The sequence below is a fragment of the Streptomyces sp. NPDC093591 genome, assembly GCF_044764885.1.
Taxonomy (GTDB): Bacteria; Actinomycetota; Actinomycetes; order Streptomycetales; family Streptomycetaceae; genus Streptomyces.
Window position 1 is genome coordinate 1 of sequence record NZ_JBIWIY010000020.1, and the last position, 55811, is coordinate 55811.

The window sequence follows — 55811 nt, forward strand, 5'->3', positions numbered from 1 at the left end:
CGGTTACATTCCGAACCCGGAAGCTAAGCCTTACAGCGCCGATGGTACTGCAGGGGGGACCCTGTGGGAGAGTAGGACGCCGCCGAACAAATTTTAGAAAAGGCCCACACCTTACGGTGTGGGCCTTTTTGTGTTGCTACGGTGGCCGTCATGAGCACCACGAATCCCGGGGCCTACATCATCCGTTCCATACGCGCCGATGAGTGGCCGGCCGCGAAGGAGTTGCGGCTTGAGGCGCTGAGGGACCCGGTCGCGCCGATCGCCTATCTGACGACCTATGAGGAGGCCGTGGCCCAGCCCGACTCCTTCTGGCAGGAGCGGGCCGCGGGGGCCTGCGAGGGAGCTGAGAAGGCGCAGACCATCATCGCGGAAGGGCCGGACGGGCGGTGGGTCGGGACGTTGACCGTGTTGGTCGAGGAGCCGGGGACGCCCGACTGGGCGGGGCTACCGGTGGAGCGGAAGCAGGGCCATGTCGTCGCTGTGTTCGTACGGCCCGAGGAGCGTGGGATCGGGCTGACCGAGGTGCTGTTCGACGCCGCTCTGCAGTGGTCGTGGGCGCGTGGTGCGGAGCGGGTGCGGCTGATCGTGCATGAGGAGAACGGGCGGGCGCAGCGGTTCTACCGGAAGGTCGGGTTCGTGCCGAGTGGGCTCACGGTGCCGCTGGCCGGGCAGCCGGGGGAGTCCGAGTTGGAGTTCGTCCTCGAGCGGCCGTGAAGGGCTGACGTAGAGGCCTGAGCCGACAACTGGGTGGTTCAGGCGGGGAGTTCGTCGTGTGGCCAGCGGGAGCGGGCCTGTTCGCGGGACCGGAGCAGGGCCAGGGTCGGCATGCCCCGGTCCGCTCCGGTGGCCAGCAGCTCCGGGAGCTGGGGAAGCGGAGCCACGGCGGCGACGTCGTCCAGGACGAGCGTCAGTGGTGGGTCGAGGCGACCGGAGGATGACCGTTCGGCCATGCGCCGGCCGCGCTCGACCACGCTTGCGGCGAGGGCCGTCAGGAGTGGCATGGCGCCCGGGTTGGCTCGGGGGTCCTCGATGGATTCACCCACCACATAAAGCGTGCCCGCTTCATGGACAAAGGAATCCAAGGTGAGGGCATCAGTTCGGTTTGGAGTGCAGGCCTCTCGGATGTTGACCATGGACAGGGCGGAGAGGGCGCGGGTCGTCAGCTCCTGGGCCATGTCCCGGCGTTCGGGGTGGGCTGTGAGGGCGGCTTCGAGTTCGCCTGCCGCGCCTGGGGCCGCCTTCGGGTTGGTGCGGAGGATGCGTACGGCGTCCTGGATCTGGCCGCCCTGGGACCAGCGGTGGACGTGGCGGATGGTTCGGCCGTCGATCGCCGCGGCGTGCAGGTAGCTGCGCAGGAGGGTTTCGGCGGTGTCGCTGACCGCTTGGTCGAGGCGCGAGGTGGGGCGGACCGGCGTCAGGAGTGCGGTGGCTCTGGAGATCGCTGTTTGTTTGTCCTCGCAGCCCGTGGTGGGGGACCAGTGAAGGCGGGACGGGGTGTCGCAGAGGTGGGTGGGGTCGTAGAGGAGAGTCGGGCCCAGTTTTGCGCGGGCGTCCTTGGTGTCGTGCCAGAGCGCCGAGTTCGACGTGACTACGAGGGTGGGGCCTTCCGCGTCGTGTACCGCCTGGGTTGCGGTTGACCGGCGGTCTTCTCTTGGGGCTACCACCAGCCCGGCCCTCGTCGGTTCGCTGAGTCCGCGGGGTGCGGGGACCGTCGCCGGCCGGTCGGCATCGGGATGCCCTGCCGGCGTCGGCTGTGGCTGAGACTCCGGCTGCGGCTGGGGCAGCGGCTCCGTTCTGGGCGCGGGTACGACGTGCGGGGCTGGTACGTCGTGTGGTGCGCGTACGTCGTGTGGTGTGGGTACCTCGTGCGGTATCGGGGCCGTTGCCTCCGCACCCTCCGTCTTTCCCGCGCGCCGCCCCGCCCTCACTGCCCGCCACCGTGCCACTGTCCCCAGCACGAACACGGTCAGCACGATCAGGATCAGCAGCTGGCCGATGAACAGCCCCCAGACCAGGCCGTACCCGGAGAGCTGGTCGCTCGGTGTCTGCGGCCATGCGCCGGGGATGTCCTGGGGCTGGGCGATCAGGGAGCGCATGGCCAGGGGCGTGCGGGTGAACGTTACGCCGGAGGGCCAGGAGCCGTGGGCGAACAGGGCTGCGAGGCCGGTGGCCGTCCAGACCAGGACGGTCATGCCGAGGAGGAAGGCGAGTACGCCGATGAGCAGGCCGTCGGGGATGCCTCCCTGGCCGTCCCGGTGTTCCCTGTGGTCCCGGTGTGCTCGGCGGTCGTCCGGTCTCACGCTGCCCCTTTCGCCCTACGCCACCGTCGATTCGGAGTCGCCGAGGTGCTGCTCCACGAACGCCGCCGCGCGTTCCTCCGCCTCCAGCTCGGCGGCGCGCAGGGCGTCGTCGGTCAGGTCGCGGTCGGCGGACGACTCCGTCATCGCGCGGTCGGTGAAGACCAGCGGGCGTTCCGTCTCGGTGACCAGGTGTTTGACGACCTGGACGTTGCCGTTGACGTCCCACACCGCGATGCCGGGGGTGAGGGACGGGATGATCTCCACGGCCCAGCGCGGCAGGCCCAGTACCCGGCCCGTCGCCCTCGCCTCGTCGGCCTTCTGGGCGTAGATCGTCCTGGTCGACGCCATCTTCAGGATCGCGGCCGCTTCCTTCGCCGCCGCTCCGTCCACGACGTCCGACAGGTGGTGGACCACCGCCACGAAGGACAGACCCAGTCGGCGCCCGAACTTCAACAGGCGTTGGAAGAGCTGCGCCACGAAGGGGCTGTTGATGATGTGCCAGGCCTCCTCGACCAGGAAGATGCGCTTCTTCCGGTCGGGGCGGATCCAGGTGTGCTCCAGCCAAACGCCGACGATCGCCATCAGGATCGGCATGGCGATGGAGTTGCGGTCGATGTGGGACAAATCGAACACAATGAGCGGCGCGTCGAGGTCGATGCCGACCGTCGTGGGGCCGTCGAACATGCCGCGCAGGTCACCGTCGACCAGACGGTCCAGCACCAGCGCCACGTCCAGGCCCCAGGCCCGTACGTCGTCTATGGCGACGTTCATCGCCTCCGCCGACTCCGGCTCGGGGTGCCGTAGCTGCTCGACGATGTCGGTCAGCACCGGCTGGCGTTCGACGATCGTCTCGTTGACGTAGGCGTGCGCGACCTTCAGGGCGAAGCCCGAGCGTTCGTCGAGGCCGTGGCCCATCGCGACCTCGATGATCGTCCGGAGCAGGGCCAGCTGGCCCGTCGTCGTGATCGCGGGGTCGAGCGGGTTGAGGCGGATTCCCATGTCCAGCGCGGCCATCGGGTCCAGGCGGATGGGAGTTATCCCCAGCTCCTGCGCGATGAGGTTCCATTCGCCGACGCCGTCCTCGCCCTGGGCGTCGAGGACGACGACCTGGCGGTCGCGGAAGCGCAGCTGGCGCAGGACGTACGTCTTCTCCAGGGCCGACTTGCCGTTGCCGGACTCGCCGAGGACCAGCCAGTGCGGGGCGGGGAGCTGCTGGCCGTACAGCTGGAACGGGTCGTAGATGTAGCCCTTGCCGGAATACACCTCGCGGCCGATGATCACCCCCGAGTCACCGAGACCCGGCGCGGCGGTCGGGAGGTAGACCGCCTGGGCCTGGCCCGTCGACGTGCGCACCGGCAGCCGGGTCGTCTCGACCTTCCCGAACAGGAAGGACGTGAAGGCGTCGGTGAGGACGGACAGCGGGTCCCGCATCAGGTCCTACCTCCGAATGCCGGTGGCGAAGGGGAGCGTGTTGACGAATGCCCGGTGGTGCTCGCGGTCGCACCACTCCAGCTTCAGATACGACTTTCCGGCCGACGCCCGGATGGTCCGCTTGTCGCGGGCCAGGGCCTCGGGGGAGCGGGAGGAGACGGTGATGTAGCCGACCAGGTTGACGCCGGCGGCGCCGCTGGCGAGGTCCTCGCCGCGCTGGTCGAGGCGGGTGTGGGCGGCCACGTCACGGGGGTCGACGGTGCGGTTCATCTTGGCGGCGCGGCTGGCCTCCGCCTCGTCGTTGGTCTTCTCGGTGAGCATGCGTTCGATGGCCACCTCGGTGGGTTCGAGGTCCATCGTCACGGCGACCGTTCGGATGACGTCGGGGGTGTGGACCAGGAGCGGCGCAAGGAAGTTGACGCCGACCGGGGTCATCGGCCACTCCTTCACCCAGGCGGTGGCATGGCACCAGGGGGCTCGGGTGGACGACTCACGGGTCTTGGCCTGCAGGAACGTGGGCTCCATGGCGTCCAGTTCGGCCGGCCAGGCGTTGCGCTTGGTCATCGCCTGGATGTGGTCGATCGGGTGGTCCGGGTCGTACATGGAGTGGATGAGGGAGGCCAGACGGCCCTGGCCGAGCGGCTGGCGGACGCGGATGTCCGCCTCCTGCAGGCGCGAGCAGATGTCCGTCAGCTCGCGGGCCATGACGACCGCGAGGCCGGCGTCCCGGTCGACCTTGCCGCCGTGCGGGCGGGCCGCGCGGGCCATCGCCTGGGCCTCGGCGGCCAGGTCGCGGGTGAAGTGCATGCAGGCGACGAGGTAGGCGCGGTGCTGCTCGCTGCTCGTCGACACCATCGACTGGAGTTGGTCGTACGACTGCTGCAGCCAGCCGAGGGCCCGGTCGTCGCCGCGTACGGCGACGTCCTTGGCGTGGGCGTCCGGGTCGGCGGGCAGGGTGCGGGCGAGCATCTGCAGCCGGGTCACGAAGCCGTCGCCGTTCGCCACGTGCTTGAGGAGGGTGCCGAACCGGTCGACGAGGGCTTCCTGGTCCTCGGAGTCGCGCAGGCCGACGCCCGGCCCCTCGATCTCGATTGCTGCTGTGACGGTTCGGCGGTCGGCGTGGAGCAGTACGGCGATCTCGTCCGGCCCGAAGGGGGCGGCCAGCCAGGTGATGCGGCCGATGCCGGGCGGCGGGCCGACCTCGACCTCGCGCCCGTCGAGGTGGGTGCCGGCCTCGATGGCGCCGGAGCGGTACGTCGTGCCCTGGCGGAGGGTGCGCTTGTAGCTGCGGTTGATCTCGAACCACTTGTAGAACGTCCGCTGCTTGTACGGCACGTAGACCGCGGCCAGCGCGATCAGCGGGAAGCCCATCAGCAGCACGATGCGCAGGGACAGGACGGGGACGAGGAGTCCGCACATCATGCCGAGGAACGCGCCCGCGATGATCAGTGCGATCTCGCCGGTCTCGCGGTTGCGGCCGACGATCGCGTTCGGCCGGGCGCGGCCGATCAGATATGTACGGCGGGGCGTGACCGCGTGGGACACGTGGGACTCGGTCGTCAACGCCCGTCACCTCCTGAAGGGTTGCTGCTGCTGTTACGGGTGTTGCTGGCGTGCGGGGTGTTCACCGGGCTGCTCGAACGGGGTGCGGGTGCGGCGGAGGGGACAGATCCGCCGCCTCCGTTCGAGGAGCGCGAGCTGTGCGCGGCGACGCCGCCGGAGGCGGGGTTGGACGGGCGGGAGCCGCCTTGGTTTCCGCCGCCGTTGTTGTCCGCGCGGGAGCTGTGTGTCTTGATGCCCTGGGCGACCAGGGTCGCCGGGGAGCTGATGACGGCGGCGGCCTTGCCTTCGGCGCCGCGCATGATGCGGTTGTTGCGGGAGCCGGCGATCTCGTCGCCGAAGCCCGGGACGAAGCGGTAGATCATCGCGCTGGCGAAGATGGCGAGCAGGATGATGGCCAGGCCGGAGACGACGGCCGAGAAGGCGTCCGGGCCGTCGTCGGCGGACAGTGCGCCGGCCAGGCCGAGCACTATGACGATGACCGGCTTCACGAGGATGACGGCGATCATGATGCCCGCCCAGCGGCGGACGTGGCCCCACAGGTTCTTGTCGACCAGGCCCGCGTAGACGACGGTGCCGAGGAGGGCGCCGACATAGAGCAGGGCGGCGCGGATGACGAGCTCCAGCCAGAGGATGCCGGCGGCGAGGATGGAGACCAGGGACACCACGATCAGCATGATCGGGCCGCCGCCGATGTCCTCGCCCTTCTCCAGGGCGCCGGCGAAGGTGCCGAAGAAGGTGTCCGTCTGGTCGCCCGTCGCCTTCGCGAGGACGTCTGTGACGCCGTCCGTGGCCGATACGACCGTGTAGAGGATCAGCGGTGTGAACGCCGACGCCAGCACCGTCAGCCAGAGGAAGCCGATCGCTTCGCTGATGGCGGTGGTGAGGGGGACGCCCCGCACGGCTCGCTTGGCCACGGCCAGGAGCCAGAGGAGGAGCGTGAGGATCGTCGACGCCGCGAAGACGACCGCGTACTGCTGGAGGAACTTGGTGTTCGTGAAGTCGACGTTCGCGGTCTCCTTCACGGCCTCGCTGAGCTGCTTGACGGTCCAGCCGGCGGCGTCGGCGCAGCCCTTGGCGAGGGAGGAGAGGGGGTCGAGGGTGGAGGTGGGGTCGGTGAGGGAGGGGGTTCCGCTGCCGCTGCGGCTGCCGTTGTCTTTTTCGCAGTAGTCCTTGGCGGGGCCGTGGATGAGGTCGCAGGGGTCGTTGCTGGGCGAAGGTGTGGGTGCTGCGAAGGCACGCGTGGCCATGAGAACAGCTGTGGTCTGTACGGCTGTGAAGACAGCAGCCAGCTTGAAGGCACGGCGGTTAGCGGGCATACGTGAACCCTCCGTACTCGTCGACGGCCTTCGCCATCTCGTCGGCGCTGGAGGCCCTTTCATCGCCGGGCACAGGCGTAGGGCCGTCCTTCTGAGAGTGCGTCACGATCTTCCAGTCACCATTGGTCCATTCGAGCTTCATGGTGATGGTGAACCAACTGTTCGTGACGGGGTTCGTCGAGTTCTCCCCGGCCAGGCCGAGGAGGCCGCTGCACCAGACCTCAACGGTTGCGTTGTTGGTGGAGGCTTCGGTGACCTTTGTGCCGATCGGGCTCGTGCGGGATACGAAGGTGTAGCCAGTTGGTGTGGAGCCGTCGTCGTTCAGGCCGACGTTCTTGTTGAAGGCGGGGGTGTATGCCTGGTCCAGCGTCGTCTCGAACTCGGGGATACGAGATGGAGTGATGATGGCCTGCAGGATGGCGTCACGCTTGGCCTTGTCGAACATGTCGGCCGATCCCAACGCGACCGCATAGTTGGCCGCCGCACTCTGAGCCCCCACCTCATCCTGCGCGAACCCCGCCGGAATCCCCCCGGCCTTCCCCGCCACCGGACGCGAACCGCTCGCCGCCGTGCTCGAGGAATTCGGCTGGTTTTCGTCCCCGATCGCTGAACCGGAGTCGTCGCCTCCACGGTTCGCGAAGGCGATCGCGGCGATGAGGAGGACGACCACGCCGACCACGGTGACCAGGCTTCGGGACGACGTGCGGCCGCCTCGCCGTGCGCCCCCGTACACGTCGGCGCCGCTCTCGGGCAGCCGTGTGCGGGTCTGACCGGTGCCTGCGTAACCGCCGGAGGTCTCCCGTTCGTCTCCGAGAGTCATGCCGCGTACGCCCCCTCCACGTCGGACGAATACACGTAGGAGTACGACGGTAGCCGTGCTGGTTCCCGCGTGGGCGCGGTGTGGTGACTCGACATCAGGGAAACGCAACCTCAGCCGGTGGGCACGACGGGTGGGTGGGGGACTGGGGGGACCGGGCGTGCCCGGAGCGGACGGAGGGAGGGGAGTGGACGGAGGGGACGCAGCCGCCTAGACGGCCATGCCGTACACGATGGTGAACAGCGTGCCCAGTGACCCGATGATGAAGACACCCGTGAGTCCGGCGACGATCAGACCCTTGCCCTGCTCGGCGCTGAAGGTGTCGCGCAGTGCCGTGGCGCCGATGCGCTGTTTGGCCGCCCCCCAGATGGCGATGCCGAGGCAGAGCAGGATGGCCACCGCCATGACGACCTGGATCATCGTCTTCGCTTCGTTCCCCAGCGCCCCGAAGGGACCCCAGTCCGGAGCGATCCCGCCGATGATGGTGTTGATGTCGCCCTTATCGGCCGCAAAGAGCATGTAAGTCACCGCCCCTGTTGGGTAGTTCTGCCGTCCCCTGCGCCGCGCAGAGGTCAGTCCTCATTCTCGCCGACAATCGCGCCGTCGTATGTCGACTTGGCGTCATTGATGGGCGGGATTCGTACGAATACCTCGTACGGTCACTCTGTGTATCACGGCAGGTCACCCCGGGCAATGAGGCCTGAGCGGAACCCGTGGTGTGGTTCCGTCGTTAGCCATTTTTCACGCCGGGGACCGTTTCTGACGGCCGGTCGGGTGAGTGGTCGTGCCCGTGTTCTGCGGGTGAAGGCTATCCCGGCATGGCGCACGGGCCACGGCGGGGTGCCGTGGCCCGTGCTGGTCAGGGATGGTGACGGAGGGTCAGCCGGTGAAGGCGTCCAGGCCCTGCGGGGTGCCCCAGCCGGTGGGGCCGTCGTAGCCGGTTCCGGCGGTGCAGAAGTACGCCGTGGAGCAGGTTCCGTTGTTGCCGGAGGTGACGTCGTTGAGGGCGGACGTACCGGCCGCGTCGTACGGGTATCGCGCGGGGTAGTCGCCGGCGCCCGGCGTGCCCGCCAGGGCGTAGACGCCCGCGATGATCGGGGCGGAGGCGCTCGTGCCGCCGAAGGTGTACCAGCCGGCGGTGACGCCGTAGGAGTCGTAGACCGAGACGCCGGTCGCCGGGTCCGCGACGGCCGAGACGTCCGCGATCGTGCGCTTGCCGCAGCCGCTGTCGGTCTGCCAGCTCGGCTTCGCGTCGTAGGAGGAGCAGCCGGAGCCGGTTCCCGCGGTGCTGCTCGTCTTCCAGACCGACTCCGTCCAGCCTCGGGAGGTGGAGGAGGAGCTGGAGAGCTTCGTGCCGCCTACGGCTGTGACGTAGCGGGACGCGGCCGGGTACTCCGCGCCGTAGGCCGAGTCGCCCGCGCTGACGGTGATGGCGACGCCGGGGTGGTTGAAGTACGTCGAGTCGTACGAGGTGTCCGACGAGGACTCCGAGCCGCCGTAGCTGTTGGAGACGTACTTGGCGCCCAGCTTGACGGCCTCGTTCACTGTCGTGCCCAGGTCCTCCATGGACGCGGAGGACGCCTCGACCAGCAGGATGTCGCAGTGCGGGCAGGTGGCGCTCGCCATGTCGACGTCGAGGGAGATCTCCTGGGCCCAGCCGCTGTCGGCGGAGGGGAGGGAGGTCGTGGAGCCGGTCTGGCCGACCTTCTTGAAGCAGCCGCCCGCCGTGGTGCAGGCGGGGAGGCCATAGTGCGAGCGGTACTGGGCGAGGTCGGCCTCGGCGTTCGGGTCGTCGTACGCGTCGACGATCGCGATGGTCTCGCCGGCGCCGTTGGAGGCGGCGGCGGATGTGAGGCCGTAGGCGTCCTGGAGGTCGGACGGGCCGTAGCCGGAGGGGGTGGTGGCGTCACCGGCCTTGGGGGTGGTGCCGTTCTTGGCCGCCCGCTGCTTCTCGAAGGCGGTGGTGCCGCCGGTCACGCGGACCGAGTTGCAGGCCAGGTCGCCCTTGTGTTTGGGCGTGGCGCAGGGGGTGGCGGTCCAGGTGACCTTCGTGGTGGCGGGGGTCTGCCGCGGGGTGGCGCCGGCGGCGGTCGCGGTGCCGGCGCTTGCGATTCCGGTGAGGACGAGCGCGGCGGTTGCGGCCGCGGTGGCTGCCGTGGACGTGAGGCGGCGCCATCTGCCGGGGGTCTTGAGGGAGTTGGGGGTCGTCGTACGCAACGTACAGCCTCCTGTGAGTGGGGGAAGAGGCCTGCGGGTGGGGGGCCACCGGTGTGGTTTCCGGTGGGGGCGGCGGCCCGCCGACGACTGTCGCTTGTTGAGTACGTGACAACAAGGTGGGTTTCGGAATCCTGACTTCTGTATTGCTCAGGGGGGTTGGGGATTGCTGATCAATGGCGGGCGGATGGGCGCGGGATGGGTGGGGGATGGCTCGGGCTTGACTCGGGGTTCCTCTGGGAACCCTCGAGGGCATTGCCGTCAGCGGGGCTTCAAGCCGTGCAGCAGGTGGTGGACCAAGCGCTCCACGCCCGCCAGGGCCGCTTCCGGGGTGAGCCAGCCGGCGGCGATGAAACCGGCCACGCCGTGGAGGGCCGCGCCCGTGACGAGGTTGAGTTCCTCGGGGTCGCCCTCGATGATCTCGCCGCGTGTCTGGGCGTCGGCGAGGACCCGTTCGAGGCTGCCGACCGTCTGCTCGACGGCGGTGGCCATCTGCTCGGAGGCGTCCGGGTCGTGCTTGCGGGCGTACATGAGCTCCAGGAGCTCGGCGTTGTCGATGGCGAAGCCGAGGTATGCCCGGGCGAGGGCGGTGAGGCGCGGTTCCAGGGGGAGCGAGGGGTCGTCTGCCGTGTTCAGGGCCTGGGCGAGCCGGTCGTATCCGGTCAGGGCCAGGGCGTTGAGCAGGGCCTGCTTGTCCTTGAAGTGCCGGCCCGGGGCGGCGTGACTGACGCCGATCTCGCGGGCCAGTTCGCGCAGTGACAGGGAGCCGGCGCCCTTCTCGCGCAGGGTGCGTTCCGCTGCCGCGAGCAGGGCGGCGCGCAGGTCTCCGTGGTGGTAGGGGCGGCTCTCGGGCATGTGGGCCATCGTAGCTTGATGTTGGCGGTGCCATCTTTGTTGGCGCCGTCAGCATTGTTGTCATTGACAGCATTGTTGGCAGCGCCTACATTCGAGGGCATGGCTGAGAAGACGAAGACCAAGCAGACATGGGACGCGACGAGCCTCCCCGACCTCGCCGGCCGCACTGCCGTCGTCACCGGCGCCAACAGCGGGATCGGCCTCAGGGCGGCGGAGGCCCTGGCGCGGGCGGGTGCGCACGTCGTGTTCGCCGTACGGGACCTGGGGCGGGGCCGGGCAGCGGCGGCGACGGTGAACGGCAGCACGGAGGTGCGGCGCCTGGATCTGGCGGATCTGTCTTCCGTGCGGGAGTTCGCGGACGCGTGGCAGGGGCGGCCCCTGGATCTGCTGATCAACAACGCGGGCGTGATGATGGTGCCGCAGCAGCGGACGGCGGACGGCTTCGAGATGCAGTTCGGCACGAACCATCTGGGTCACTTCGCGCTGACGAACCTGCTGCTGCCGTACGTCACGGACAGGGTCGTGACGTTGTCGTCCGGTGCCCACCGCTGGGGCGATGCCCGGATCCGCTTCGATGACCTGAACTTCACGTCCGCTTACCACCCGAACCGCGCCTACGCCCAGTCGAAGCTGGCGAACCTGCTGTTCACGCTCGAACTCCAGCGCCGTCTGACCGGGTCCGGTTCTCCGGTGCGCGCCCTGGCGGCTCACCCCGGCTACGCGGCCACCAACCTGCAGAGTCACGCGGGGAGCGCGATGATGCGGCGCTTCATGAAGATCGGCAACAGGTTCCTCGCCCAGGACGACACGGCGGGCGCGCTGCCGACCTTGTACGCGGCGACTCAGGATCTGCCCGGCGCGAGCTATGTCGGCCCGGACGGGCTCGGTGAGCTGCGGGGCGCGCCGACGCTGGTGGGGCGGACCGCGGCGGCGAGTGATGCGGGGGTGGCGCGGCGGTTGTGGACTGTGTCGGAGGAGCTGACCGGGGTGAGTTGGCCGGGGGAGCTGGTGGGGCCGACGGGGCAGGTGGTGGCCGCCGAGCGGTAGTGCGCCGCTCGGACGCCACGGTTGCCACGCTTGCTGGGTGCTGGGTACTTCGCTCAGTTCACTTGCTCGGTACTTCCGCTTACCTCGGGCGGGTCACGACTCCGGCTGGGTCACGGTCAGCGCCCACCGGATGTTGTCCGCCGACGCGTCGACGGTCACGTGGAAGGAACCGGCGCGTACCACGCCGGGGTCCATGGTCACCGAGCCGACCCCGGCCTCGCCGGCCGGACAGTCGACGGAGAACGCGGCGACCTCGGTGTCCTGCCGCATGGTCACCCGCACATCGCCGTCCCCTTCGCACGCCACGGTGAGCACGGTCGGCAGGCGATCCCACGCACCCCCCGACACGACGCCGCCGTCCCCCGTCCGCTCCTCCACCCACACCAGGCCGTCCGGCCCGGGATGGGGCAGCAGGACATCGCCCGACGCGGCGGCGGGCGCCGCCCCGAGGCCGGTCAGCCCGCAGGCCGCCAGTGCGGTCACGGCCAGGGCTCGTCCGGTCCGTCTCATGGTTGTTCCCCCTGTGGTCAGTTGGATCTGCCGGTCCGCAGATCGTCCACAGTCTGCCGTGGGGGATGACCTTGTGCCCGGGTTTTCGTACGCCGAGCGCTACTCGCCGGCCAGTGCCTCCCGCATGGCCTTCGCCGTGGTGGCCGGGTCGTAGTCCTCGGCGACGCCTTCGACCATGATGATGTCGCCCTCGATGTGCCGGGAGCGCAGGGGCGCGATCTCCTGGTAGGCGGGCGAGTCCCACCACGCCCGCGCCTCGGCGATGCCGGGGAAGCCGATCATCACGACGGCTCCGGGCCAGCTGCCCTCCTTCGTCTCGTGCGGCGTGGCGTGCACGAGGAAGCGGCCGCCGTACGGCTCGAAGGTGGCGGTGATGCGCTCGATGTACTCGGCGACCTCCGGGTGCGCGGTCGCGTTACGGAGGTGGGCTATCGCGTAGGCGGGCATGGTGTCCTTCCGGTCGGTCGGGCTCCCTGTGCTCACGAGCGTGGCATGGGAGCCTGCCGGTGGCGATTACCTGCCGGGTAACGCGGCCGGGGTGGCCGTGCGCAATGTACGGCGGCTCACCGCGCCGGAAGAGAGGGGCCGAGGGCCGCGCGGACGGCGTCTGACGCTTCTCTCACCTTCGTCGGTCACAGTGGCGCCGATGTCCCCGATGAAGCGCACCGCCCGCGCCTCCCGCCCAGCCCTGTACGCCGCCACCCTCCTCCTCGCCGTCACGTCGGCCTCCACCGCTGCCGCCGACGCCGGAACCGGGCCCTTCGGGGTGACCGCCTTCGCCGTCGCGACGGCTCGGAGTGTCCGTGTCGGTGCCCTGTTCGCAACCGACCGTCGTGCCGACCTGCGCGGCGGCCACTTCTGCACCGCGTCCGTCGTGCACAGCCCGCACCGGAACCTCATCGTCACCGCCGCCCACTGCCTCGACGGCAGGGCGGACAAGCTCATGTTCGTGCCCGGGTACCGGGACGGCAGGGCGCCGTACGGGGTGTGGACGGTCGGGAGGTGGTTCCTGCCGGAGAGATGGCTGAAAGGGCGGGACGAGGACAGTGACGTGGCGTTCGGGGTCGTGGGGGAGCGGGCGGGTGGAGGAGAGGTCGAGGAGGTGGTCGGGGGCAATCGGCTCGCCTCGGACACGGCCACGGGGGCCACGGCGGTGACCGTCACCGGGTACCCCAACGCCCGGGAGGCGCCGATCAGTTGCACCAACAAGCCGGGCCTCCACACCCGTACGCAGCAGCGCATCTCCTGTCCCGGCTTCAGCGGCGGGACCAGCGGGAGTCCCTGGGTCAACGGGGACGGGGCGGTCGTCGGGGTGCTGGGCGGGCACGACGGGGGCGGGGCCACGGCGGACGTGTCGTTCAGCGTGGTGTTCGGGGCGGAGGCGGCGGAGCTGTATCAGCGGGCGGAAAGGGGTTCCCCGGCGAACTGATCTTTGTGGCAAGGTCAGTTCGGTGGACGCACTGAAGGATCGGGACCCGGCGCACATAGGCGCCTACACGCTGCTCGCGCGGCTCGGGGCGGGCGGTATGGGGCAGGTCTATCTGGCTCGTTCGCCGGGTGGGCGGCTGGTCGCGATCAAGGTGATCCGGGACGAGATCACCGACCATCCGGAGGCGCTGGCACGGTTCCGGCGGGAGGTCGAGACCGTGCGGGCCGTCCGCAGCGCGTATACGGCGAACCTGATCGACGCCTCGCTGGACGCGGCGCCGTACTGGCTGGCCACCGAGTATGTGTCGGGGCCGACCCTGGGCAAGGCGGTGGGGGAGCGCGGGGCGTTGCCGGCCGACAGCGCTCGGCGGCTGTTCGCGGCCCTCGCCGAGGCGCTGGCGAGCGTGCACGGGTACGGCGTGACGCACCGGGACCTCAAGCCGCAGAACGTGATCCTCTCGCCGCAGGGGCCGCTTCTCATCGACTTCGGGATCGCCCGCGGCGCGGCGGACACGGCCCTGACCCAGACCGGACTCACCCCGGGGACGCCCGGGTACACCGCGCCCGAGGTGCTGACCAGCAATCAGGTGGGCGCGGCGGCGGACCTGTTCGCGCTCGGAGCGACGCTCGCGTACGCGGCGACGGGCCGTCCGCCGTTCGGTTCCGGTCCCATGCACGCGGTGTCGTACCGGGCGGTGCACGAGGACATCGACATCGCCGGAGTGGAACCGGAACTGGCCGAGCTCATACGGGAGTGCGTGGCCAAGGACCCGGCCGGGCGGCCGGGGCTGGACGCGGTCATCGCGCGCTGTGCCGTGTCCTCGGTGCTCACCGAGGATCCGTTCTACGGGCGGCTCAGCGGCGATGCCGAGGCCGTGCCGCAGGACCTCCAGGCGGCGGTGGCGGCGGGGCTGGTGCCGCCGGGGCACGGGGCGCCGACGCCGCCGGTGTATCCGCCGACCGCGGGGCCCGGCTATGTGCCGACGGCCGTCCCGGCGTACGTACCGACGCTCGCGCCCTCGGCGCCGACGGCCGTACCGGAGAGGGGCCGCTCGCGTCGTACGCCCTGGATCGTGGCTCTCGCCGTCGCGGTGGTGGTGGGGACGGCGTCCGCCGTGACCTGGCGGATGCTGGACGGGCAGGGGGAGGAGGGCGGCGGGTCGCAGGCGGGGAGCGGCGGCTCGGCGTCGGGTTCGCCGTCGGCGTCGGCGTCCGCGAGCGGCACGTCCGCGGCGCAGAAGGCGCCGGAGTACATCGTGCGCAACCGCCGCAACGTCGATGTCTGGAACAGCTCCGAACGCAAATGCGCGCAGGTCGGGGCGGTCAGCGCGCCCGAGGAACTCCAAGTACAGCGCGGTCGACGCGGACGATCCCACCGCCGCGTCCGTCCAGGAGAGGGCGAAGATCTCCGTCCGGTTCAAGTACGCGGAGATGCTGACCGAGAAGCCCGATCCGTACTACGTCTCGGTCGGAGTGAAGCCGCCGCACGACATCTCCCCCTCGACGGGCCTGCCGTACAAGGCGCCGAACCAGACCATCGGCTACACCAGCGAACCGGTGGACATCTACACGCACTGGAAGGCCGGGGGGTACATCGAGCTGACCTACCCCGACGACTTCCAGTGGCACTCGGAGACGGGCAAGCCCATCGACGCGATCCCCGTCGCAAACGACCCCGGTGACTGGACGGTCGTCTTCTATCACGTCAACGGCAGCCCGACGGACTACGAGAGCATCGGTTGCGACGGCTTCCGCGCGGGAAGCTCCTAAACTGGCGCGGGCGGACTCCCGGCGGGCGAGGGGCGGTTGACGGTGCGTAAGGCATGGATCGTGGCGGGTGCCGCTGTCGCGGCCGGGCTCAGCTTCGTGATGCTGCTCGTCGTCGGGGTCTACGTCGTCGCCGGGAACCTTGCCAACGGGGTGGGCGGCGGGGCCAAGAACCTCGCCAAGGGCGCTGTGCCGGCCGCGTATCAGGCGCTCGTGCAGAAGTGGGGCAATCTGTGCCCTGCCATCAACCCCGCGCTGCTCGCCGCCCAGCTGTACCAGGAGAGCGGCTTCAACCCGAAGGCCCAGAGCCCGGCGGCCGCGCAGGGCATCGCTCAGTTCATCCCGGGCACCTGGGCCACGCACGGCGTCGACGGCGACGGTGACGGCGACCGCGACGTGTGGGATCCGAATGACGCGATTCCATCGGCCGCGTCGTACGACTGCAAGCTCGCCTCGTACGTGAAGGACGTTCCCGGCGACCAGACGAAGAACATGCTCGCCTCCTACAACGCGGGGGCGTACGCGGTCATCAAGTACGGGGGTGTGCCGCCGTACAAGGAGACCCAGAACTACGTGAAGACGATCACGACTCTGGAGCAGAGCTTCGCCGCGCCCGTGAGCCGTGTCGACCCCAGCAAGCAGGCCGCCGGCGCCATCTACTACGCGCAGAAGAAGCTCGGCACGCCCTACCTGTGGGGCGGAGACGGTACCGCTGCGGACGGGGGACGGTTCGACTGCTCCGGGCTGACCAAGGCCGCTTACGAGAGTGTCGGGATCACGCTGCCGCGCGTCGCCAACGATCAGTACAACGCCGGACCGCATCCGGCCAGGAGCGAGCTGCTCCCCGGCGATCTGGTCTTCTTCTCGACGGACCCGACCAACTCCCGGGCCATCGACCATGTCGGGATTTATGTGGGCGGCGGGTACATGATCGACGCACCGAGAACGGGTGCTGTGATCCGGTTCGACCCGATCGACACCGCGAAGTACTTCGGTGCCACCCGGGTCACCGAAGATGGCGCGAAAGCGCTCCCCACGACGGTGTAGACGGAGCGTGAACCCACCCCCTGAGCTGCGGCGATGGGTCTCTCTTCGATAACGTCTGCGTGATCATTCAGTGGAGTGTGGAACGTATCAACAGGGGCCGTGCGTTCCTGGTGTAGTAGCCGGATCTACAACCACGGGGGTGGGCGTAGCGGCGTACGCAAGATGCGCCGGAGAGACGACGAAGGGGCCGCAGCATCATGGCTGGACTCGCAGAATCCGGGTCGAACCCCGACGTCGAGCTGCTCTACGACATCAATGGCCTGGCCAAGGACGCGCCGGGCTGGTTCGACCGGGTCATGGAGTACGTCGGTGAGTACGGGCTCGTGCTCGCCATGGTCCTGCTCGTGGTGTGGTGCTGGTGGTCCGTGCGGCGGCGGGGCGCGGAGGACGCCGCCTCGTCGGTGGCCGCGCTCGTGTGGGCGCCGCTGGCCGCCGGCATCGCGGTGCTCGTGAATGTGCCGATACGGGGGTTCGTCGAGCGGCCCCGGCCGTTCAACGACCATCAAGGGCTCGAAGTCCTGGTGTCCGGCAAGACCGACTACTCGTTCGTCAGTGATCACGCGACGATCGCGATGGCCCTGGGGGTCGGACTGTTCGTCGCGAACCGGAAGTTCGGGCTGGTCGGGATCGGGCTCGCGCTTCTCGAAGGGTTCTGCCGGGTCTATATGGGCGTGCACTACCCGACCGATGTGGTGGGCGGGTTCGCGCTCGGCACGGCTGTCGCGCTGCTGTTGTCGCCGTTGGCCATGGCTTTGCTGACGCCCGTGATGTCCGCGATCGAGCGGTCGCCGAGGGGTGGGTGGCTGATCAGGTCGCGGGGGTTGTCCCGGGCGGGTGGGCAGGACGCGTTGATTCCGGGGGCTCGGAAGGAGTCGGCGGGGGCTGAGGAGCGGGATCTCGCGGCGTAGCTTCGCTGGGGCGGGGGTCGGTGGTCGGCGGCTTGGCGGGGCGGAGGCTCGGTGGCTTCGTGGGTCGGCGGCTCGGTGGGTCGGTGGGTCGGCGCGCTTGCTTTTGGTGGCTGCGCGCCGACGTCTGTGATGGCTACAGCGGCTGCGAGTGCGTGACGGCCTACAGCGCCTGCGGGTACGTGAAGAAGCCCTGCGGGTCGTACTGCTTCTTCAGCTTCGTCAGGCGCGTCGCCGCGTCCCCGTAGTACGCCTTGCGCCAGTCCCTCAGGGTCGGGTCGGTGTAGTTCTGGTACGCGGCGCCCGAGGCGTACGGCCGCATCGCGTCGTGCGCCGACTTCAGCCACGCCTGGGCCGTGGAGCCCGTCGTGCCGGCGCGCCACGAGGCGATGTACTGGGCCAGCATGCGGGAACGGCGGTGCACGAAGGCCGTCGCCGTGGGGGAGACGCGGTTGACGGCACCGCCGAGGGCCGTGAGCGCGATGCTGCCGGAGCCGCCGCGGACCGACTCCATCTGCTTCAGCAGGGTGCGGATGCCCGCGGAGGAGAGGGAGCGGTCGAAGAAGTCCGACTTCGCCGTGTACGTTTCGCGGCTCAGGGCGCCCTGGGGGGAGCGGCCCGGGGTGGAGCCGGGGAGGTGGCACTGCGCGTCCGTGGTGAACGAGGAACAGCCTGCGTAGAGCTCCATCGCCGCCTCGTACGAGCGGCGCTTGAGGGCGACGTTGCTCGCGGGGCCGGGGCCGCCGGGGCGGTCGGCCAGGCGGTCCACCGCGTTCTGGAGTTCGCCGTAGGTGCCCAGGGAGAACGCCGCGACGGAGATGGTGGGGGTGCCGCCCGCGTGGTTCGAGATGCTCAGGGCCGACCAGATCTCGTCGGGCTGGCTCGGGCCCCACTCCTGCCAGGCCTTGATCAACGCGGCCGCCTTCGACCAGGGCCAGGTCATGAACGCCGTTACGGCCTGGGGGGCGGGGTGGGTCTTGAAGTGCAGTTCCGTCACGACGCCGAAGTTGCCGTTGCCGGCGCCGCGCAGGGCCCAGAAGAGGTCCTTGTGAGTGGTGGCGTTGGCGGTGAGCTGCTTGCCGTCGGCGGTGATCAGGGTGGCCTGGGTGAGGCTGTCGCAGGTCAGGCCGTAGGCGCGGGAGGTCACGCCGTGGCCGCCGCCGAGGGTGAGGCCGGAGACGCCGACGGTGGGGCAGGAGCCGGCGGGGATGGTGACGCCCTTTGCGGCGAGGGCTCGGTAGACGTCGATGAGTTTGGAGCCGGCGCCGACCACTGCCGTGGTGCCCGAGGCTCGGATGCGGTTGAGCTTGGAGACGTCGATGATGAGGCGGTTGTTGCCGGAGGACCAGCCGGCGTAGGAGTGGCCGCCGTTGCGGATGGCTACGTGGAGGTTGTGGGCTCGCGCGTAGGCGAGGGTGGTGCGGATGTCGTCGGGGTGGGCGACGTAGGCGACTGCGGCGGGCTTCAGGGCGTCGAAGCGGGTGTTGTAGAGCTGGTGGGCCGACTTCCAGTCGGCGTCGCCCGGGCGGATGAGGCGGCCGTCGAGGTCTCGGGCGAGGGCGGTCCAGTTGGCGGGGGCGGAGGCGGTGGTGGAGCGGGTGGCGGTGGTTTGTGTGCGGGTGCCTGTGCCGGGGTTTGAGCTTGTGCCTGCGTCCGTGGCTGCGCCTGCGCCGGTGTCGGTGCTCTTGCAGGCGGTTGCTGCCAGGGCGGTGAGGGCTGCTGCGCCGCCGCCGATGAAAGTACGCCGTTCCATGTCGCCTCCTGGGGGTTACGTGGAACGAGACGGGGTGGTGGGGGGTGGGGTTCCATGGTGCGGTGGTCATTCGGCGCGGGATTCTCGCCCCCGCCGCCCCTACCCGTCCCATCCTGAAGGGGCTCCGCCCCTTCGACCCCGCTGGGGCTGCCGCCCCAGACCCCGCTCCGGCCCTGAACGGGCCTCGTCCTCAAACGCCGGACGGGCTGAATGACCTGGGCCGGCGCCGAGAGGTAGAGCCCCCTACGGGTGGGTGGGGGCTAGGGATGGCCGTGCTCGTCCTCGAATGCCGGACGGGCTGGAATGCCTGGACCGGAGCCGAGAGGTAGAGCCCCCTACGGGTGGGTGGGGGCTAGGGATGGCCGTGCTCGTCCTCGAATGCCGGACGGGCTGGAATGCCTGGACCGGAGCCGAGAGGTGAAGCCCCTGCGGGTGGGTGGGGGCTAGGGATGGCCGTGCTCGTCCTCGAACGCCGGGCGGGCCGGAAAGCCTGCGTCGGCGTTGAGTGATGAAGCCCCGCCCCCCGCCTGCAAGACCCGCCCGCCCCAGCTCTGGCTACAAGAACGCCAGATGCACAACCCCGAACGCCGCCGCCGCCACCGCGGCCGCCGCCGGCATCGTGATGAACCAACCCAGGACGATGTTCTTGGCCACGCCCCACCGCACGGCGTTCACCCGCTTTGTCGCGCCCACGCCCATGATCGCGGAGGTGATGACGTGGGTCGTGGAGATCGGGGCCTTGAAGAGGAAGGCCGTGGTGAACATGATCGACGCGCCCGTGGTCTCCGCGGCGAAGCCCTGTGGGGGGTCGAGTTCGATGATCTTGCGGCCCAGGGTGCGCATGATCCGCCAGCCGCCCGCGTAGGTGCCGAGTGACAGCATCACGGCGCACACGATCTTGACCCACACCGGGATCGGGTCGCCGTAGTCCTCGACGTCGGCGATGACCAGGGCCATCACCACGATGCCCATCGTCTTCTGGGCGTCCTGAAGGCCGTGGCCCAGGGCCATTCCGGCGGCCGAGACCGTCTGGGCGATACGGAAGCCCCGCTTGGCCTTGTGCGGGTTGGCGCGGCGGAAGATCCACATGATCGCCGTCATCACCAGGTAGCCCGCGCACAGGCCGACGATCGGTGAGACGAACATCGGGATGACGATCTTCTCCAGGACGCCGTGCCAGTACACCGTTGTTCCGCCTGCCAGCGCCGCTCCCACCATGCCGCCGAACAGGGCGTGGGAGGAGGAGGACGGCAGGCCGAAGTACCAGGTGATGAGGTTCCAGGTGATCGCGCCAACCAAGGCCGCGAAGAGGATGCCCATCCCCTTCGAGCCCTCGGGCGTCTGGATCAGGCCCTCACTGACCGTCTTGGCCACGCCCGAACCGAGGAAGGCGCCGCCGAGGTTCATCACCGCGGCCATCAGCAGCGCGGCCCGCGGGGTCAGCGCACGCGTCGACACGGACGTGGCGATCGCGTTCGCGGAATCGTGGAAGCCGTTGGTGTACGTGAAGAAGAGCGCGACGCCGATGGTCGCGACCAGCGCAAAGGTGTCCATGGGCGGGTCTCAGGACTCCTTGACGGCGATGGTCTCCACCGTGTTCGCCACGTGCTCGAAAGCGTCCGCCGCCTCCTCCAGCACATCCACGATCTGCTTGAGCTTGAGGACCTCGATCGCGTCGTACTTGCCGTTGAAGAGGTGGGCGAGGAGCTTGCGGTGTATCTGGTCGGCCTGGTTCTCGAGGCGGTTGACCTCGATCCAGTACTCGGTGAGGTTGTCCATCGTGCGCAGGTTCGGCATCGCCTCGGCCGTCAGCTCGGCCGCGCGCGCCAGCACCTCGATCTGCTGCTCGACACCCTTGGGCAGTTCCTCGACGTTGTAGAGGACGACGAGGTCGACGGCCTCCTCCATGAAGTCCATGATGTCGTCGAGGCAGGACGCGAGGTTGTAGATGTCCTCGCGGTCGAACGGCGTGATGAACGAGGAGTTCAGCTGGTGGAAGATCGCGTGCGTGGCGTCGTCACCTGCGTGTTCCGCGGCCCGCATACGCTCTGCGATCTCGGCCCGGCCGGCGTTGTCCGCCCCGAGCAGTTCCATCAGGAGTTTCGAGCCCGTGACGATGTTGTCCGCGGACGCGGCGAACATGTCGTAGAAGCTCGTCTCCCGGGGGGTCAGACGAAATCGCACGTGGGGTCCTCAAGATGCATCGGTTTCGGTCAGGCTGATGCTAGGCGCATCATCCGGCCACGGCTAATGGGCCGTCCTCCAGTGTCGCCCATCAGGCACAGTGGTCGGCACGGGGGCTGCCCAGTGGTCCAGTCCAGCGGCCGTTCGCGGGGTCGGCCACAAGCCCTATACCCAGCAAAGTTCGGTACGATATACCCAGTAGGGGTATATGAAGCGGTTTACGTCTGGAGGACGCGATGACGACCACCGAGGCCGGCGCGGGCGTGCCCTCCGAGGCGGAGGACACATCGGCCGTCGTGACCGACCACGACCGCGGCATCCACGGCTACCACAAGCAGAAGGACGAGCACCTCAAGCGCCTGCGCCGGATCGAGGGCCAGATCCGGGGGCTGCAGCGGATGGTCGACGAGGACGTCTACTGCATCGACATACTCACGCAGGTGTCCGCCTCCACCAAGGCCCTGCAGTCCTTCGCCCTGCAGTTGCTGGAGGAGCACCTCCGTCACTGCGTCGCCGACGCGGCCCTCAAGGGCGGTGCGGAGATCGACGCCAAGGTGGAGGAAGCGACGAAGGCGATCGGGCGGCTGTTGCGGACCTGAGGGCGAGAGGTGCGGAAGCCGGCGGCGAGAGGTGCGGAACTGACGGCGGCTGCCGGGGGCAGGGGTGGCTGAGAATGGTCAGTCGGCCGTCGTGTCGCGTTCCTCCGCGACTCTCAGGACCTCGTCGATGCTCTCCAGGCTGAGCCGGTCCTCGCGGGCGGTCGACGCCGCGATGATCAGCTCTCCGCACAGCTCGATCTCGGCGAGGGCGACGTGGTCCTGAACTGCCGTACCGCCGACCGGAGCCACGTGCATCACCTCTTCTCTGCCGTTACCGACTTCCTAGAGTAGGGAGCGGCCTACACCCCGCGCATGGCACGGACGGGCTAGTTCTTGACGCCCGTCACGCACGCATACGCCGGCCCTCACCCGGGCCCTCACTCCTCGGCGATCTTGCCCGCGTAGATGTCGTCGCCGTCCGGCAGCCGTACGTCGACGGGGGCCCCGAAGTCGTACAGCAAGGTCGTCGAGGCCACGGCGACGGCGTTGTTCTGCTGTCCGTTGACGAAGCTGAACCGGTGCCGGACCTTGCGGATCCGGCCGGCGTCGTCGAGGTAGACGTCGAACGGCACCTGATCCGAGGCGAACCCTTTCGCCGCTGCCGCCAGGGATTCCTTGTTGCCCTCGGACGCGTCCCGAGCGGCGATCCCCAGGTCGGCCGTCCCCCGGTAGTGCCGCACCGGCGTACCGGCGATCTTGTCCTCACCCACGTACGCCGCCGTACGCGCCCCGCGCAGCACCTCGGCGGCGGCGAACGGGTCGGTGGCCCCGCCGGTGACGAGGTTGCCGTCGGAGAGGGACCGTGTGTCGACGCGCACCCATTTGTCGGCGGGCACACCGGCTCCCCGGTTCTTCATGAACAGGGCCCCGGGAGCGAGCAGTTCCACGATCGGCCGGTGCTCGGGGGTGCCGGCGGGGTCGTGCGGGAGCAGGACCCGCAGTCGCCCGAGCTGTTTGCCGAAGTCGTACACGCCCTCGCCGCGGATGGTGACGCGGGTGCCGCCGGCGGCCATCTCCATGGACGTACGGGCCTTGGAACTGCGGGCGCCGACGAGTGCGTCGGCGGCGTTCCGCACGGTCTGCACGGCCTCGCCCTCGCGCGCGTCCTCGGCGGCGATGCCGCTCTGGGCGCATCCGCTGCCCGTCAGACAGACACACAGGATCCCGGCCGCAACGCCCGCCCCGCGCCTTTGCTTGTGCTGCCGCTCCGTCATCGCCTGCCTACCCCCAGCCGGTACGTCCGTCACGGGCCCCCTGTCGTTCCGGTTAACGACGGGTAGGTGGCCTCGTCACGCACGGCGGTGCGTTGCCCTTACTTGCCTTGGGTAACGTTGCAGGTGTGGCGCAGAAGGACGGACCGACCTCTTCCCGAAATCACGGCGACCCCCTGGACCACCGCATGACCATGGTGGAGAAGGGCCCTTTCTGCTCGGCCCAGTGCAGCTGCGGCTGGCGAGGGCCGGCGAGACGCGCGCGGAGTCTGGCGCGGACGGACGCGAAAGGGCATGTGGGGGGCTGAGGCCGCGGTGAGACGGCGGTGAGACAGAGAGGGGCCCGCCCCCCGGGAGCCGGGGGGCGGGCCCTTTATCTGCCTCGCGGTGGCACCGCCATGCAGCACCGCGAGGGGTTTGTGCCGCCTGGTGGCGGATCAGCCGAAGCGGCCGGAGATGTAGTCCTCCGTGGCCTGGACCGACGGGTTGGAGAAGATGCGCTCCGTGTCGTCGATCTCGATCAGCTTGCCGGGCTGGCCGACGGCGGCGAGGTTGAAGAACGCCGTGCGGTCCGAGACACGCGCCGCCTGCTGCATGTTGTGCGTCACGATGACGATCGTGAAGCGTTCCTTGAGCTCGCCGATCAGGTCCTCGATGGCGAGCGTGGAGATCGGGTCCAGGGCCGAGCAGGGCTCGTCCATGAGGAGGACATTCGGCTCGACCGCGATCGCCCGCGCGATGCACAGGCGCTGCTGCTGGCCGCCGGAGAGGCCCGAGCCGGGCTTGTTCAGGCGGTCCTTCACCTCGTTCCAGAGGTTCGCGCCCTTGAGGGACTTCTCCACGATCTCGTCCAGCTGCGACTTCTTGTACTTGCCGTTGAGGCGCAGGCCGGCGGCGACGTTGTCGTACACGGACATGGTGGGGAAGGGGTTCGGCCGCTGGAAGACCATGCCGACCTCACGCCGTACGGCCACCGGGTCGATACCGGCGCCGTACAGGTTCTCGTCGTCGAGCAGCACCTTGCCCTCGACGCGGCCGCCCGGCGTGACCTCGTGCATCCGGTTGAGGGTGCGCAGGAAGGTGGACTTGCCGCAGCCGGAGGGACCGATGAAGGCGGTGACGGAACGGGGCTCGACGGTCATCGAGATGTCCTCGACGGCCAGGAAGGAACCGTAGTAGGCGTTGAGGCCGCTGACATCTATGCGCTTGGCCATGTGAATCACTGCTTCTTTCAGGGGGGTTTCGGGTCGCTGATTGGCCGCGTCAGCGGCCCGTCTTCGGTGCCTTCCAGCGGGCGATACCGCGAGCCACCAGGTTGAGGATCATGATGAAGGCGATGAGCACCAGCGCCGCCGCCCAGGCACGGTCGTACGCCGGGCCCTGGCCACCACTGTTCGCGAACTGCAGGTAGATGTACACCGGCAGTGACCCCTGCGGGTCCTTGAACGGGTTGGCGTTGATGAAGTTCGTCACCCACACCAGCAGCAGCAGCGGGGCCGTCTCACCGGTGATACGGGCGACGGCGAGCATGACGCCCGTGGTGATACCGCCGATGGAGGTCGGCAGGACCACCTTCAGGATGGTGCGCCACTTGGGCACGCCCAGCGCCAGCGAGGCCTCGCGCAGCTCGTTCGGGACGAGCTTGAGCATCTCCTCGGTGGAGCGGACGACCACCGGCAGCATCAGGATGGACAGGGCCATCGAGCCGGCGAAGCCGGAGTAGCCCATGCCCAGGATCACGATCCACAGGCTGAGGATGAACAGACCCGCGACGATCGACGGGATGCCCGTCATGACGTCGACGAAGAAGGTGATGGCCCTGGCGAGCTTGCCGCGGCCGTACTCGACCAGGTAGATGGCGGTCAGCACACCGATCGGCACGGAGATCACGGTGGCGATGCCGACCTGCTCCAGGGTGCCGAGGATGGCGTGGTAGATGCCACCGCCGGGCTCGGTGTCGGAGACCACACCCATCGAGTGGCTGAGGAAGTAGCCGTCGAGGACCTTCACACCGCGCTTGATGGTCTCGTAGATGATCGAGGCCAGCGGGATGGCGGCGAGCAGGAACGCGACCCAGATCAGGCTGGTGGCGGTGCGGTCCTTCGCCTGCCGACGGCCCTCGACGCGTGCCGAGATGCCGAACGACCCGATGACGAACAGCAGCGCGGCGATCAGGGCCCACTGGATGCTGCTGTCCAGCCCGGCGGCCGTGCTGATGCCGAGGCCGAGGGCGACCGAGCCCGCGGCTACGGCCCAGGCGAACCACTTGGGCAGCGTGGCGCCCTTGAGGCTGCTCGGGCGCTTGTCGGAGAGAGTTGCGTTGCTCATGCGTTGGCCCCCGAGAACTCCTTGCGCCGCTCGATGATGATGCGGGCGGTGCCATTGACCAGCAGGGTGATGACGAAGAGCACCAGACCGGAGGCGATGAGCGCGTCACGGCCGTTCTCGGTGGCCTCGTTGAACTTGCTGGCGATGTTCTGGGCGAAGGTGCCGCCGCCCGGGTCGAGCAGGCTGGCGTCGATGTCCATGATCGGCGACAGGACCATGGCGACGGCCATCGTCTCGCCGAGCGCGCGCCCGAGGCCCAGCATCGACGCGGAGATGACGCCGGAGCGGCCGTAGGGCAGGACCGACATCCGGATGACCTCCCAGCGCGTGGCGCCGAGGGCCAGCGCGGCCTCCTCGTGCATCTGCGGGACCTGGCGGAAGACCTCGCGGCTCACGTTGGTGATGATCGGCAGGATCATGATCGCGAGCAGGATGCCGACGGTGAACAGCGAGCGCGGGGCGCCGCCGCTCCACTCGAAGATGCCGGTCCAGCCGAGGTACTCGTCCAGCCAGCCGTACAGGCCGTCCAGGTTCGGCACCAGGACGAGGGCGCCCCACAGGCCGTAGACGATGGACGGCACCGCGGCGAGCAGGTCGATCACGTACGCGATGGGGCCGCCGAGCTTGCGCGGGGCGTAGTGCGTGATGAACAGGGCGATGCCGATCGAGACCGGGACCGCGATGGCCAGCGCGATGACCGACGACACGACGGTGCCGAAGGCCAGGACGGCGATGCCGAAGACCGGCGGGTCGCCGGTCGGGTTCCACTCGAAGGTGGTGAAGAAGTTGGCCTCGTCCTTGCTGATCGCGTTGAAGGCGCGAAGGCTGAGGAAGACGGCGATGGCCGCCATGACCACCAGCAGGAAGATGCCGGATCCGCGGGAGAGCGCGAGGAAGATCCGGTCTCCGGGGCGGGTGGCGCCGCGGGCGGCACGCTTCTGCTCGGTCGTGGGCGGCTCGGGTGTGGGCGGCGAGGCGATGCTCTTCGTTGATATGTCCATCGGGTTCTCCGGTCTGCGGAGCCGTCGGGGACGACGGCCCTGAAGCGGAGCCACCACGGGTGGGCGGTGACTCCTGGCGGCGGTGCACCGGACAGTGCGGCCCGCTCCGGTGTGGGGAGCGGGCCGCACACAGGTCAGCTCAGGCTCTCGACGGTCTTGCGGACCTCGGTGATGATCTCGTCGGGCATCGGGGCGTAGTCGGCCTCGGTCAGCACGCCCTGGCCGTCCTCGGAGGCCATGTAGCCGAGGAAGGACTTGACGGCGGGCAGGGTCTCGGCCTTGTTGCCCTTGTCGCAGACGATCTCGTACGTGACCAGGGTGATCGGGTAGGCGCCCTCGGCCTTGGTCGCGTAGTCCAGCTCAAGAGCCATGTCCTTGCCGGTGCCGACGCGCTTGGCGGCGGCGATGGCCTTGGTGGCGTTGTCGAGGGTGGCCTCGACCGGCGTGCCGGCGCCCGTGTCCAGCTTGACCGTCTTCATGCCGCCCTTGGCGTAGGACAGCTCGAAGTAGGAGATCGCACCCGCGGTCTGCGTCACCTGCTGCGCCAGGCCGGAGGAGCCGGAGGCGGACTGGCCGCCCTTGGCCTCCCAGGACTTGCCCGGCTCGTACTTCCAGTCCTTGGCAGCCGCGGCGGCCAGGTACTTGGTGAAGTTGTCCGTGGTGCCGGACTCGTCCGAGCGGTGGAACGCCTGGATCTTGAGGTCGGGAAGCTTCGCGTCGGGGTTCAGCTTCTTGATGGCCGCGTCGTTCCAGTTGGTGATCTCGCTGTCGAAGATCTTGGCGAGGGTCGAGGCGTCCAGGGTGAGGCTGTCGACGCCCGGGACGTTGTAGCCGACCGCGATCGGGCCGCCGACCATCGGCAGGTCGATGGCCTGGCCGCCGTTGGTGCAGGCGGTCTTCTTGGACTCGGTGATCTCCTCGGCCTCCAGCGCGGAGTCCGAACCGGCGAACGCGGTCTGGCCCTGGAGGAACGCGGTGATGCCCGCACCCGAACCGGTCGGGTTGTAGTTCACCTGCACGCTCTTGCACGCCGCGGTGTACTGCTTGACCCAGGCGTCGACCGCGTTCTTCTGCGCGGAGGAGCCGGAAGCCTGCAGCTGGCCGCTGGCGTCGCCACAGTCGATGTTGCCGGTGGGCGCGGCGGCGGTGGAGTCGCCGCCGGTGCCGGTGTCGTCGGAGCCGCACGCCGTGAGGGCCAGGGCGCCGGAGACGGCGAGAGCGCCGAGAGCGAGTGCCCGCCGGTTCTTGCGCTGAAGCTTCACTTGAGGGAGTTCCTTCCAGGAGCCGCCGTCCTGAATTCGGCGGCGTGCGAAGAATGGGCGATGCGGACGCGTCTCGTCGGGCGCGGTCCGTCACCGTGCAAGGCCGAAATTAGGCAGTACAGGTGAAGGCGCCGAAGGGCGTAAATGAACGAGGGGTGAACCCCTGGGGACGGTGCGGTGAGGTCACGGAACGCTTACGTCGAGGACACGGGAGCATTCCGAGACTTTGGGGTGGGTTGTAGCGGACTATGCCGGGCGCAGCGACCGCAGCAGGGCGTCCACGAGGTCGCGGTCCCTCGGCTGGGTCAGGCGGCCCCGCGCGGCCGTGGGGGAGAGCCACAGCAGGCGGTCCACCTCGTCGGTCGGGGTGAAGGTGCCGGGGCCGGCCTCGGCCGCCCAGTAGCGGACCTCCTTGGGGCGGCCGTTGGCCAGGTACCGCAGGGTCGGCAGCTCGGCACCCGGCCGAGCGCGGTGACCCGTCTCCTCCGTGACCTCGCGCAGGGCACCGTCCAGGGGGGCCTCGCCGCGTTTCAGCTTGCCCTTGGGGTGCGACCAGTCGTCGTATTTCGGCCGATGGATCAGGCATATCTCCAGCCCACCGTCTACCGGCGAACGGCGCCACAGGACGCAGCCCGCCGCGTGGACGGTGGTGAGGTCCTTCGCGTGAGTCACCCGGGTGTGCCTCCTTCGGCCCTGGTTCAGGGCGCGCCCACCGTCTGGATCTGCCAGGACTGCTGGAACGCGAACCGTGCCGCCTCCACCTCGTGCCGCTGGTCGGCGTGGAGCACGCCGAGGGCGTAGGCCGTGGCCGGGGCGATACGCGGGGTGCGGGCCGCCTGGGCCGCGGCGGCCGCCGCCTCGGAGGCGTCACGGTGCCGGTTGAGGGCCTGGCCGGCCGTCAGCAGCCGTACGTCCACCCGGGTGCCCCCGTGGAGGACCTCGCGGGCATAGCGGTGCAGGCGCAGCAGCAGACGGACCTGGTGCCAGGGCGCGTCCTGGGGGTGCGGGGACGGGTCCGGGGACAGGCCGTGGATCAGGGCCTCCGCGTTGTAGGGGTGGCCCGCGGTCACCAGGGGCAGCGCCGTCACAGCGTCGCAGAGGCGTTCCTCGGCGGCGGCCGCGAGGGGGCGCAGGTCGGCGGTGGCCGCGGCGGGGGTGAGGGGGACCTCGCTGGCGAGTAAGGCGATGTTGTCGGCGACCGCGTGGAAGCGGCTGCTCCCGAGGGCTTGGAGGGCGGTGCTGTGGGCCCGGGTCCGGGCCAGGGTGAGCTGGCGTTCGAGCAGGGCGCCCGCTTTGGCCGCGCCGACCGTGAGGTTGCCGCGTTCCGGGGTGGCCGCCGGGTGGGTGGCGGGGCCGGCGGTGCCGGGTGCCGCCGCGTCCACCCGTGCCGCCCCCGCGGCACGACTGCCCGCGGCTACGTTCGTACGGCTGCCCGCGGCTGCCTCGGCCGTGCCGTTCCCCGCGCCCGCACCATGCACATCGACCACCCCCGGCTGCGCCGGCAGCACCGCCGCCCCCGACAACCGGTGCAGGGCCAGCAGCAGGCGTTCCAGGCGGGCCGCGTACGCGTGTTCCATCGCCAGGGTTCCCGAGAGCCAGGCCAGTTCGGGGCGGATGGCTTCCGACCAGTCGGCGTCCAGCAAGGGGCGGAACGTGTGCAGGCTGGCGCTGATACGGCGGGCCGAGCGGCGCAGCGCCCGGGCCGCGTCGACGGACTGCTCCGAGCCGTTGTCCCCCGCCCTCGGCTTCGCCCGGGCGGGGGCGCCCCCGTCGCCGCCGGTCTCCCGGTGCTGGCGCAGGGCTCGGAGGAACTCCGTGGCCTGGGCGCGCAGGTAGCCCGCGAGGGCGTCCCCGGTCACGGCCCCGGCCGTGGGGTCCGTCGGATCAAGGTGTTGCTGTGCCACGCCGGCGCCTCCGGGCGTCTATGAGCATCTCCTGGACGTTGCGCAGGGGCTGGCCGTCCGCGTCCGTCGCGTGCCGGGTCCACTCGCCGTCCGGACCGAGGTGCCAGGACGCGGTGGTGTCGGACATACCGGTCTCCATGAGCCGGTTCAGCGCGGCGCGGTGGGCCGGGTCGGTGACCCTGACCAGGGCTTCTATACGACGGTCGAGATTGCGGTGCATCATGTCGGCGCTGCCGAACCACACCTCGGGCTCGCCGCCGTTGCCGAAGGCGAAGACCCGGGAGTGTTCGAGGAAGCGGCCGAGGACCGAGCGGACGCGGATGTTCTCCGACAGTCCTGTCACGCCCGGGCGGATCGCGCAGATGCCGCGGACCCAGATGTCGACCGGCACGCCCGCCTGGGACGCGCCGTAGCAGGCGTCGATGAGCGCCTCGTCGACGATCGAGTTGACCTTGATGCGGACGTAGGCGGGACGTCCGGCACGGTGGTGCTGGACCTCCTTGTTGATCCGCGAGATCAGGCCGTCGCGCAGGGACTTGGGGGCCACGAGCAGACGGCGGTACGTCTCCCGGCGCGAGTAGCCGGAGAGGCGGTTGAACAGGTCGGACAGGTCCGCGCCGACCTGCGGGTCGGCCGTCAGCAGACCGAGGTCCTCGTAGAGCCGGGCCGTCTTCGGGTGGTAGTTGCCGGTGCCGACGTGGCTGTAGCGGCGTAGCGTCTCGCCCTCCTGGCGGACCACCAGGGACAGCTTGCAGTGGGTCTTCAGGCCGACGAGACCGTAGACCACATGGCAGCCGGCCTCCTCCAGCTTGCGCGCCCACTTGATGTTGGCGTGCTCGTCGAAGCGGGCCTTGATCTCGACCAGGACGAGGACCTGCTTGCCGGCCTCGGCGGCGTCGATGAGCGCGTTGACTATGGGGGAGTCGCCGGACGTCCGGTACAGGGTCTGCTTGATCGCGAGGACGTCCGGGTCGTCGGCCGCCTGCTCCAGGAACGCCTGCACGGAGGTGGAGAAGGAGTCGTACGGGTGGTGCAGCAGCACGTCCCGGTTGCGCAGGGCGGCGAAGATGTCCGGCGCGGACGCCGACTCGACCTCGGCGAGATCGCGATGGGTGCCCGCGACGAACTTCGGGTACTTCAGCTCGGGCCGGTCGATGGAGGCGATGCGGAAGAGACCGGTGAGGTCGAGCGGGCCGGTCAGCGGGTAGACCTCGGCCTCGCTGATCTTCAGCTCGCGCACCAGCAGGTCCAGGACCTCCTGGTTGATGTTCTCCTCGACCTCCAGGCGCACCGGCGGGCCGAAGCGGCGCCGCATGAGCTCCTTCTCCAGGGCCTGGAGCAGGTTCTCGGCGTCGTCCTCCTCGACCTCCAGGTCCTCGTTGCGGGTGACCCGGAAGGCGTGGTGCTCCAGGACCTCCATGCCGGGGAACAGCTCCTCCAGGTGGGCGCCGATGACGTCCTCCAGCGGGACGAACCGGCCGGGGGAGGCCTCCAGGAAGCGGGAGAGCAGCGGCGGCACCTTGACGCGGGCGAAGTGCGGGGTGCCGGTGACGGGGTTGCGGACCCGTACGGCCAGGTTCAGGGAGAGGCCGGAGATGTACGGGAAGGGGTGCGCCGGGTCGACCGCGAGCGGGGTCAGGACCGGGAAGATCTGGTGCCGGAAGAGGGTGAACAGGCGGGCCTGCTCCTTCTCCTGCAGCTCGCTCCAGCGGACCAGGTGGATGGCCTCCTCCGCGAGGGAGGGGGCGACGTCCTCGTGGTAGCAGGCGGCGTGCCGGGCCATCAGCTCGCGGGAGCGGGCCCAGATCATCTCCAGGACCTCGCGGGGCTGGAGGCCGGACGCGGACCGGGTGGCGACACCGGTGGCGATACGGCGCTTCAGTCCGGCCACGCGGACCATGAAGAACTCGTCCAGGTTGCTGGCGAAGATCGCCAGGAAGTTCGCCCTTTCGAGGAGCGGGGTGTTGGGGTCCTCGGCGAGTTCGAGGACGCGCTCGTTGAACGCGAGCCAGCTGCGCTCACGGTCCAGGAACCGGCCCTGGGGCAGCTGGACACCGTCGACCTGGGTGACCTCGTACGCGTCGAGGTCGGCATCGATGTCGGGCTCCAGCTCGGAGACCACCGCCGAGGTGACCGTGTGCGGGCGGTGCGCCGCGATGGAGCCGACGGAGGGCTGCGCGTGCTGGACGTTTGCCTGGGCGTTCGTGGACTGGCTCATATGCCCATTGTTCCGCGCGGCGAGGCTTATGGGCGCGTCGGAAAGAGCGGGCGGGAGTGGGGCGGGGAGGCGTCGTGCGTCCCCGTTCCTCGCGCTCCCTTCCGGGGGCGGCGCAGGCTCTGGCACGGCGGGGGTCATTGGCTGAGCGTCGCAAGGCTGTCTTAACCGATGGTTACGGAGACATGGCGTGCGGGATAGCGGGGGGCGGCTCGCGGGCGTCTACGTGACGGGTCGTATGTCCGGTACGCCGTCAGGCGGTACGGCGGCGCAGCAGCCCGAAGGCGGCGGCGGTGGCCATCGCGGTGGCGCCCAGCAGCAGGCCGGTTTCGGCGAGATGGAGCGGCCAGAAGTCCGAGGCGGGGTGGTAGTCGGTGTAGTAGCCGACGATGTCGTGGGCCGCGAGGCACTTGGCGTCGTCGTCGCCGCACAAGGGGTCGGGGACGCGGGCTCCCGTGGAGGTGAGGGCGTCCGACTCACCGAAGATGAAGTGCGTCGGTAGCCGATGGCCGGACTCCAGGGTGCCGACCATGGTCTGCCCGGGCACCAGGTTGCGGCTCGCGACAGTGGCGAGCGTCAGCAGCGCATAGGTGGCGGCCAGGGTGACGGCGAGCGCCGGGAGCGCGCGGCGCAGGATCAGGCCCGCGAGGGCGCCGATGGCGAGGCCGAGCAGGGGTGCGGCGATGGCGGCGGTGCCGTTGGCCCGGATGTTGTCGTCGGTGTACCAGGACCACCGCCCCAGCGGGAGGGGGTGCACGTCGGACACCAGGCGGTGCAGGAGGACGAGGACGGTCGTGCCGGCCGTGATCAGGACCGCCGGGACGGCGAGCTTGGCGGCCAGCCAGCGGGCGGGGGTGACGCCCTGGGTCCAGGCGAGGTGTGCGGTGCCGTTCTCCATATCGCGGCTGACGAGGCAGGCGCCCGCCCAGGCGGCGACGAGCGCGGGGATCCATGTGATGCCGAGCCCGGCGGCCCTGAAGACGCGGTCGAAGTCGAAGATCGGGTCGCCCCACGAGCAGCCCTCGCGGCCCGCGCACATCCGGTCCCACTCCGCCTGGGCCGCGTCGGCACCCGGTCCGTACGCCCACAGCAGTACCGCGGCGCCGCTGAGGACGACGCAGGCCCACAGGATCAGCGCCGAGCGGTGCAGCCGCAGGACGGTCCAGGTCAGGCCGCGGGGAGCGCGGGGCGGCCGACCGGTGGTGGGGGCCGCCGCCCCGCGGATTGCGGTGGTCATACGGCGGCTCCGGTACGGCGGTTCAGCAGCCGGAAGGCGATCAGAACCGCGAGGGCCGCGAGGGCGAGGGCGATGCCGGTCTCCACCAGCTGAAGGGGCCAGAAGTGCGACGACGGGTGGTAGTCGCGGTAGAAGCCGACGATGTCGTGTTCGGCGAGACACTTGGCGTCGTCGACGCAGATCGGGTCGGGGACGCGGGCGCCGGTGGAGATGAGGGCGCCCTCGTCGATGACCATGCCGATGTACGCCGGGTACTCGTGCTTGTTCGTGAGCGTCTCCAGCGGCCACAGGTACGGCCGCAGGGTGCCGAGCACGGTCGTGAGGAGCGCCAGGCCGAGGACCGCCAGGCCGAGCGCGGGCAGGGCCCGGCGCTGGAGCAGACCGGCCAGGACGCCGACGGCGAGGCCGAGGACGGCGTAGGCGGTGGCGAGGGTGCCGTTGGCCTCGAAGGTGGCGCCCTGGTACCAGCTCCGTGAGCCCATCGCCGCCCGCAGCGGACCGTCCGCCGACCACACCATGCGGTGCAGCAGCGTGAGCAGGAGTGTCCCGGAGACGAGCAGGGCGGCGGGGACGGTGAGCTTGGCGGCCAGCCAGCGGGCGGGGGAGACGGACTGCGTCCACGCCAACTGGGCGGTCCCGCTCTCCAGTTCACGCCCGATGAGCGCGGCGCCCGCCCAGGCGGCGGTGAGGAACGGCACGAGTCCGAGGATTCCGGTGCCGAGGCTGACGACGGTGTCGTACCGGGTGTAGGCGGGGCCGACGTAGTCGCAGCCCAGGCCCGGTTCCGTCGTCGAGCCGCACCCCATCTTGTGGTACTCGGCCCACGCGGCGTCCGCGCCCGGACCGTACGCCCACAGCAGCGCTCCCGCGCCGACGGCCACCAGCAGCAGCCAGAACCACAGCGCCCAGCGGTGCAGCCGCAGCATCGCCCAGAGCAGGCCGCGCGTCCCACGGGTGGAGGTGGCGACGGCGGACGTCTCGATGGTCGTCACGGCGGTCATACGGCGGCCTCCCGGATGGAGTCGAGGCGAAGGGCAGGGGCCCCGGGGGCGCGCAGGTGGGCCAGGACCAGCTCCTCGAGCGTCGGGGCGGTGGTCTGCCAGCCCTCGCCGAGGGGGCCGTCGGGGCGTACGAGTGCGGTGAGCTGGCGTCCCGTGGTGCGGGACTCGACGACGGTGTGCGGGTCCAGGGAGGCGTCGGCCCGGCCGGTGACGAGCTGGTGCGCGGCGAGCAGGTCGTCCAGCGGGCCGGCGAGGCGGACGCGGCCGGCGCCGAGCAGCAGGAGGTGGTCGCAGGCGCCGTCCAGCTCGGCGACGACGTGCGAGGACATGACAACCGTGGTGCCGTGCTCGGCGGCGTCGGCCATGAGCGCGGCCATCAGCTGGTGCCGCGCCAGCGGGTCGAGGTCGGCCATCGGCTCGTCCAGGAGCAGCAGTTCGGGGCGCTTGCCGAGGGCCAGGGCGAGCGCGACGCGGGTGCGCTGGCCGCCGGAGAGCGTGCGGATCTTCGCGTCCGGGGCGAGGTCGCCCTCGGCGGTGATCCGCTCGGCGACCCGGGCGTCCCAGCGGCGGGGGTTCAGCTCGCGGCCGAGGCGCAGGGTGTCGGCGACGGTGAGCTGGGGGTGCAGGGGCTTGTCCTGGGCGACGTACGCGAGGCGCTCGCGGACCGCCGCCGGGGTCTGGCCGAGGACGGTGACCGTGCCGTCGGTGGGGCGCAGCAGCCCGGCGGCGAGGGAGAGCAGGGTCGACTTGCCCGCGCCGTTCGGACCGACGACGGCGCAGACGCTGCCCGCGGGGAGCCGGAAGGAGCAGTCGTCCAGGGCGGCCTTGCGGCGCCGCCCGAACTTCCTGCCCAGCGCGGCCGCCTCGATGGCGGTCTCGGTCATGACTCGTCCCCCTTGAAGTGCGTGTCCAGTACAGAAGTGAACAGAGCGTCCACGTCGTCGCGGTCCAACCCCGCCTCGCGGGCCCGTACGGCCCACGCGTCCAGTTCGGTGCGCAGGGGCGATTCGGCCGGCGCGGTGCTCAGTGCGCGCCGTACGAACGTGCCGAGTCCCCGACGCGCCTCGACCAGGCCCTCGCGTTCCAGTTCGCGGTAGGCCTTGAGGACGGTGTTGGGGTTGATGGCGGTGGCCTCGACGACCTCACGGGCCGTCGGCAGCTTGTCCCCCGGCTCCAACAGACCCAGGCGCAGGGCCTGTTTGGTCTGCTGGACGATCTGCACGTAGGTGGCGACGCCGGAGCGCCGGTCGATGCGGTACTCGACCATCCCGTTCCACCACCCTTTCACTAATTGAGTAGTGAAAGGGTGGTGTAAGAGAAGGGGCGGCGTCAAGAGCGCCGCCCCTTACGGGAGTTATGTGCGGTTTGCCGTCAGGTCTTCGCCTGGCACGTCACGTTTCCATCCGGTGCATCACGTCTCGGCCCGGTACATAAGGTCCGTCTCGTACGTCACGAACCCCAGCCGCTCGTACACCGAAACCGCCGCCTTGTTGTCGGCGTCGACGTAGAGCATCGCCGTGGGCAGCCCCTGCCCCGCCAGATGGCGCAGCCCGATCGTCGTCAGGGCCTTGCCCAGGCCGCCGCCCTGTGCGCCCGGGTGCACGCCGAGGACGTACACCTCGCCCAGCCGTTCCTCCGCGTGGACCTTCGTCCAGTGGAAGCCGACGAGTTCGCCCGCCCGCTCCGCCAGGAAGAACCCCGCCGGGTCGAACCACGGCTCGGCCTTGCGGTCGTCGAGGTCGCGCTGGGTGAGCGAGCCCTGCTCGGGGTGGTGGGCGAAGGCGGCGGCGTTCACGGCGAGCCAGGCCGCGTCGTCCTGGCCGGGCACGAAGGTGCGGACCGTCACTCCTTCGGGGAGCACCGGGTCCGCCAGCTTCAGGTCCGCCAGCGAGCGGCGCATCTGGCGCAGTTCGCGGAACAGGGTGAGGCCGAGGACCTGGGAGAGGTGCCGGGCGGCGGCGTGGCCGCCGTGGGCCCACACCCGCAGCCGCTTGCCGGACGCGGCGAGGAGCGCCGAGCCGAGCGCGCGGCCGTGACCGTGGCCGCGGTGCGAGGGGTGGACGACCAGCTCGGCGGCCGGGGCCTCCACCGGGTCGGTGTCCTCCAGCTGGGCGTAGCCGACGAGTTCGTCGGCGACCGTCAGCAGCAGGTGCGACACGCCTTCGCGCTCTCCGCCGCGCAGCTGGAGCCGGCCCTGCTCGGACACCGCCTGCTGCCCGTCGATCCGGGCGGCCTCCGCGAGCAGTTCGAGTACGGCCTCGGTCTGCTCCGGGGAGAGCGCGGAGTGGGTCTCGATGGAACGGGTCGGGAGGGGGTGTGCGGTGTCGTCGCTGGTCATGCGTACGAGGGTAAGGGGAGCGTCCGGCAATGTGGCGGCAAAGGGGCGGGCAAAGGGAAACCAGAAAGTAACCATGAACCCCCTGTCGCGCTACGCGCGTTGACTCTAGGCTGCGCCCGACGGGGCCATGTCACTTTCGACCCACAGGGGGGCGTATGCCAGCCGAGTCACGCGCGCACCAGAGCCGCAGACGCCGTACTCACCTTCTTCTCGCCGGGGCCGCCGGTGTCGCCGCCGCCGGCGCGCTGGCCGCGGCGCTCCCCGCGGCCGCGACGGCGGAGGAGAGCTCCGCCAGGCACGGGGGCGGTTACGGCTACAACCGCTACCAGGACGTACAGCTGCTGTCCTTCAACGACCTGCACGGCAACCTGGAGCCGCCGTCCGGCTCCTCCGGCCGGGTCACCGAGCTGCAGCACGACGGCACGACGAAGACCATCGACGCGGGCGGCGTGGAGTACCTCGCCACGCACCTGCGCCAGGCCCGCGAGGGCAACAAGTACTCCATCACCGCGGCCGGCGGCGACATGGTCGGCGCCTCCCCGCTGATCTCGGGCCTCTTCCACGACGAGCCCACCATCGAGGCGCTGAACAAGCTCGAACTGGACGTCACCTCGGTCGGCAACCACGAGTTCGACGAGGGCGCGAAGGAACTGGCCCGTCTGCAGAACGGCGGCTGCCACCCGACGGCCGGCTGCTACACGGACGAGGAGTTCGAGGGCGCCGACTTCCCGTACCTCGCCGCGAACGTCCTCGACGAGAAGACCGGCAAGCCGATCCTCAAGCCCTACTGGGTGTGGAAGAAGAAGGACGTCAAGGTCGGCTTCATCGGCGTGACCCTGGAGGACACCCCGGGTGTCGTCTCCGCCGACGGAGTCAAGGGCCTGAAGTTCAAGGACGAGGTCGAGACGATCAACAAGTACGCCAAGGTGCTCCAGCGCCAGGGCGTGAAGTCGATCGTCGCCCTCATCCACGAGGGCGGGGCACCGGCGTCGGCGTCGTACAACTACGACTGTGATGCGCCCGGCGCGGGCGACGGCATCTCCGGCCCGATCGTCGACATCGCCAAGAACATCACGCCGCAGGTCGACGCGCTGGTCACCGGCCACACGCACGCCGCGTACGTCTGCACGATCGACGACCCGGCGGGCAAGCCCCGCATGGTGACGTCGGCGGCGTCCTTCGGCCGCCTCTACACGGACACGACGCTGACGTACGACCGCTACACCGGCGACATCGCCCGTACGTCCGTGGAGTCGGCGAACCACGTGGTCACCCGGACCGTCGCCAAGGCGCCGGACATGACCGAGCTGATCAGCAAGTGGAACACCCTCGCGGCGCCCATCGGCAACCGTGCGATCGGCTACATCTCCGCCGACATCCCCAACACCAACACCGCCCCCGAGTCCCCGATGGGCGACCTCATCGCCGATGCGCAGCTCGCGTACGGCAAGGAGCTCGACCCGGAGACCGACCTGGCGCTGATGAACCCGGGCGGCGTCCGGGCGGGCCTCACCTACGCGGCCAAGGGCAGTGAGGGCGACGGCGTGGTCACCTACGCCGAGGGCTTCACCGTCCAGCCGTTCTCCAACACGGTGAACCTGCAGGACTTCACCGGAGCCCAGCTCATCAAGGTCCTCCAGGAGCAGGTCAGCGGCTCGAACGCGGCCGCGCCGAAGATCCTCGCGCCGTCCTCGGGGCTGACGTACACGCTGGACCTGACGAAGACCGGCGCGGACCGTATCGTCGTCGACTCCGTCAAGCTGAACGGCGAGGCCATCAACCCGACGGCCACCTACCGCGTCGCGACCAACAGCTTCCTCGCGGGCGGCGGCGACGGCATCACCACGCTGGGCCAGGGCACGAACGACCTGGTCGGCACGGACGACCTGACGGCGCTGGAGAAGTACCTGACGGCCAACTCCTCGGCCACGAACCCGATCGCGCCGCCGACGGCGAACCGGATCACGGTCGTGCAGTAGTTCGTGTTTGCAGTAATGCGTGAACCGGCGTGAACTAGATCGCAAACCTCCGGTAGAGGTTGCGGGTGGGGGGCGTGCGCATGGTCGGATGGATCGATGCGTACCCCCCACCGCATAACCACGCATCCCTATACAAACCCCTACGAGGAGCTCGCCAGTCTGGACGACGGTCCGCTGGAAGAGTTCCTCCACGAGGACATACGGGACGAGCAGGACGAGGCGGCGGCCCAGGACGATCCCTGGGCCCCGCCCAACCACCGCCGTAACGGTCGGCGCCGCCGACGAGGCCGTCTCGCGGGGCTTCCCCTCGCGCTGAAGGCGGTGATCGCCCTCGTCGTCCTCGCCTCCTTCCTCGCCCTCGGCGACCGCTGGGCCCTGCTGTACGCCGAGCGCAGAGCGGCGGACACCCTCAAGGACCGCTTCGACCTGGCCGCGGCGCCCGAGGTGGAGATCGGCGGCTTCCCCTTCCTCACCCAACTCGCCGACGAGCGGCTGGACTCGGTGAAGGTGACCGTCCCGGACGTGGCCGCCGACCGGATCTCCCTCGCACAGGTGACGGCGACCGCGAAGGACGTACGGCTGCACACCGACGGCCCGACGGCCGTGCGCGGCGCCGACGTCCCGATACTGCAGGGCGACGTCCTCCTCTCCTTCGCCGACCTCAACCGTGAACTGGGCGCGTCCCAAGTCACGTTCACCGGTCAGGGCCACGACCGGGTCCGGGCGCGCGGCACCCTGCCGGTCGCCGGACACGACCTGCGGCTGCGTGCCGAGGCCCGCATCGTGCGCGAGGGCGACCGCGGCATCGCGACGCACATCGGCGGAATGCGCCTGGACATAGGGGACCTGGCCACGTACCGGCCCGGCACCCGCGCCGCGGACGGCCTGCACCTGAGCCGTGAGTCGGCGGCCCGCCTCGCCCGCGAGACCCGCAAGGCGAAGGCGCTCCTGTCCATCCCGTCGGTCGTACGGCGTCTGGGAGTGCCCGACTCCGTCGTCCGCGAGGCCCTGCGCAACGAGTCCAAGCTGACCGACCTGACCGGCACCCCCCGCTTCCTCCACCAGGCCATGCGCCTCAACCTCATCGACCTGGCCCTGGACCACCCCGCCCTGCTCAAGCGCCTGGGCTTCGACCCCGCCCTGCTCGACGCCCTGCCCCGCCTCACCCGCCCGGTCCTCGCCGACCAGCTGTCGCTGGGCTTCCGGCTGCCCGAGCCGCCGAGCGGGGCGCTGCGCTTGCGGGACGTCCGGGTGGAGGAGGACGGGATCAGGGTGCGGTTGGAAGGGACCGGTCTGGCGGTCGGCGGGAAATAGGACCGGAACAGGTCCGAACAGGTCCGAACAGGCGGGAATAAAACCTGTGTGAATTCCGGGCCGGTTCCCGGGTCTCCCTGAAAATTGATCTCAGTCTCAATTCATCGAGGTCTCACCGTTTTTGGCTTTTTCCGGATTCGGCGTCCCGTAATGTTTTCCATGTCGAAAGCGAACGACGCGAAAGCAAAGAAGGAGAGTCACATGAGCTTCCACAAGGTCGCCCCGGTGAAGAAGACCCGCAAGGCCGCCGCCCCGGCGCCCAAGAAAAAGGCCCACAAGAAGGCGACTCCGGTCACTCCGAAGCGTCGACCCGTGGGTAACCGGGACTGACAAAGAATTCACCTGAGTAAATCCAAGTAATTCACAGGAAAGAGAAACAATCATGAGCTTCCGCAAGATCGCCCCCGTGAAGAAGAACAACTGCAAGACCGGCGCCCCGGCCGCCAAGAAGCAGAAGGCTCCGGCCGCGCCGAAGAAGCAGGCCCCGAAGCGCCGCCCGGTCGCGCACCAGGGCTGAGGTCCGCCACGAGGCGGGGTCACCGGAGCGTCCGCGCTCCGGGGCCCCGCCTCGGCCATGTCCGCAGGGACCGCAAAGGGAGTGGAGCATGAGGGAAGTCCGGGACGCCTTCCGGCGTTTCTGGCCGCTGACGCGCGGTGACCGCAAATGGCTGGCGGTCATCGTGGCCTGCGTGGTCGTCGCCGCGCTGGCCGAGACCGCCTCGATCCTGCTGTTCGCCGAGCTCACCGACAACGCGCTCAAGGCCGGTTCGCTGTCCGCCTTCTGGGGCCCGGCGGCGGCCTGGCTGGTCGTCGCCGCGCTGGGTGCGCTCGTCGGCTACCTCGGCAACTCGCTCGCCACCTGGACCGCCGAGAGATTCGTGCTGCGGCTGCGCGCGAAGGTCTTCCGGCACGTCCAGGACATGCCGCCGCACTTCTTCGAGAAGCACCGGCAGGGCGACCTGGTCGAGCGGCTCACCGGCGATGTCGAGGCCATCGAGCAGATGGTCGTCTCAGGCGTGGTCGGCACCGTCTCCGCCGCCTTCTCGGCGGTCTTCTACTCGGCGGCCGCCCTGTACCTGCGCTGGGACCTGGCGCTGGCCACCTTCGTCCTGGCGCCCCTGTTCCTGCTGGCCGCACGCCGCTTCTCCGGCCTTATCCGCACGGCGTCCCAGGACGAGCGGGTGGCGGGCGGCGCGATCACCTCGGTGGTGGAGGAGTCGCTGGACAACGTCGTCCTGACCCAGGCCTACAACCGCCGCCGGGACGAGGAGCGGCGGCTCGACCGCGAGGCACGGGCCTGGATGAAGGCGTCCGTGCGCGGGGCGCGGCTGAGCGAGATGTACGAGCAGTTCGTCGAGGTCGTGGAGACGGTCTGCGTGCTCGCCGTGATCGGCCTCGGCGTCTGGGAGATCTCGGCCGGCCGTATGACACTCGGCCAGCTCCTCGCCTTCGCCGCCTTCATCGGCTACCTCTACCCGCCGATCCGCAACCTCGGCCAGCTCGGCCTCACCCTCACCGCCGCCACCGCCGGCGCCCAGCGCCTCGGCGAGATCCTGGACGCCGAGCCTGCCGTCACCGACCCCGCCGAGCCGGTCACGCCGTGGCCGGTGCGGGGCTGGGTCGGCTTCCACGGGGTGTCCTTCCGCTACCCAGGTTCCGCCAGGCGGTCGCTGACCGACCTGACGTTCACGGCCGGCCCCGGCGAGCTGGTGATCATCACCGGGCCGAGCGGTGCGGGCAAGTCCACGACGGCCAAGCTCCTCACCCGCTTCTACGACCCCGAGGCGGGCGCGATCACCCTGGACGGCGTGCCGCTGACGGACATGGGACTGGAGTTCCTGCGCGAGAACGTGGCGCTGCTGCCCCAGGAGACCCTCATCCTCAACGGCACCATCCGCGAGAACATCGAGTGCGGCCGCCCGGGCGCGAGCGACGCGGAGATCGAGCGGGCGGCGCGTGCGGCGGCGGCGCACGACTTCATCGCCGCGCTCCCCGGGGGCTACGACACACACGTCGCCCCCGGCACGGCCGCCCTCTCCGGCGGCCAGCTGAAGCGGATCACGATCGCCCGCGCGATGCTGCGCGCCGCGCCCGTCCTGATCCTCGACGAGCCGACCGCCGGGCTGGACTCGGTGGCCGCCCGCCAGGTCGTACAGCCGCTGCGGCGGCTCATGTCCGGCCGTACGACGATCATGATCACCCACGATCTGAGCCTGGCGCCGGATGCGGACCGGGTGCTGGTCGTGGACGGCGGCCGGCTGGTCGAGGCGGGCACGCACGGGGAGCTGGTGGCGCGGGGAGGCGTCTACGCGCGGCTGGCCGGACCGATGCCGGCGGCGACGGCGGAGGAGACGCTGGTCCTCAGGCTGTGAGGACGGTGGGCGTCGACCTCGGCTCCCGCCCCCGGCATGCCCGGCTTCCACTGACGCCGGGCATGCCGCGTTCTGCCGCGTGCCGGTGTCAGACGACCCGGCGGACGCGCTGCGTGTCCAGGTCGTAGCGGGCGCCGACGATGGCCAGTTCGCCGGTGCTGATCCGCGCGGCGAAGTCCGGCTCGGCGGCCAGACGCGCGTGGACGGCCCGTACGTTCGCGTTGATGGTCGAGTCGATGCGAGCGGTGCCCTCCTTCGTGTGATCGATGTTGGGGGCTATCTGCTCGGCCAGGTACTGGATGTGGGCAGGCAGCCGCTCACCGGTCTCGTCCGCCTCGACGGCGGCCTTCACGGCACCGCACGACTGATGTCCGAGCACCACGATCAGCGGCGTCCCCAGTTCGAGCGGCCCGTAGGCGAGGCTGCCGAGGACGGCCTCGTCCAGGACCTCGCCGGCGGAGCGCACGACGAACAGGTCACCGAGGCCCTGGTCGAAGATCAGCTCCGGCGGGACACGGGAGTCGATGCAGCCGAGGATGACGGCGAAGGGGTGCTGAGCCGACGTCAGGGCCTGCCGTACGGCGGGCGACTCGTCGGGGTGGCGCTCACGGAAGGTGCGCCAGCGCTCGTTGCCCGCGGCGAGTTCACGCAGGGCCTCCGCGGGCGTGCTGGGCCGATGCCGTGCGGCGGTGGGCGTGGGGGTGGCGGAGGCGGGAATCGCGCCGAGGGCGGCGGTCGCCCCCAGCGCCGCGGTCCCGGTGAGCCCGAACCGCAGGAGTGCGCGGCGGGCAGGAGAGCGCAGGGCGAACCGCTTGTGAGCGGACGCGGTCGGCATGGCGACGGATCTATCGGAGTTCACGGTGTGGAACGTACGCCCGAAATTCGAAACGAATTTTTACGTTGCTGAATCATGGCCGAGCGCGGGGAAGTCATGATCGAGCGTTGGACAGCTCTTGACGTTCTCCCGCGCCGGCCTTGACTTTGAGCGGCGCCCGCAGGGATCAGGAAGCCGTGGGCGTCCAGTCGCCCAGCCAGTCCGCGACCTCCTGCCCGGCGGCCTGGGCGTCGGTCAGGTGCGGGCGGTTGGCGCTCGCCGCGCCGGAACCCGGGCCGCTGTTCTTGTACTCGGCGAAACGGTCGTCCTTCCAGGAGAAGCCGCTCATGTCGGTCCAGGGCGTGGACTTGACAGCCGCGCTGAGGGTCGTGTTGCGGACCGTCGTCTGCGGGTCGAGGGTCGCGTCACCGCCCGCGTGCCAGGGGCGGCCCAGGAAGAAGCTGGACGCCGAGACGTCGCCGTTCACGGCCGAGTTGGCGATCAGGATGCCCTTGCGGTTGGCGGCCGTGCTGGGGGCGGTGACATAGCCGGCCGATGTGCCGTCCCAGCGCTTCTTCAGGGTGATGACCGAGCGGTCGATCACGGCCGACGCCCGGCCGAAGATGAAGTCGACGTTGCCCGTGATGTACGAGTTCCTGACGTAGACCCGGCCGAGCCTGTCCTTGGCGGCCGTGTCCAGCAGCAGGGTGTCCTGGTCGCCCTCGGTGATGATGCCGTCCAGGAACACCTTGTCGGCGGCGGTGCGCAGCGCCACGGCCTGATGGCCGCTCAGGTTCTGGTTCGCCTTCTCGTCGAAGTCGTTGGAGATGGTCAGGTTGCGGGCCTGGAAGTCGTCGGCCTCGACGGCGACGGTGGCGCTGCCGCCCGTGCCGTAGGTGCCGCCGCCCGGCTTGGGCGTGCCGGCCGCGTTGTTGTAGACGATCACCGTGTCCTTACGGCTGCCGCCTGTGCCCTGGATGGTGACGTGCGGCTTGTTGGCCGGGACCTTCACCAGCTCGCGGTACGTGCCCGGTTTGACCGCGATCACGACCCGCGAGGCGTTGTTCGCGGGCACGGCGTTCACGGCCGCCTGCACGGTCGTGTACTGGCCGCTGCCGTCCTTGGCGACGGTGAGGGTCGTCGCGGCCTTGGTGCTCGCCGCCGCGGTCGTCGTACCGATGGAACCGCGCGGTCCCGCACCGGACTTGAGGAGCGACGGCACGTTCGCCGCCGCGTCGAGCGTGTACGAGTAGTACGCCTTCGGATCGAAGGCCGTACCGCCGCTCTCATTGCGGCCACTCGTCCCCGAGAAGACGTTGCCGCGCTGGACGAGGGTCGCGGTGGCGTCCTTGATGACGGGGTTGTTCATGCCCTGGAAGTAGGAGTTCTCCAGGACCATCGCCGTCCTGCCGCGCGAGTAGTTGCCGTACGACGACTTGATGGCGGTGCCCGCCACGTCCTCCAGGAAGTTGTTGTAGAGGTGCGCGTGGGCGGCGTTGTCGGTGGACGGGTTGCGCTGCTCGGTCTCGCGGAACCAGTTGTGGTGGACCGTGATGTCCGTCTTGACGTTCCCGGTCCAGCCGATGCCGAAGGTCTTGTTGTTGTCGCTGAGCTTGTTCCAGGACACGGTCACGTTCGTGCTGTCCTTGCGCACGTCGATGAGGCCGTCGGCCATGTGCCGCAGATCGTTGTGGTCGATCCACACGTGATGCGCGCCGTCCATCTGGATGGCGTCGAAGTCGTGGTCCTTGTCGTTCCAGACGCCCTGGTACGAGTCCCGGATGGTCAGGTTCCGGATGATCACGTTGTGCACGCCGGACCCGAGGAAGAACCCGCCGCCGACGATGTGCCCGGAGGTGCCGGACCCGACGATGGTCTTGTCGGACTGGACCTTGATCTCTTTCCCGACCGGATTCATGTTGATGGTCCCGGCGACGACGATGACGTACGGCTCGGCTGCCGTCGCGTACTTCTCCAGGTCGGCCTGCGTCTTGACGGTGACGATCTGTCCGTCACGGCCGCCGTAAGTGCCGTTCTGCCCGAGGGAGTTGACGGAGGCGAATCCATCAGCGGTGGCGGTGGCCCAGGCGGGTGCGGCGGCGGTCGCGGCGGACGCCTGCTGCTGGGCACCCTCGCCGAGGAGGCCGAGGTCCGTGCCGTAGGCCAGGGTTCCGGCGGCGGTCAGGGCGAGGGGGACACCGACGGCCAGCGCGCTTCTGCTTCTGCGGTGCCGGGGCCGGTTGCGGGTTTCAGTCACGGCTGCTTCCGATCAGGTCAAGTGGTGGGGGGTTCACGTCACTTGTCTGTCGGAGCCGCTGGGGCAAAGGTTGCCGTACTCGGCTGTGCTTGTCGGGCGCTTGCAGGGACGGTGTCTACGAGGACGGCGCCTACGAGGACGGTGTCTGCGGGGACGGTGCCGGGGCCGTGTCGTCGTCCCTCGCCGCGGCGCCGCGGTTCTGGCGGCTCAGGTGGACGGCGTGCAGCAGGGTGCCGACCGCCGCCGCACCGCTCAGCAGGGAGCCGAAGGCCGCGATCAGTGAGCCGGGGCCGTCGCCTCCGCCGCCACTCGGGTTCACCGCGACGACGGTCTGGGTCACGACGGTGACGGGGGTGGGGAGTTCGCTCGGTTCGGCCGGTGCGGTGGGCTCTTCCGTCGGCTCCTCGGTCGGGCCCTCGGTGGCACCGGGATCGTCCGTGTACGGCGGCTGTTGCGTGGTGTACCAACTGGTCGACGTGTGCCCGGAGTGAGCGGTCCCGTCCGACCCCGAAGCCGCCGCCACCACGAGGAGCGAGACGGCACCGGCCGTGAACAACAGACCCACGGCGATCCACAGGGCGATCTTCGGTGACGAGTTCTTCCACATGGCTCCCCCTCGCCTCAAGCGTAAGGAGAAACGGCCGGGAAGTGGATCACCCTCCCGGCCGCTTTGGCCGAGAAGGTGCGCCAACTGGCCCCTTATGCCCCCTACTTGGTGAGCAACTCCGCCAACCGGTCAGCGAACTCGACGAGCCAGTCCCGCCGCGCTCCTCCGCGCGCGACCCGGAACCCGTGCCGCCGACCGTGGAACGCCGCCTGCACGGCATGGAACTGCGCCCAGCGTCGTACGCGTTCGCGATCGAGGACGGCTGACTCGGCGAAGACGTCCAGGACCCGGTGAACGGCCTTGTCGAGGTCCCCCGCCTCAAGGAGGGACAGCGCACGGGACTTGAGCAGCGTGCCGCCGTCGTAGGCGGGGTCGCCCACCAGCCCCTTGGGATCGACGGCCAGCCAGGCTTCGCGGTCGCCGCGCAGGATGTTCCGGGCGTGCAGGTCACCGTGGATGACGGTCTCCAGCCGGTCGCGGCCCAGCTCGCGAACGGTCGCCAGAGCCGCGTCCAGCACCCGGCGCGGCAGGGGGTGGGCGAGCTCCTCGGCGTCCCTGCGCAACTCCTCCTCCCAGGCGTCGGCCCGCTCCCGGAGCCGGGGCAGTCGGGGCGGGGCGGGTGGCCCGGATGGTGCGGGCGGCGCGGGAATGGCCAGTCGGTGATTGAGCCGACCCGCGACGGCCACGACCTCGTCGTTGTCCTCGACCTCGGCCAAGGTCGACGCGTGTGCCCGTTCGAGCAGCATCGCGAACCGGTCGTCGTCCCGCTGGTGCAGCAGCACGGCCCCGCGCCCGCCCCACACCGCGAACGCGTCCGGCTCATGGACGTTGCCGGGGTGCGGGAACGACACCTTCAGCACGGCGGCAGCGGCATGGTCCTCGCGCTGCCGTACCGGGACGATGATTCCGACCCCGCCGTGCGTCACGTCCCCGTCCGGCACGCAGCCCCAGCGGTCCAGCAACTCGCCGACGATGGCGGGCAGTTCGGCGATCCAGTCGGCTCCGGACTGTCCCTCGCGTTCGATGGTGCCGCGCGCGAATGCCTCCGGTACGGCGATCATCAGGGCACTTTACCCACGAACTCCTACGGAACCTCCGGCGGAGCCGTAGGCGCCCCCGGCAACCGCACCGTCGCGATCGTGCCGCCGCCCTCCGCGCGGGCCAGCGTGACCTGGCCGCCGGCCTGCTCGACGGTGCGGGCCACGATCGACAGGCCGAGCCCCGAGCCGGGCAGGGCCCGCGCGCTCGGCGAGCGCCAGAAGCGGTCGAAGACGTGGGGGAGTTCGTCGGCGGGGATGCCGGGCCCGTGGTCGCGGACGGTGAGGACACCGTCGTTCAGGACGACCTCGATCGTGCCGCTCTCCGGGCTGAACTTCACCGCGTTGTCGAGGATGTTGACCACAGCGCGCTCCAACGCCGCCGGTTCCGCGCGGACGTACCAGGGCTGAAGGTCGGCCGTGATCGTCAGCTCCGGGCCGCGCAGCCGTGCCCGGCGCAGGGCGGACTCGACCGTGTCCTCCAGGGAGACCACCTGGACGCGCTCGCCGCGCTGGCCCTCCGAGCGGGACAGCTCCTGCAAGTCGCCGATCAGGGCGGCCAGTTCGGTCATCTGGGCCTTCACCGAGGCGAGGAGGGCCTTGCGGTCGGCCTCGGGGATCGGGCGGCCCGTCTCCTCGCTGCGGGTGAGGAGTTCGATGTTGGTGCGGAGGGAGGTGAGGGGGGTGCGCAGTTCGTGGCCGGCGTCCGCGATGAGCTGCTGCTGGAGTTCGTGGGAGTCGGCCAGGGCGGAGGTCATGGAGTTGAAGGAGCGGGAGAGGCGGGCGACCTCGTCCTCGGCGTCGTCCTCGACCGGGATACGGACGCTCAGGTCCTCGGTGCGGGCCACGTGCTCGACGGCTTCGGTGAGCTTGTCGACGGGGCGGAGGCCGGCGCGGGCCACTGCGAGACCGGCGGCGCCTGCGCCCACGACTCCTACGCCGGAGACGAGGAGGAGGATCAGGGCGAGTTCGTTGAGGGTCTTCTGGGTGCTCTTCAGGGAAACGGCGACCACGAGCCCGACGTTGGGGCCGGTCTCCCCCGAGGCGGTAGTGGTGGCGCCCAGCGGCCGGGTCAGCACACGCACATCGGTGCCGTCCCCAGCGGTGCCGTTGCGGAAGTAGACCCGGTTGGTGTTCGCCTCCTCGATCTGGTCCTTGTCGGCCTGGGTGACCTTCACCGTTGCCGCCGAGTCCTGGAGGATGCAGACGGTGCCGTCCTCCTGGACCAGTTGGGAGTAGGTGTTCCGGAAGACGCCAGTGCCATACGGGGTCTCGGTGCAGTTGGTGAGAGCGTCCTGGAGCTGGCCGGGCATTCTCATCGATGCCTTTTTGAGGTCGTCGTCAACCTGCTGGTACAGCTTCCCCTGCACAATGAACCAACAGGTAACCGAAACCGCAGCCACCGCGAACGCCACAGCCGCCGCCACCAGCAACGACAGCCGCGTCCGGATGGGCAACGACCGATACCGGCGCACTACACGCTTCACTCGGCCCCACCCTGCCGCAGCACATACCCCACACCCCGAACCGTGTGCACGAGCCGCGGCTCGCCACCCGCCTCGGTCTTGCGCCGCAGGTACATGACGTAGACGTCCAGCGAATTCGACGACGGTTCGAAGTCGAAGCCCCAGACCGCCTTGAGGATCTGCTCACGCGTCAGCACCTGGCGCGGATGCGCCATGAACATCTCCAGCAGCGTGAACTCCGTACGGGTCAGCTCCACCGGCCGCCCACCCCGCGTCACCTCACGCGTCGCGAGATCCATGCGCAGGTCGGCGAAGGTCAGCGCCTCGTCCTCCTCCGCCGCGCCCGCACCGGCCGCCGCCGCGTACGAGCTGCGCCGCAGCAGGGCGCGGACCCGGGCGAAGAGTTCGTCCAGTTCGAAGGGCTTGACCAGGTAGTCGTCGGCCCCGGCGTCCAGTCCCGTCACACGGTCGCCGACCGTGTCGCGGGCCGTCAGCATGAGGATCGGCGTCGTGTCGCCGGCGCCGCGGATGCGGCGGGCCGCGGTCAGGCCGTCCATGCGGGGCATCTGGATGTCGAGGATCACCAGGTCGGGCCGGTAGGCGGTCGCCTTCTCCAGGGCGTCGGCGCCGTCGACCGCGACCTCGGTGTCGTACCCCTCGAAGGCGAGGCTGCGCTGGAGTGCTTCACGCACCGCGGGCTCGTCGTCGACGATCAGGATGCGCTGGGGGTCACGGTCGCCATCGGCGGGGCTCATGGGCTCGGGATCCTCGGGTGTGGTGGGGACAGGGGGTTGAGTGGCCAACGCCTTCAGCCTCGCATGTTTCTCGGCCTGCTCGGTTTAGTCGGCCTGCTCGGCCTGCTCGGCTTCCTCAGCCCCGTACGGCACGGCGGCGGCTGCGGGCCGGGGCGGCCCTGCGGCCCGCGCCGAGACCGGCGGTCGCCAGTTCCGGCGCCCGGGAGGGGGCCGTCGGCGCGTGCAGGGCGCCGGCGATGTTCAGGGCCAGGGCGATGTCGGCCGCACCGAAGGCGGTCGTGGTGTGCTCAACCTGCTGGATCATGACGTACTCCTTCAGCTCGGGCTTCGACGAGGTCAGTTCTGCGAACCCGACCGCAGCTTCGCCAGGTCGGACTTGACGGTGTTGATCGGGATGGCGAAGCCGAGGCCCACGCTGCCCGCGTCCGACGAACTCGAGCCGGAGGCCGAGTACATCGCGGAGTTGATGCCGATGATGTTGCCGTTCATGTCGATCAGCGCGCCGCCGGAGTTGCCGGGGTTCAGGGACGCGTCCGTCTGGATGGCCTTGTACGTCGTCGTCGACGACCCCGTGTCGCCGTTGAACTGCTGACCGCCGAACTCGAACGGCCATCCGCCGCCGCCCTGCTGCTGTTGCTGGCCCTGGCTCTCGTCGGTCGAGACGGTCACGTCACGGTTGAGCGCGGACACGATGCCGCTGGTGACGGTGCCGGTCAGGCCCTCGGGGGAGCCGATCGCCACGACCTGGTCGCCGACTTGGACACCGGAGGAGTCGCCGAGGGTGGCCACGGTCAGCCCGGAGGCGTTCTGCAGCTTGATCAGCGCGAGGTCCTTGCTGCTGTCGGTGCCGACGACCTCGGCGGTGTACTCCTTGCCGTCGCTGGTCCTCACCTTGATCGAGGAGGCGCCGGAGACGACGTGGTTGTTGGTGACGATCTCGCCGTCACTGGTGATGATCACGCCCGAGCCGGTGGAGGACCCGGCGTTCGAGTTCGCGTTGATCTCGACGATGCTCGGGCTGACCGCCTTGGCGACCCCGGCGACCGTGCCCTTCTGGCTGGAGGGGACGACGTTGGTGCTGGTGGAGCTGGTGGCGGCGACGGTGTCGTTGCCGGTCAGCTCCTGGATGCCGTACGCCGTGCCCCCGCCGATCGCCGCGGCGACGATCGCCACGGCGGCGAGGAGGGCGACCGGGCCGCGGTTACGGCGCCGTGCCTTCGGCGGCTGGGCGACGGGCTCGGTGAGGAGAGTGGTGGGGGCTCCGCCGGCCGCCTGGCCCGTCGGCTCGTGGCTCGTCGGGCCGTGGCCCGTCGGCTCGTGCGCCGCCGGCTGGTACGCCGGCGGGGGCGGCCACTCCGGGTTCACGGGGGAGGAGGCGTGCTGCTGGGCGCCCTGGTGGGGGTTCGTGTACTGCTCGTACTCGCCGTCGCGGCGGAAGCTCTCGGTCATGACAATGAGCTTGTCGCCCGACCATGAGAGCTCCCTGAGTGCTCCCTGAGAAGCCCGGCAGAAGCTCGTATGCCCGATGTAAAGACGGTTCTGGCGGCTTGGTAAGGCCTCTCAGACGGCCTTCACAAAGGCTCGCCGGCCGTCACTTGCAGCCGCAGGACCGCCGCACAACCAACCGCGACGGAAACACCTTCAACCGCTCCCGCCGCGACCCGGCGACCCGCAGCCCGTCATCGAGCACCAGATCCACCGCGGCCCGTGCCATCGCCGACCGGTCGGACGCGATCGTCGTCAGCGGCGGATCCGCCAGCGCCGCTTCCTTGATGTCGTCGAACCCGGCGACAGCCAACTCCCCCGGCACGTCCAAGCGGAGCTCCCGCGCCGCCCGCAGCACACCGATGGCCTGGTCGTCGGTGGAGCAGAAGATCGCCGGCGGCCGGTTCGGGCCGGAGAGGATGTCGAGCGCTATGCGATACGCGTCGTAGCGGTTGTACGGCGCCTCGAACAGCCGCCCCTCCGTGGGCACCCCGGCCTCGGCCATCGCGCGCCGCCAGCCCTCGACGTGATCGGAGACCGGGTCGCCGACCGCCGGGGTCTCGGCGGTGCCGCCCATACAGGCGACGTACTCGTAGCCGTGCTCCAGGAGGTGGCGTACGGCGAGCTGGGCGCCGCCCAGGTCGTCGGTGACGACGGCGACGTCGTCTATGGCCTCGGGCCGCTCGTGGAGGAGGACGACCCGGGCGTCCCAGGCCTCGATCTCGGCGGCGGCCAGGTCGTTCAGGGCGTGGGAGACGAGGATGAGCCCCGAGACCCGCATCCCGAGGAACGCCCGCAGATAGTGGACCTCGCGCTCGCCGACGTAGTCGGAGTTGCCGACGAGAACCATCTTCCCGCGCTCGGCCGCGGCCCACTCGACCGCGTGCGCCATCTCCCCGAAGAAGGGCTGGCGCGCGTCCGGGACGATCAGGCCTATGAGATCGGTGCGCCGCGAGGCCATCGCCTGGGCGACCCGGTCGGGCCGGTACCCCAGTTCCTTGATGGCGGCGAGTACACGCTCGCGCGTGGCCGGGGCGACCGGCCGGGGTCCGTTGTTGATGACATAGCTGACGACGGCAGTGGACGTCCCTGCCAGCCGAGCCACATCATCGCGAGTCACCTTGGCCACGCGCGGAGTCTACGCGGATGGACCCGCTCTGGGCAGGGCGTGAAGGAGCTTCCCTGTCGCCCGGCTGTCAGTGGGCTGTGCGAAAGCAACGCCGGTGAGGCCCCGCCCGAGCGTCCGCTGTGCCTTTCTATGCGTCGGCCCGGACGTCGGCGTCGTCCAGGACGGCCTTCTCGTCCGCATCCTCCGATTTTGCCCGGCCGGCCTTGGCCTTGGCTTCCTCGGCGGCGCGGTCGATCTTCTCGGGAGTAACGAATCGATAACCGACGTTCCGGACGGTCCCGATGAGCGACTCGTGCTCGGGTCCGAGCTTGGCGCGCAGGCGTCGTACGTGGACGTCGACGGTCCGGGTGCCGCCGAAGTAGTCGTAGCCCCAGACCTCCTGGAGCAGCTGCGCGCGCGTGAAGACGCGGCCGGGGTGCTGGGCGAGGTACTTCAGGAGCTCGAACTCCTTGAAGGTGAGGTCGAGGACCCGGCCCTTGAGCTTGGCGCTGTAGGTCGCCTCGTCCACCGACAGGTCGCCGTTGCGGATCTCCATGGGGGAGTCGTCGTTGACGATCTGCTGGCGGCCCATGGCCAGCCGGAGACGGGCCTCCACCTCCGCCGGGCCGGCGGTGTCGAGGAGTACGTCGTCGATGCCCCAGTCGGCGGTGACGGCGGCGAGGCCGCCCTCGGTGACGACGAGGATGAGCGGACAGCCGGGGCCGGTCGAGCGCAGCAGCTGGCAGAGGCTGCGCACCTGGGGCAGGTCGCGCCGGCCGTCGATGAGGATGGCGTCGGCACCCGGGGTGTCGACGAGGGCGGGGCCTTCCGCCGGAGCCACGCGCACGTTGTGCAGCAGCAGGCCGAGGGCGGGGAGTACCTCCGTCGACGGCTGGAGGGCATTGGTCAGGAGCAGCAGAGAACTCATACGTCTGGTTCCTCCTCGGTCCCTGCGAGGACGTGTGCGGTACGGAACTGCTCTGCGATCCCGAAGGCCCCGTACACCTGCGGTCACCTGAGGTTTCCCGCGTCGTATACAACGCTTCCGAAAGCACAAAAGGACCCGGGGGCTACGCTGCCCGAGTCCTCTGCCCAGCAGAATAGCCCACATGAGCATCGGTCCGGCAGGTCATGTGGCACGATCGACGGTTCGTCCGCACTCTGAGACAACCAGACGTACACCTTTGCGGACGTTTCTGCACACCGACGACGGCGTGACGATCGATTCCGTATACGACCCGCGTGCGGTCGTATACGACGCCTCCCGTCCACCCGCCGGTGACCTGGTGTTCGTCGTGGCCCACGGCTTCACCGGCGACGTGGACAAGCCGCATGTGCGACGGGTGGCGCGGGCCCTCACCCGGCACGGGGCCGTCGTCACCTTCTCCTTCCGGGGCCATGGCGCCTCGGGCGGCCGTTCGACGGTCGGCGACCGCGAGGTGCTCGACCTGGCGGCCGCGGTGCGGTGGGCCCGCGAACTCGGCCACGCGCGCGTGGCGACCGTGGGCTTCTCCATGGGCGGCTCGGTGGTGCTGCGGCATGCGGCGCTGTACGGCGGGCGGGGCGGGGAGCAAGGGGAGAGGGGGGAGCGTACGGGTGTGGACGCGGTCGTGTCGGTGAGCGCGCCCGCGCGCTGGTACTACCGGGGCACGGCACCCATGCGCAAGCTCCACTGGCTGGTGACGCGGCCCGAGGGGCGCCTGGTGGGCCGCTACGGATTCCGTACCCGTATCCACCACCGGGAGTGGGACCCGGTGCCGATGCCTCCCGTCGAGGCGGCGGCGCTCATCGCGCCCACGCCGTTGCTCATCGTGCACGGCGACCGGGACGGCTACTTCCCCCTCGACCACCCTCGCACGCTGGCCGCGGCAGCCGGTGACCACGGCGAACTCTGGCTGGAGCCCGGGATGGGGCACGCCGAGCACGCGGCCGCCGACGAGTTGCTGGGCCGGATCGGGGACTGGGCTGTCGGTCGGGCGGGCTAGCCTGGCGGGGTACACAGCCGATTGATTGAGGAACCGCATGCCAAAGGTCACGGTGCGCTACTGGGCCGCCGCGAAGGCCGCGGCCGGGATCGCCGAGGAGCCGTTCGACGCGGCCACGCTCGCCGAGGCGCTGGACGCCGCCCGCGAGCGACACCCCGGTGAACTCGTGCGCGTCCTGCAGCGATGCTCGTTCCTCGTCGACGGTGACCCCGTGGGCACCCGCGAACATGAGACGGTACGGCTGGCCGACGGCGGCACGGTCGAGGTGCTCCCGCCGTTCGCAGGAGGGTGACGATGACCGACCAGCCGTATCAGGGGTACGACGGGTACGACCCGTACCAGCAGCAGCCCGCTCAGCAGCCCGTGCCGCAGGGATGGCCCGGGCAGCAGGCGTACGACGATCCGCAGGCGGCCCAGCAGTACACGCAGCAGTGGCAGGGGCAGACCTGGGAGACGCAGGTGCAGCCGCAGGTCGCGCCGGCCCCGCCGACCTCGGAGTACCGGGGCGGGGAGCCGTCCGGGTATCAGGCCGCGGGCGCCGGGGGCTGGGAGGGCGCGCCTCAGGGACACGGGCGGCAGCAGCAGCCCCACGGCCAAGGACAGCAGGCCCACGCTCAGGGACAGCAGCCTCACACGCAGGGGCAGATGCGGGCGCAGTCCCAGGGCGGGGCGCACGGCCATCCCCAGGCCCAGGCTTACGGCCAGGCCCAGTTCCAGCCCCCCGCGCAGGCGCAGAACCAGACGCGGGCCCACGCTCCCGGGACCGGCGTGGATGCGACGGATGTCCAGGCGGGCGACGGCAACGACCCCGGGTACGGCCCCGCGACCCTCTCCGGCGACGACCGGTTGACCGACGCCCAGCGGGCCCGGCTGGAGGGGCGTTCCCCGATCATCGAGCCGGGGATCCAGCCGGCCGCGCTCACGGCGCTGCTGGGCCTGCTGCTCTCGGGGACGGCGGCGATCGGGGCGTACGCCCTGCTCGTCCCCCTCGTCGCCCTTCAGGCGGTGACCGCGGCGGGCTGGTTCCGGCTGAACGGCATGTGGCCGGCCCGGCAGGGCATCGCGCTGGCCTTCGCGGGCGCGGTGGCGGCGGACGTGGCGCTGCTGGCGGCCGACCGGGCGCCGGCGGCGATCCTCGGCACGCTGGGGGTCTGGGTGCTGCTGGCGCTGGTGCTGCAGCTCCGCTCGCACGCCGATCCGGACGAGCGGATGTACGGGCTGATGGCGACGGTCGCCTCGGCGGCGCTGTCGATCGTCGCGGCCGGATACCTCGCGGCGGAGGGGGACGCGGTGACGGTGGGCGCGGTGGCGGTCGCGGTCGCGGTCCTGGTGCGGGCGCTGCCGTTGCCGACGCCGGTTTCCGTGGTCGTCTCGCTGCTCGCGGCGGCGGGGGCCGGGGCTGTCGTCGGTGCGATGGCCGGGGTGGGGGCGGACGGGGCTCTGCTCGGTGTCGGTGCGGCGGTGTGTGCGCTGATCGGGCACCGGGTGGCCAGCTACGACTATCCGTCCAGGTTCGTGCACTTCACGGCGGGCGTCGCGCTGCCGCTGGCGGCTGCGGCACCGGCGGTGTACCTGCTGGGCCGCGCGCTGGCCTGAGCCCGCCTTTCTCGCCCCCGCCGCCCCTATCCGGCCCGTCCCCCAGGGGCTGCCGCCCCTTCGACCCCGCGTCCCTGGGGGCTGCCGCCCCCATACCCCCGCTTCGGCCCTGAACGGGCCTCGTCCTCAAACGCCGGACCGGCTGGAAATGCCCGGGCCGGCGCTGAGAAGCGGCGGTCTGCACTGGTTGCGCGCTCAACCCCCAGGGGTTTTCGAGGGCAGCCTCTTGCGAAACCCCGGCGTTCGCGCCAACGCCGCCCGCCCCACCCCTGTCACAGGTGATCGACAATTCGCCGGGGCAGGGCTCGGCGGAGTTACGCTCGCGCTGACGGCCGCCCGGCCGTCAGTGACCGTGGTCGTTGACGACCGCCGAGGTGGGGGAACACCACAACATGCGCGCCCTTCGGATACTGCTGATCGTCGTCGTGATACTCGGCGGCCTCTTCGTGCTGGCCGACCGGCTCGCCGTCGGGTTCGCCGAGGACGAGGCCGCAGGCAAGCTCCAGACGACCGAGAACCTCGACGCGGCCCCTGACGTGTCCATCAAGGGCTTCCCCTTCCTGACCCAGGTCGCGAGCGGCACGCTGGACGACGTCGAGGTCGGCATCAAGGACTACGAGGCCGGCACCGGCACCGACGGCAAGACCATCCGCATCGACGACCTCACGGCGAACATGCAGGGCGTCGAGTTCTCCGGCGACTACAGCTCCGCGACCGCGGCCACCGCCACCGGCACCGCGTCCATCACCTACGCCGAGCTGCTGAAGACCGCCAAGTCCGAGCCCACCCAGGTCGCCCCCGGC

The 55811-nt window shown here is 70.2% G+C and carries 54 protein-coding genes and 1 rRNA gene (1 of these 55 running past the window's edge); 18 read left to right on the forward strand and 37 right to left on the reverse strand.

Going from position 1 to position 55811, the window contains the following annotated elements; all coding sequences use genetic code 11:
- Positions 1-88, forward strand: a 5S ribosomal RNA gene (gene rrf / locus ACIREI_RS35760); the annotation flags it as partial.
- 62 nt (positions 89-150) lie between these two features.
- A complete protein-coding gene (locus tag ACIREI_RS35765) occupies positions 151-714 on the forward strand; it encodes a GNAT family N-acetyltransferase (protein WP_403342076.1) in 564 nt (187 codons plus the stop codon).
- 38 nt (positions 715-752) lie between these two features.
- Here ACIREI_RS35765 and ACIREI_RS35770 read toward each other — a convergent pair whose 3' ends face one another.
- From ACIREI_RS35770 to ACIREI_RS35805, 8 genes are all read right to left on the reverse strand, one after another.
- The gene (locus tag ACIREI_RS35770; protein WP_403342078.1) at positions 753-2300 is read right to left on the reverse strand and encodes a type IV secretory system conjugative DNA transfer family protein; all 1548 of its coding nucleotides are present in this window, start codon (positions 2298-2300) and stop codon (positions 753-755) included.
- A gap of 15 nt (positions 2301-2315) precedes the next feature.
- Positions 2316-3731, reverse strand: coding sequence for an ATP-binding protein (locus ACIREI_RS35775; RefSeq protein WP_403342081.1), 1416 nt, complete (start codon positions 3729-3731; stop codon positions 2316-2318).
- A gap of 6 nt (positions 3732-3737) precedes the next feature.
- A complete protein-coding gene (locus ACIREI_RS35780; RefSeq protein ID WP_403342084.1) occupies positions 3738-5294 on the reverse strand; it encodes an SCO6880 family protein in 1557 nt (518 codons plus the stop codon).
- Complete coding sequence (locus tag ACIREI_RS35785; RefSeq protein ID WP_403342086.1) at positions 5291-6610, reverse strand: hypothetical protein; 1320 nt, start codon at positions 6608-6610, stop codon at positions 5291-5293. The genes ACIREI_RS35780 and ACIREI_RS35785 overlap by 4 nt, the downstream gene beginning before the upstream one ends.
- A complete protein-coding gene (locus ACIREI_RS35790) occupies positions 6600-7430 on the reverse strand; it encodes a hypothetical protein (protein WP_403342089.1) in 831 nt (276 codons plus the stop codon). Before ACIREI_RS35790 ends, ACIREI_RS35785 begins: the two co-directional genes overlap by 11 nt.
- A gap of 207 nt (positions 7431-7637) precedes the next feature.
- A complete protein-coding gene (locus ACIREI_RS35795; protein WP_007494892.1) occupies positions 7638-7946 on the reverse strand; it encodes a hypothetical protein in 309 nt (102 codons plus the stop codon).
- Positions 7947-8306: 360 nt separating this feature from the next.
- A complete protein-coding gene (locus tag ACIREI_RS35800) occupies positions 8307-9644 on the reverse strand; it encodes a peptidase S8 (protein ID WP_403342092.1) in 1338 nt (445 codons plus the stop codon).
- A 258-nt stretch (positions 9645-9902) separates the two neighbouring features.
- Positions 9903-10505 carry a TetR/AcrR family transcriptional regulator gene (locus ACIREI_RS35805; protein WP_403342095.1) on the reverse strand — a complete coding sequence of 201 codons (603 nt, stop codon included), beginning with the start codon at positions 10503-10505 and terminating at the stop codon, positions 9903-9905.
- Positions 10506-10595: 90 nt separating this feature from the next.
- Here ACIREI_RS35805 and ACIREI_RS35810 point away from each other — a divergent pair, with 90 nt between their 5' ends.
- Positions 10596-11543 carry an oxidoreductase gene (locus ACIREI_RS35810; protein WP_403342097.1) on the forward strand — a complete coding sequence of 316 codons (948 nt, stop codon included), beginning with the start codon at positions 10596-10598 and terminating at the stop codon, positions 11541-11543.
- Positions 11544-11636: 93 nt separating this feature from the next.
- Here the strand turns inward: ACIREI_RS35810 and ACIREI_RS35815 are convergent, their stop codons facing one another.
- Together ACIREI_RS35815 and ACIREI_RS35820 are read right to left on the reverse strand one after the other, a co-directional pair.
- A complete protein-coding gene (locus ACIREI_RS35815; RefSeq protein WP_403342100.1) occupies positions 11637-12053 on the reverse strand; it encodes a hypothetical protein in 417 nt (138 codons plus the stop codon).
- A gap of 99 nt (positions 12054-12152) precedes the next feature.
- The gene (locus ACIREI_RS35820; RefSeq protein WP_403342647.1) at positions 12153-12500 is read right to left on the reverse strand and encodes a DUF1330 domain-containing protein; all 348 of its coding nucleotides are present in this window, start codon (positions 12498-12500) and stop codon (positions 12153-12155) included.
- Between the two features lie 208 nt (positions 12501-12708).
- Here ACIREI_RS35820 and ACIREI_RS35825 point away from each other — a divergent pair, with 208 nt between their 5' ends.
- From ACIREI_RS35825 to ACIREI_RS35840, 4 genes are all read left to right on the forward strand, one after another.
- Positions 12709-13482, forward strand: coding sequence for a trypsin-like serine peptidase (locus ACIREI_RS35825; RefSeq protein ID WP_403342650.1), 774 nt, complete (start codon positions 12709-12711; stop codon positions 13480-13482).
- Between the two features lie 22 nt (positions 13483-13504).
- Positions 13505-15163, forward strand: coding sequence for a serine/threonine-protein kinase (locus ACIREI_RS35830; RefSeq protein WP_403342102.1), 1659 nt, complete (start codon positions 13505-13507; stop codon positions 15161-15163).
- A gap of 124 nt (positions 15164-15287) precedes the next feature.
- Positions 15288-16295, forward strand: a complete 1008-nt coding sequence (locus tag ACIREI_RS35835) for an NlpC/P60 family protein (protein WP_403342105.1) — start codon at positions 15288-15290, stop codon at positions 16293-16295.
- A 197-nt stretch (positions 16296-16492) separates the two neighbouring features.
- Positions 16493-17203 carry a phosphatase PAP2 family protein gene (locus tag ACIREI_RS35840; protein ID WP_403342108.1) on the forward strand — a complete coding sequence of 237 codons (711 nt, stop codon included), beginning with the start codon at positions 16493-16495 and terminating at the stop codon, positions 17201-17203.
- 160 nt (positions 17204-17363) lie between these two features.
- Here the strand turns inward: ACIREI_RS35840 and ACIREI_RS35845 are convergent, their stop codons facing one another.
- The 3 genes from ACIREI_RS35845 to ACIREI_RS35855 all read right to left on the reverse strand — a co-directional run bounded on the left by ACIREI_RS35845 (position 17364) and on the right by ACIREI_RS35855 (position 21137).
- Positions 17364-18953 carry an FAD-binding oxidoreductase gene (locus ACIREI_RS35845; protein ID WP_403342110.1) on the reverse strand — a complete coding sequence of 530 codons (1590 nt, stop codon included), beginning with the start codon at positions 18951-18953 and terminating at the stop codon, positions 17364-17366.
- Between the two features lie 555 nt (positions 18954-19508).
- Positions 19509-20507, reverse strand: a complete 999-nt coding sequence (locus ACIREI_RS35850; protein WP_301999551.1) for an inorganic phosphate transporter — start codon at positions 20505-20507, stop codon at positions 19509-19511.
- Between the two features lie 9 nt (positions 20508-20516).
- On the reverse strand, positions 20517-21137 hold the full coding sequence (locus tag ACIREI_RS35855) for a DUF47 domain-containing protein (RefSeq protein WP_272119415.1): 621 nt from the start codon (positions 21135-21137) through the stop codon (positions 20517-20519).
- A 236-nt stretch (positions 21138-21373) separates the two neighbouring features.
- Here ACIREI_RS35855 and ACIREI_RS35860 point away from each other — a divergent pair, with 236 nt between their 5' ends.
- Positions 21374-21736 carry a metal-sensitive transcriptional regulator gene (locus ACIREI_RS35860; RefSeq protein WP_403342114.1) on the forward strand — a complete coding sequence of 121 codons (363 nt, stop codon included), beginning with the start codon at positions 21374-21376 and terminating at the stop codon, positions 21734-21736.
- 78 nt (positions 21737-21814) lie between these two features.
- Here ACIREI_RS35860 and ACIREI_RS35865 read toward each other — a convergent pair whose 3' ends face one another.
- Together ACIREI_RS35865 and ACIREI_RS35870 are read right to left on the reverse strand one after the other, a co-directional pair.
- On the reverse strand, positions 21815-21991 hold the full coding sequence (locus tag ACIREI_RS35865) for a hypothetical protein (protein WP_403342117.1): 177 nt from the start codon (positions 21989-21991) through the stop codon (positions 21815-21817).
- 122 nt (positions 21992-22113) lie between these two features.
- Entirely contained in the window at positions 22114-22950 is an 837-nt protein-coding gene (locus tag ACIREI_RS35870; RefSeq protein ID WP_403342120.1) for a hypothetical protein, read from the reverse strand.
- Between the two features lie 125 nt (positions 22951-23075).
- Here ACIREI_RS35870 and ACIREI_RS35875 point away from each other — a divergent pair, with 125 nt between their 5' ends.
- Positions 23076-23255 (forward strand): hypothetical protein, encoded by a 180-nt coding sequence (locus ACIREI_RS35875; RefSeq protein ID WP_403342123.1) that lies wholly within the window; start codon positions 23076-23078, stop codon positions 23253-23255.
- Between the two features lie 129 nt (positions 23256-23384).
- Here the strand turns inward: ACIREI_RS35875 and pstB are convergent, their stop codons facing one another.
- From pstB to mshD, 12 genes are all read right to left on the reverse strand, one after another.
- On the reverse strand, positions 23385-24161 hold the full coding sequence (gene pstB / locus ACIREI_RS35880) for a phosphate ABC transporter ATP-binding protein PstB (RefSeq protein ID WP_403342126.1): 777 nt from the start codon (positions 24159-24161) through the stop codon (positions 23385-23387).
- A gap of 49 nt (positions 24162-24210) precedes the next feature.
- Complete coding sequence (pstA, locus tag ACIREI_RS35885) at positions 24211-25275, reverse strand: phosphate ABC transporter permease PstA (protein ID WP_403342128.1); 1065 nt, start codon at positions 25273-25275, stop codon at positions 24211-24213.
- Positions 25272-26276: a phosphate ABC transporter permease subunit PstC gene (gene pstC / locus ACIREI_RS35890; protein ID WP_403342130.1), complete on the reverse strand. Its 1005-nt coding sequence runs from the start codon at positions 26274-26276 to the stop codon at positions 25272-25274. The genes pstA and pstC overlap by 4 nt, the downstream gene beginning before the upstream one ends.
- A gap of 134 nt (positions 26277-26410) precedes the next feature.
- Complete coding sequence (pstS, locus tag ACIREI_RS35895) at positions 26411-27538, reverse strand: phosphate ABC transporter substrate-binding protein PstS (protein WP_403342133.1); 1128 nt, start codon at positions 27536-27538, stop codon at positions 26411-26413.
- A 246-nt stretch (positions 27539-27784) separates the two neighbouring features.
- Positions 27785-28210, reverse strand: coding sequence for an NUDIX hydrolase (locus ACIREI_RS35900; RefSeq protein ID WP_403342136.1), 426 nt, complete (start codon positions 28208-28210; stop codon positions 27785-27787).
- 26 nt (positions 28211-28236) lie between these two features.
- A complete protein-coding gene (locus ACIREI_RS35905) occupies positions 28237-29442 on the reverse strand; it encodes a CHAD domain-containing protein (RefSeq protein ID WP_403342139.1) in 1206 nt (401 codons plus the stop codon).
- The gene (locus tag ACIREI_RS35910; RefSeq protein WP_403342142.1) at positions 29423-31798 is read right to left on the reverse strand and encodes an RNA degradosome polyphosphate kinase; all 2376 of its coding nucleotides are present in this window, start codon (positions 31796-31798) and stop codon (positions 29423-29425) included. Before ACIREI_RS35910 ends, ACIREI_RS35905 begins: the two co-directional genes overlap by 20 nt.
- 112 nt (positions 31799-31910) lie before the next feature.
- Positions 31911-32894: a hypothetical protein gene (locus ACIREI_RS35915; RefSeq protein WP_403342145.1), complete on the reverse strand. Its 984-nt coding sequence runs from the start codon at positions 32892-32894 to the stop codon at positions 31911-31913.
- Positions 32891-33895: an ABC transporter permease gene (locus ACIREI_RS35920; protein ID WP_403342148.1), complete on the reverse strand. Its 1005-nt coding sequence runs from the start codon at positions 33893-33895 to the stop codon at positions 32891-32893. The genes ACIREI_RS35915 and ACIREI_RS35920 overlap by 4 nt, the downstream gene beginning before the upstream one ends.
- Complete coding sequence (locus ACIREI_RS35925) at positions 33892-34779, reverse strand: ABC transporter ATP-binding protein (protein ID WP_403342150.1); 888 nt, start codon at positions 34777-34779, stop codon at positions 33892-33894. Before ACIREI_RS35925 ends, ACIREI_RS35920 begins: the two co-directional genes overlap by 4 nt.
- Positions 34776-35162, reverse strand: coding sequence for a GntR family transcriptional regulator (locus tag ACIREI_RS35930; protein WP_302003706.1), 387 nt, complete (start codon positions 35160-35162; stop codon positions 34776-34778). The genes ACIREI_RS35925 and ACIREI_RS35930 overlap by 4 nt, the downstream gene beginning before the upstream one ends.
- A 144-nt stretch (positions 35163-35306) precedes the next feature.
- Entirely contained in the window at positions 35307-36233 is a 927-nt protein-coding gene (mshD, locus tag ACIREI_RS35935) for a mycothiol synthase (RefSeq protein ID WP_403342154.1), read from the reverse strand.
- A 155-nt stretch (positions 36234-36388) separates the two neighbouring features.
- On the opposite strand from mshD, the gene ACIREI_RS35940 reads away from it, so the two are divergent.
- From ACIREI_RS35940 to ACIREI_RS35960, 5 genes are all read left to right on the forward strand, one after another.
- Entirely contained in the window at positions 36389-38212 is a 1824-nt protein-coding gene (locus tag ACIREI_RS35940; RefSeq protein ID WP_403342157.1) for a bifunctional metallophosphatase/5'-nucleotidase, read from the forward strand.
- A gap of 96 nt (positions 38213-38308) precedes the next feature.
- A complete protein-coding gene (locus ACIREI_RS35945) occupies positions 38309-39526 on the forward strand; it encodes a DUF2993 domain-containing protein (RefSeq protein ID WP_403342160.1) in 1218 nt (405 codons plus the stop codon).
- A 201-nt stretch (positions 39527-39727) separates the two neighbouring features.
- A complete protein-coding gene (locus tag ACIREI_RS35950; RefSeq protein WP_403342163.1) occupies positions 39728-39856 on the forward strand; it encodes a hypothetical protein in 129 nt (42 codons plus the stop codon).
- Between the two features lie 52 nt (positions 39857-39908).
- The gene (locus ACIREI_RS35955; RefSeq protein WP_403342165.1) at positions 39909-40043 is read left to right on the forward strand and encodes a hypothetical protein; all 135 of its coding nucleotides are present in this window, start codon (positions 39909-39911) and stop codon (positions 40041-40043) included.
- An 88-nt stretch (positions 40044-40131) separates the two neighbouring features.
- Entirely contained in the window at positions 40132-41898 is a 1767-nt protein-coding gene (locus ACIREI_RS35960; RefSeq protein WP_403342168.1) for an ABC transporter ATP-binding protein, read from the forward strand.
- A gap of 88 nt (positions 41899-41986) precedes the next feature.
- Here the strand turns inward: ACIREI_RS35960 and ACIREI_RS35965 are convergent, their stop codons facing one another.
- From ACIREI_RS35965 to ACIREI_RS36010, 10 genes are all read right to left on the reverse strand, one after another.
- Positions 41987-42733: a carbonic anhydrase gene (locus ACIREI_RS35965; RefSeq protein WP_403342652.1), complete on the reverse strand. Its 747-nt coding sequence runs from the start codon at positions 42731-42733 to the stop codon at positions 41987-41989.
- Positions 42734-42899: 166 nt separating this feature from the next.
- Positions 42900-44969 (reverse strand): pectinesterase family protein, encoded by a 2070-nt coding sequence (locus ACIREI_RS35970; protein WP_403342170.1) that lies wholly within the window; start codon positions 44967-44969, stop codon positions 42900-42902.
- A gap of 130 nt (positions 44970-45099) precedes the next feature.
- Positions 45100-45576 (reverse strand): hypothetical protein, encoded by a 477-nt coding sequence (locus ACIREI_RS35975; RefSeq protein ID WP_403342173.1) that lies wholly within the window; start codon positions 45574-45576, stop codon positions 45100-45102.
- Between the two features lie 101 nt (positions 45577-45677).
- Positions 45678-46637: an aminoglycoside phosphotransferase family protein gene (locus ACIREI_RS35980; RefSeq protein WP_403342176.1), complete on the reverse strand. Its 960-nt coding sequence runs from the start codon at positions 46635-46637 to the stop codon at positions 45678-45680.
- A 23-nt stretch (positions 46638-46660) separates the two neighbouring features.
- The gene (locus tag ACIREI_RS35985; RefSeq protein ID WP_403342178.1) at positions 46661-48100 is read right to left on the reverse strand and encodes an ATP-binding protein; all 1440 of its coding nucleotides are present in this window, start codon (positions 48098-48100) and stop codon (positions 46661-46663) included.
- Positions 48097-48834 carry a response regulator transcription factor gene (locus ACIREI_RS35990; RefSeq protein WP_403342180.1) on the reverse strand — a complete coding sequence of 246 codons (738 nt, stop codon included), beginning with the start codon at positions 48832-48834 and terminating at the stop codon, positions 48097-48099. The genes ACIREI_RS35985 and ACIREI_RS35990 overlap by 4 nt, the downstream gene beginning before the upstream one ends.
- A 115-nt stretch (positions 48835-48949) precedes the next feature.
- Positions 48950-49138 (reverse strand): hypothetical protein, encoded by a 189-nt coding sequence (locus ACIREI_RS35995; protein WP_403342182.1) that lies wholly within the window; start codon positions 49136-49138, stop codon positions 48950-48952.
- A gap of 32 nt (positions 49139-49170) precedes the next feature.
- The gene (locus ACIREI_RS36000) at positions 49171-50283 is read right to left on the reverse strand and encodes a S1C family serine protease (RefSeq protein ID WP_403342185.1); all 1113 of its coding nucleotides are present in this window, start codon (positions 50281-50283) and stop codon (positions 49171-49173) included.
- A gap of 142 nt (positions 50284-50425) precedes the next feature.
- Entirely contained in the window at positions 50426-51448 is a 1023-nt protein-coding gene (locus tag ACIREI_RS36005) for a LacI family DNA-binding transcriptional regulator (protein ID WP_403342188.1), read from the reverse strand.
- Between the two features lie 127 nt (positions 51449-51575).
- Positions 51576-52355, reverse strand: coding sequence for a winged-helix domain-containing protein (locus ACIREI_RS36010; RefSeq protein ID WP_403342191.1), 780 nt, complete (start codon positions 52353-52355; stop codon positions 51576-51578).
- Positions 52356-52536: 181 nt separating this feature from the next.
- Here ACIREI_RS36010 and ACIREI_RS36015 point away from each other — a divergent pair, with 181 nt between their 5' ends.
- From ACIREI_RS36015 to ACIREI_RS36030, 4 genes are all read left to right on the forward strand, one after another.
- A complete protein-coding gene (locus ACIREI_RS36015) occupies positions 52537-53412 on the forward strand; it encodes an alpha/beta hydrolase (RefSeq protein WP_403342193.1) in 876 nt (291 codons plus the stop codon).
- Between the two features lie 37 nt (positions 53413-53449).
- Positions 53450-53704, forward strand: a complete 255-nt coding sequence (locus ACIREI_RS36020) for a MoaD/ThiS family protein (protein ID WP_030052141.1) — start codon at positions 53450-53452, stop codon at positions 53702-53704.
- A gap of 2 nt (positions 53705-53706) precedes the next feature.
- A complete protein-coding gene (locus ACIREI_RS36025) occupies positions 53707-55008 on the forward strand; it encodes a hypothetical protein (RefSeq protein ID WP_403342197.1) in 1302 nt (433 codons plus the stop codon).
- Positions 55009-55400: 392 nt separating this feature from the next.
- Positions 55401-55811, forward strand: partial view of a DUF2993 domain-containing protein gene (locus ACIREI_RS36030; protein WP_403342199.1) — the 5' portion only. The gene runs 327 nt beyond the window's last position; 411 of the gene's 738 nt are visible here — the first part of the coding sequence; its start codon is at positions 55401-55403; its stop codon lies beyond the right edge, outside the window.

Excerpts from the sequence above, each read along its gene's own strand:
- ACIREI_RS35765 (WP_403342076.1), top strand. The coding sequence starts at position 151 with ATGAGCACCACGAATCCCGGGGCCTACATCATCCGTTCCATACGCGCC.
- ACIREI_RS35775 (WP_403342081.1), bottom strand. The coding sequence starts at position 3,731 with ATGCGGGACCCGCTGTCCGTCCTCACCGACGCCTTCACGTCCTTCCTG.
- ACIREI_RS35785 (WP_403342086.1), bottom strand. The coding sequence starts at position 6,610 with ATGCCCGCTAACCGCCGTGCCTTCAAGCTGGCTGCTGTCTTCACAGCC.
- ACIREI_RS35790 (WP_403342089.1), bottom strand. The coding sequence starts at position 7,430 with ATGACTCTCGGAGACGAACGGGAGACCTCCGGCGGTTACGCAGGCACC.
- ACIREI_RS35795 (WP_007494892.1), bottom strand. The coding sequence starts at position 7,946 with ATGCTCTTTGCGGCCGATAAGGGCGACATCAACACCATCATCGGCGGG.
- ACIREI_RS35805 (WP_403342095.1), bottom strand. The coding sequence starts at position 10,505 with ATGGCCCACATGCCCGAGAGCCGCCCCTACCACCACGGAGACCTGCGC.
- ACIREI_RS35810 (WP_403342097.1), top strand. The coding sequence starts at position 10,596 with ATGGCTGAGAAGACGAAGACCAAGCAGACATGGGACGCGACGAGCCTC.
- ACIREI_RS35815 (WP_403342100.1), bottom strand. The coding sequence starts at position 12,053 with ATGAGACGGACCGGACGAGCCCTGGCCGTGACCGCACTGGCGGCCTGC.
- ACIREI_RS35820 (WP_403342647.1), bottom strand. The coding sequence starts at position 12,500 with ATGCCCGCCTACGCGATAGCCCACCTCCGTAACGCGACCGCGCACCCG.
- ACIREI_RS35825 (WP_403342650.1), top strand. The coding sequence starts at position 12,709 with ATGAAGCGCACCGCCCGCGCCTCCCGCCCAGCCCTGTACGCCGCCACC.
- ACIREI_RS35840 (WP_403342108.1), top strand. The coding sequence starts at position 16,493 with ATGGCTGGACTCGCAGAATCCGGGTCGAACCCCGACGTCGAGCTGCTC.
- ACIREI_RS35845 (WP_403342110.1), bottom strand. The coding sequence starts at position 18,953 with ATGGAACGGCGTACTTTCATCGGCGGCGGCGCAGCAGCCCTCACCGCC.
- ACIREI_RS35850 (WP_301999551.1), bottom strand. The coding sequence starts at position 20,507 with ATGGACACCTTTGCGCTGGTCGCGACCATCGGCGTCGCGCTCTTCTTC.
- ACIREI_RS35860 (WP_403342114.1), top strand. The coding sequence starts at position 21,374 with ATGACGACCACCGAGGCCGGCGCGGGCGTGCCCTCCGAGGCGGAGGAC.
- ACIREI_RS35865 (WP_403342117.1), bottom strand. The coding sequence starts at position 21,991 with ATGCACGTGGCTCCGGTCGGCGGTACGGCAGTTCAGGACCACGTCGCC.
- ACIREI_RS35870 (WP_403342120.1), bottom strand. The coding sequence starts at position 22,950 with ATGACGGAGCGGCAGCACAAGCAAAGGCGCGGGGCGGGCGTTGCGGCC.
- pstB (WP_403342126.1), bottom strand. The coding sequence starts at position 24,161 with ATGGCCAAGCGCATAGATGTCAGCGGCCTCAACGCCTACTACGGTTCC.
- pstA (WP_403342128.1), bottom strand. The coding sequence starts at position 25,275 with ATGAGCAACGCAACTCTCTCCGACAAGCGCCCGAGCAGCCTCAAGGGC.
- pstC (WP_403342130.1), bottom strand. The coding sequence starts at position 26,276 with ATGGACATATCAACGAAGAGCATCGCCTCGCCGCCCACACCCGAGCCG.
- ACIREI_RS35910 (WP_403342142.1), bottom strand. The coding sequence starts at position 31,798 with ATGACCCCCGCCGTGCCAGAGCCTGCGCCGCCCCCGGAAGGGAGCGCG.
- ACIREI_RS35915 (WP_403342145.1), bottom strand. The coding sequence starts at position 32,894 with ATGACCACCGCAATCCGCGGGGCGGCGGCCCCCACCACCGGTCGGCCG.
- ACIREI_RS35920 (WP_403342148.1), bottom strand. The coding sequence starts at position 33,895 with ATGACCGCCGTGACGACCATCGAGACGTCCGCCGTCGCCACCTCCACC.
- ACIREI_RS35925 (WP_403342150.1), bottom strand. The coding sequence starts at position 34,779 with ATGACCGAGACCGCCATCGAGGCGGCCGCGCTGGGCAGGAAGTTCGGG.
- ACIREI_RS35930 (WP_302003706.1), bottom strand. The coding sequence starts at position 35,162 with ATGGTCGAGTACCGCATCGACCGGCGCTCCGGCGTCGCCACCTACGTG.
- mshD (WP_403342154.1), bottom strand. The coding sequence starts at position 36,233 with ATGACCAGCGACGACACCGCACACCCCCTCCCGACCCGTTCCATCGAG.
- ACIREI_RS35940 (WP_403342157.1), top strand. The coding sequence starts at position 36,389 with ATGCCAGCCGAGTCACGCGCGCACCAGAGCCGCAGACGCCGTACTCAC.
- ACIREI_RS35945 (WP_403342160.1), top strand. The coding sequence starts at position 38,309 with ATGCGTACCCCCCACCGCATAACCACGCATCCCTATACAAACCCCTAC.
- ACIREI_RS35950 (WP_403342163.1), top strand. The coding sequence starts at position 39,728 with ATGAGCTTCCACAAGGTCGCCCCGGTGAAGAAGACCCGCAAGGCCGCC.
- ACIREI_RS35955 (WP_403342165.1), top strand. The coding sequence starts at position 39,909 with ATGAGCTTCCGCAAGATCGCCCCCGTGAAGAAGAACAACTGCAAGACC.
- ACIREI_RS35960 (WP_403342168.1), top strand. The coding sequence starts at position 40,132 with ATGAGGGAAGTCCGGGACGCCTTCCGGCGTTTCTGGCCGCTGACGCGC.
- ACIREI_RS35965 (WP_403342652.1), bottom strand. The coding sequence starts at position 42,733 with ATGCCGACCGCGTCCGCTCACAAGCGGTTCGCCCTGCGCTCTCCTGCC.
- ACIREI_RS35975 (WP_403342173.1), bottom strand. The coding sequence starts at position 45,576 with ATGTGGAAGAACTCGTCACCGAAGATCGCCCTGTGGATCGCCGTGGGT.
- ACIREI_RS35980 (WP_403342176.1), bottom strand. The coding sequence starts at position 46,637 with ATGATCGCCGTACCGGAGGCATTCGCGCGCGGCACCATCGAACGCGAG.
- ACIREI_RS35990 (WP_403342180.1), bottom strand. The coding sequence starts at position 48,834 with ATGAGCCCCGCCGATGGCGACCGTGACCCCCAGCGCATCCTGATCGTC.
- ACIREI_RS35995 (WP_403342182.1), bottom strand. The coding sequence starts at position 49,138 with ATGATCCAGCAGGTTGAGCACACCACGACCGCCTTCGGTGCGGCCGAC.
- ACIREI_RS36000 (WP_403342185.1), bottom strand. The coding sequence starts at position 50,283 with ATGACCGAGAGCTTCCGCCGCGACGGCGAGTACGAGCAGTACACGAAC.
- ACIREI_RS36010 (WP_403342191.1), bottom strand. The coding sequence starts at position 52,355 with ATGAGTTCTCTGCTGCTCCTGACCAATGCCCTCCAGCCGTCGACGGAG.
- ACIREI_RS36015 (WP_403342193.1), top strand. The coding sequence starts at position 52,537 with ATGAGCATCGGTCCGGCAGGTCATGTGGCACGATCGACGGTTCGTCCG.
- ACIREI_RS36020 (WP_030052141.1), top strand. The coding sequence starts at position 53,450 with ATGCCAAAGGTCACGGTGCGCTACTGGGCCGCCGCGAAGGCCGCGGCC.
- ACIREI_RS36025 (WP_403342197.1), top strand. The coding sequence starts at position 53,707 with ATGACCGACCAGCCGTATCAGGGGTACGACGGGTACGACCCGTACCAG.